At 55.1% G+C, this 57,081-nt stretch carries 52 protein-coding genes (2 of these 52 running past the window's edge); 32 read left to right on the top strand and 20 right to left on the bottom strand.

Going from position 1 to position 57,081, the window contains the following annotated elements; genetic code table 11:
• From Q0824_RS16145 to Q0824_RS16110, 8 genes are all read left to right on the top strand, one after another.
• Nucleotides 1–906, top strand: the 3' portion of a protein-coding gene (locus Q0824_RS16145; protein ID WP_298453087.1) for an ABC transporter permease. 27 nt of this gene lie to the left of the window's left edge; the window shows 906 of its 933 coding nt (coding positions 28–933); the start codon falls outside the window, past its left edge; it ends in the stop codon at nucleotides 904–906.
• Nucleotides 907–908: 2 nt separating this feature from the next.
• Nucleotides 909–1,919 carry an ABC transporter ATP-binding protein gene (locus tag Q0824_RS16140; protein WP_298453084.1) on the top strand — a complete coding sequence of 337 codons (1,011 nt, stop codon included), beginning with the start codon at nucleotides 909–911 and terminating at the stop codon, nucleotides 1,917–1,919.
• A complete protein-coding gene (locus tag Q0824_RS16135) occupies nucleotides 1,916–2,926 on the top strand; it encodes an oligopeptide/dipeptide ABC transporter ATP-binding protein (protein WP_298453081.1) in 1,011 nt (336 codons plus the stop codon). The genes Q0824_RS16140 and Q0824_RS16135 overlap by 4 nt, the downstream gene beginning before the upstream one ends.
• A gap of 108 nt (nucleotides 2,927–3,034) precedes the next feature.
• Nucleotides 3,035–3,949 (top strand): LysR family transcriptional regulator, encoded by a 915-nt coding sequence (locus tag Q0824_RS16130; protein WP_298453078.1) that lies wholly within the window; start codon nucleotides 3,035–3,037, stop codon nucleotides 3,947–3,949.
• Nucleotides 3,942–5,234 (top strand): Xaa-Pro dipeptidase, encoded by a 1,293-nt coding sequence (gene pepQ / locus Q0824_RS16125; protein WP_298453075.1) that lies wholly within the window; start codon nucleotides 3,942–3,944, stop codon nucleotides 5,232–5,234. Before Q0824_RS16130 ends, pepQ begins: the two co-directional genes overlap by 8 nt.
• A 98-nt stretch (nucleotides 5,235–5,332) precedes the next feature.
• Nucleotides 5,333–5,539, top strand: a complete 207-nt coding sequence (locus Q0824_RS16120) for a bacterioferritin-associated ferredoxin (protein ID WP_298453072.1) — start codon at nucleotides 5,333–5,335, stop codon at nucleotides 5,537–5,539.
• A 182-nt stretch (nucleotides 5,540–5,721) separates the two neighbouring features.
• Nucleotides 5,722–6,198 (top strand): bacterioferritin, encoded by a 477-nt coding sequence (gene bfr, locus Q0824_RS16115; protein ID WP_298453070.1) that lies wholly within the window; start codon nucleotides 5,722–5,724, stop codon nucleotides 6,196–6,198.
• An 8-nt stretch (nucleotides 6,199–6,206) separates the two neighbouring features.
• Nucleotides 6,207–7,559 carry a phosphomannomutase gene (locus Q0824_RS16110; protein ID WP_298453066.1) on the top strand — a complete coding sequence of 451 codons (1,353 nt, stop codon included), beginning with the start codon at nucleotides 6,207–6,209 and terminating at the stop codon, nucleotides 7,557–7,559.
• Between the two features lie 183 nt (nucleotides 7,560–7,742).
• Here Q0824_RS16110 and Q0824_RS16105 read toward each other — a convergent pair whose 3' ends face one another.
• Nucleotides 7,743–8,867, bottom strand: coding sequence for a phospholipase A (locus Q0824_RS16105; RefSeq protein WP_298453064.1), 1,125 nt, complete (start codon nucleotides 8,865–8,867; stop codon nucleotides 7,743–7,745).
• A gap of 13 nt (nucleotides 8,868–8,880) precedes the next feature.
• Nucleotides 8,881–9,219: a hypothetical protein gene (locus Q0824_RS16100; RefSeq protein WP_298453062.1), complete on the bottom strand. Its 339-nt coding sequence runs from the start codon at nucleotides 9,217–9,219 to the stop codon at nucleotides 8,881–8,883.
• Nucleotides 9,220–9,417: 198 nt separating this feature from the next.
• On the opposite strand from Q0824_RS16100, the gene Q0824_RS16095 reads away from it, so the two are divergent.
• The gene (locus tag Q0824_RS16095) at nucleotides 9,418–9,831 is read left to right on the top strand and encodes a cytochrome c5 family protein (protein ID WP_298453060.1); all 414 of its coding nucleotides are present in this window, start codon (nucleotides 9,418–9,420) and stop codon (nucleotides 9,829–9,831) included.
• A 50-nt stretch (nucleotides 9,832–9,881) separates the two neighbouring features.
• Here the strand turns inward: Q0824_RS16095 and rep are convergent, their stop codons facing one another.
• Nucleotides 9,882–11,900, bottom strand: a complete 2,019-nt coding sequence (gene rep, locus Q0824_RS16090; RefSeq protein ID WP_298453057.1) for a DNA helicase Rep — start codon at nucleotides 11,898–11,900, stop codon at nucleotides 9,882–9,884.
• 146 nt (nucleotides 11,901–12,046) lie between these two features.
• Between rep and Q0824_RS16085 the strand changes: the two genes are divergently transcribed.
• From Q0824_RS16085 to Q0824_RS16070, 4 genes are all read left to right on the top strand, one after another.
• On the top strand, nucleotides 12,047–13,783 hold the full coding sequence (locus Q0824_RS16085; protein WP_298453055.1) for a bifunctional diguanylate cyclase/phosphodiesterase: 1,737 nt from the start codon (nucleotides 12,047–12,049) through the stop codon (nucleotides 13,781–13,783).
• A gap of 47 nt (nucleotides 13,784–13,830) precedes the next feature.
• On the top strand, nucleotides 13,831–16,188 hold the full coding sequence (locus Q0824_RS16080) for a Tex family protein (protein WP_298453053.1): 2,358 nt from the start codon (nucleotides 13,831–13,833) through the stop codon (nucleotides 16,186–16,188).
• A 68-nt stretch (nucleotides 16,189–16,256) separates the two neighbouring features.
• Nucleotides 16,257–17,810 (top strand): glutamate--cysteine ligase, encoded by a 1,554-nt coding sequence (gene gshA, locus Q0824_RS16075; protein ID WP_298453050.1) that lies wholly within the window; start codon nucleotides 16,257–16,259, stop codon nucleotides 17,808–17,810.
• 144 nt (nucleotides 17,811–17,954) lie between these two features.
• Complete coding sequence (locus Q0824_RS16070) at nucleotides 17,955–18,173, top strand: ribosome modulation factor (protein WP_298453048.1); 219 nt, start codon at nucleotides 17,955–17,957, stop codon at nucleotides 18,171–18,173.
• Nucleotides 18,174–18,211: 38 nt separating this feature from the next.
• Here Q0824_RS16070 and Q0824_RS16065 read toward each other — a convergent pair whose 3' ends face one another.
• On the bottom strand, nucleotides 18,212–18,655 hold the full coding sequence (locus Q0824_RS16065) for a flagellar basal body-associated FliL family protein (RefSeq protein ID WP_298453046.1): 444 nt from the start codon (nucleotides 18,653–18,655) through the stop codon (nucleotides 18,212–18,214).
• 114 nt (nucleotides 18,656–18,769) lie between these two features.
• Between Q0824_RS16065 and Q0824_RS16060 the strand changes: the two genes are divergently transcribed.
• The gene (locus tag Q0824_RS16060; RefSeq protein ID WP_298453044.1) at nucleotides 18,770–19,276 is read left to right on the top strand and encodes a disulfide bond formation protein B; all 507 of its coding nucleotides are present in this window, start codon (nucleotides 18,770–18,772) and stop codon (nucleotides 19,274–19,276) included.
• Nucleotides 19,277–19,377: 101 nt separating this feature from the next.
• Nucleotides 19,378–19,857 (top strand): sigma D regulator, encoded by a 480-nt coding sequence (rsd, locus tag Q0824_RS16055; RefSeq protein WP_298453042.1) that lies wholly within the window; start codon nucleotides 19,378–19,380, stop codon nucleotides 19,855–19,857.
• Nucleotides 19,858–19,956: 99 nt separating this feature from the next.
• Here rsd and Q0824_RS16050 read toward each other — a convergent pair whose 3' ends face one another.
• The 3 genes from Q0824_RS16050 to Q0824_RS16040 form a co-directional block, all read right to left on the bottom strand.
• Entirely contained in the window at nucleotides 19,957–20,691 is a 735-nt protein-coding gene (locus tag Q0824_RS16050; RefSeq protein WP_298453040.1) for an FKBP-type peptidyl-prolyl cis-trans isomerase, read from the bottom strand.
• A 159-nt stretch (nucleotides 20,692–20,850) separates the two neighbouring features.
• Nucleotides 20,851–21,237 (bottom strand): DUF4124 domain-containing protein, encoded by a 387-nt coding sequence (locus Q0824_RS16045; protein ID WP_298453037.1) that lies wholly within the window; start codon nucleotides 21,235–21,237, stop codon nucleotides 20,851–20,853.
• A complete protein-coding gene (locus Q0824_RS16040; RefSeq protein WP_298453034.1) occupies nucleotides 21,231–21,791 on the bottom strand; it encodes a TIGR02444 family protein in 561 nt (186 codons plus the stop codon). The genes Q0824_RS16045 and Q0824_RS16040 overlap by 7 nt, the downstream gene beginning before the upstream one ends.
• Nucleotides 21,792–21,837: 46 nt before the next feature.
• Between Q0824_RS16040 and Q0824_RS16035 the strand changes: the two genes are divergently transcribed.
• Complete coding sequence (locus Q0824_RS16035) at nucleotides 21,838–23,814, top strand: ATP-binding cassette domain-containing protein (RefSeq protein ID WP_298453032.1); 1,977 nt, start codon at nucleotides 21,838–21,840, stop codon at nucleotides 23,812–23,814.
• Between the two features lie 23 nt (nucleotides 23,815–23,837).
• Here Q0824_RS16035 and ppx read toward each other — a convergent pair whose 3' ends face one another.
• Nucleotides 23,838–25,364: an exopolyphosphatase gene (gene ppx, locus Q0824_RS16030; protein WP_298453029.1), complete on the bottom strand. Its 1,527-nt coding sequence runs from the start codon at nucleotides 25,362–25,364 to the stop codon at nucleotides 23,838–23,840.
• A 211-nt stretch (nucleotides 25,365–25,575) separates the two neighbouring features.
• Here ppx and trxA point away from each other — a divergent pair, with 211 nt between their 5' ends.
• Together trxA and mobA are read left to right on the top strand one after the other, a co-directional pair.
• The gene (trxA, locus tag Q0824_RS16025) at nucleotides 25,576–25,902 is read left to right on the top strand and encodes a thioredoxin TrxA (RefSeq protein WP_100639177.1); all 327 of its coding nucleotides are present in this window, start codon (nucleotides 25,576–25,578) and stop codon (nucleotides 25,900–25,902) included.
• A gap of 70 nt (nucleotides 25,903–25,972) precedes the next feature.
• Nucleotides 25,973–26,563, top strand: a complete 591-nt coding sequence (gene mobA, locus Q0824_RS16020; RefSeq protein ID WP_298453025.1) for a molybdenum cofactor guanylyltransferase MobA — start codon at nucleotides 25,973–25,975, stop codon at nucleotides 26,561–26,563.
• Nucleotides 26,564–26,726: 163 nt separating this feature from the next.
• On the opposite strand, the gene Q0824_RS16015 is transcribed toward mobA, so the two are convergent.
• The 4 genes from Q0824_RS16015 to moaB are packed head-to-tail and all read right to left on the bottom strand — an operon-like array spanning nucleotide 26,727 to nucleotide 29,246.
• The gene (locus Q0824_RS16015; RefSeq protein WP_298453022.1) at nucleotides 26,727–27,176 is read right to left on the bottom strand and encodes a molybdenum cofactor biosynthesis protein MoaE; all 450 of its coding nucleotides are present in this window, start codon (nucleotides 27,174–27,176) and stop codon (nucleotides 26,727–26,729) included.
• Between the two features lies 1 nt (nucleotide 27,177).
• Entirely contained in the window at nucleotides 27,178–27,438 is a 261-nt protein-coding gene (gene moaD, locus Q0824_RS16010) for a molybdopterin converting factor subunit 1 (protein WP_298453019.1), read from the bottom strand.
• A 1-nt stretch (nucleotide 27,439) separates the two neighbouring features.
• Nucleotides 27,440–28,651, bottom strand: a complete 1,212-nt coding sequence (gene glp, locus Q0824_RS16005; RefSeq protein ID WP_298453017.1) for a gephyrin-like molybdotransferase Glp — start codon at nucleotides 28,649–28,651, stop codon at nucleotides 27,440–27,442.
• Nucleotides 28,652–28,673: 22 nt separating this feature from the next.
• Entirely contained in the window at nucleotides 28,674–29,246 is a 573-nt protein-coding gene (gene moaB / locus Q0824_RS16000; protein ID WP_298453014.1) for a molybdenum cofactor biosynthesis protein B, read from the bottom strand.
• Nucleotides 29,247–29,612: 366 nt separating this feature from the next.
• On the opposite strand from moaB, the gene rho reads away from it, so the two are divergent.
• The 3 genes from rho (at nucleotide 29,613) to Q0824_RS15985 (ending at nucleotide 33,632) form a co-directional block, all read left to right on the top strand.
• Nucleotides 29,613–30,875 (top strand): transcription termination factor Rho, encoded by a 1,263-nt coding sequence (rho, locus tag Q0824_RS15995; protein ID WP_298453012.1) that lies wholly within the window; start codon nucleotides 29,613–29,615, stop codon nucleotides 30,873–30,875.
• Nucleotides 30,876–31,138: 263 nt separating this feature from the next.
• Nucleotides 31,139–32,626, top strand: coding sequence for a 4-hydroxy-3-polyprenylbenzoate decarboxylase (gene ubiD / locus Q0824_RS15990; RefSeq protein ID WP_298453009.1), 1,488 nt, complete (start codon nucleotides 31,139–31,141; stop codon nucleotides 32,624–32,626).
• A gap of 1 nt (nucleotide 32,627) precedes the next feature.
• Complete coding sequence (locus tag Q0824_RS15985) at nucleotides 32,628–33,632, top strand: 2Fe-2S iron-sulfur cluster-binding protein (protein ID WP_298453191.1); 1,005 nt, start codon at nucleotides 32,628–32,630, stop codon at nucleotides 33,630–33,632.
• A 41-nt stretch (nucleotides 33,633–33,673) separates the two neighbouring features.
• On the opposite strand, the gene Q0824_RS15980 is transcribed toward Q0824_RS15985, so the two are convergent.
• From Q0824_RS15980 to Q0824_RS15955, 6 genes are all read right to left on the bottom strand, one after another.
• Complete coding sequence (locus Q0824_RS15980; protein ID WP_298453007.1) at nucleotides 33,674–34,915, bottom strand: heme biosynthesis HemY N-terminal domain-containing protein; 1,242 nt, start codon at nucleotides 34,913–34,915, stop codon at nucleotides 33,674–33,676.
• Entirely contained in the window at nucleotides 34,912–35,994 is a 1,083-nt protein-coding gene (locus Q0824_RS15975; protein WP_298453003.1) for a uroporphyrinogen-III C-methyltransferase, read from the bottom strand. The genes Q0824_RS15980 and Q0824_RS15975 overlap by 4 nt, the downstream gene beginning before the upstream one ends.
• 8 nt (nucleotides 35,995–36,002) lie before the next feature.
• Nucleotides 36,003–36,815 (bottom strand): uroporphyrinogen-III synthase, encoded by an 813-nt coding sequence (locus Q0824_RS15970; RefSeq protein WP_298453000.1) that lies wholly within the window; start codon nucleotides 36,813–36,815, stop codon nucleotides 36,003–36,005.
• The gene (gene hemC, locus Q0824_RS15965) at nucleotides 36,796–37,737 is read right to left on the bottom strand and encodes a hydroxymethylbilane synthase (RefSeq protein ID WP_298452997.1); all 942 of its coding nucleotides are present in this window, start codon (nucleotides 37,735–37,737) and stop codon (nucleotides 36,796–36,798) included. The genes Q0824_RS15970 and hemC overlap by 20 nt, the downstream gene beginning before the upstream one ends.
• Before the next feature lie 105 nt (nucleotides 37,738–37,842).
• Nucleotides 37,843–38,613 (bottom strand): LytTR family DNA-binding domain-containing protein, encoded by a 771-nt coding sequence (locus tag Q0824_RS15960; protein ID WP_298452995.1) that lies wholly within the window; start codon nucleotides 38,611–38,613, stop codon nucleotides 37,843–37,845.
• The gene (locus tag Q0824_RS15955; protein WP_298453185.1) at nucleotides 38,610–39,578 is read right to left on the bottom strand and encodes a sensor histidine kinase; all 969 of its coding nucleotides are present in this window, start codon (nucleotides 39,576–39,578) and stop codon (nucleotides 38,610–38,612) included. Before Q0824_RS15955 ends, Q0824_RS15960 begins: the two co-directional genes overlap by 4 nt.
• Before the next feature lie 310 nt (nucleotides 39,579–39,888).
• On the opposite strand from Q0824_RS15955, the gene Q0824_RS15950 reads away from it, so the two are divergent.
• Both Q0824_RS15950 and argH read left to right on the top strand, forming a co-directional pair.
• Nucleotides 39,889–40,740: a transporter substrate-binding domain-containing protein gene (locus Q0824_RS15950; protein WP_298452992.1), complete on the top strand. Its 852-nt coding sequence runs from the start codon at nucleotides 39,889–39,891 to the stop codon at nucleotides 40,738–40,740.
• A 58-nt stretch (nucleotides 40,741–40,798) separates the two neighbouring features.
• Nucleotides 40,799–42,208 (top strand): argininosuccinate lyase, encoded by a 1,410-nt coding sequence (argH, locus tag Q0824_RS15945; protein WP_298452989.1) that lies wholly within the window; start codon nucleotides 40,799–40,801, stop codon nucleotides 42,206–42,208.
• A gap of 43 nt (nucleotides 42,209–42,251) precedes the next feature.
• Here argH and Q0824_RS15940 read toward each other — a convergent pair whose 3' ends face one another.
• Nucleotides 42,252–44,720: an EAL domain-containing protein gene (locus Q0824_RS15940; RefSeq protein WP_298452985.1), complete on the bottom strand. Its 2,469-nt coding sequence runs from the start codon at nucleotides 44,718–44,720 to the stop codon at nucleotides 42,252–42,254.
• A 117-nt stretch (nucleotides 44,721–44,837) separates the two neighbouring features.
• On the opposite strand from Q0824_RS15940, the gene Q0824_RS15935 reads away from it, so the two are divergent.
• From Q0824_RS15935 to Q0824_RS15900, 8 genes are all read left to right on the top strand, one after another.
• Nucleotides 44,838–47,708, top strand: coding sequence for a class I adenylate cyclase (locus Q0824_RS15935; protein WP_298452982.1), 2,871 nt, complete (start codon nucleotides 44,838–44,840; stop codon nucleotides 47,706–47,708).
• Between the two features lie 70 nt (nucleotides 47,709–47,778).
• Nucleotides 47,779–47,970, top strand: a complete 192-nt coding sequence (locus Q0824_RS15930; RefSeq protein ID WP_298452979.1) for a lipoprotein — start codon at nucleotides 47,779–47,781, stop codon at nucleotides 47,968–47,970.
• 42 nt (nucleotides 47,971–48,012) lie between these two features.
• Nucleotides 48,013–49,263 (top strand): diaminopimelate decarboxylase, encoded by a 1,251-nt coding sequence (lysA, locus tag Q0824_RS15925; protein WP_298452976.1) that lies wholly within the window; start codon nucleotides 48,013–48,015, stop codon nucleotides 49,261–49,263.
• 14 nt (nucleotides 49,264–49,277) lie between these two features.
• On the top strand, nucleotides 49,278–50,195 hold the full coding sequence (dapF, locus tag Q0824_RS15920) for a diaminopimelate epimerase (RefSeq protein WP_298452973.1): 918 nt from the start codon (nucleotides 49,278–49,280) through the stop codon (nucleotides 50,193–50,195).
• 16 nt (nucleotides 50,196–50,211) lie between these two features.
• Nucleotides 50,212–50,958 (top strand): DUF484 family protein, encoded by a 747-nt coding sequence (locus Q0824_RS15915; protein ID WP_298452971.1) that lies wholly within the window; start codon nucleotides 50,212–50,214, stop codon nucleotides 50,956–50,958.
• 52 nt (nucleotides 50,959–51,010) lie between these two features.
• Complete coding sequence (xerC, locus tag Q0824_RS15910) at nucleotides 51,011–51,934, top strand: tyrosine recombinase XerC (RefSeq protein ID WP_298452968.1); 924 nt, start codon at nucleotides 51,011–51,013, stop codon at nucleotides 51,932–51,934.
• Nucleotides 51,934–53,373, top strand: coding sequence for a GGDEF domain-containing protein (locus Q0824_RS15905; RefSeq protein WP_298452965.1), 1,440 nt, complete (start codon nucleotides 51,934–51,936; stop codon nucleotides 53,371–53,373). Before xerC ends, Q0824_RS15905 begins: the two co-directional genes overlap by 1 nt.
• 26 nt (nucleotides 53,374–53,399) lie before the next feature.
• Nucleotides 53,400–56,180, top strand: coding sequence for a transporter substrate-binding domain-containing protein (locus Q0824_RS15900; RefSeq protein ID WP_298452962.1), 2,781 nt, complete (start codon nucleotides 53,400–53,402; stop codon nucleotides 56,178–56,180).
• 6 nt (nucleotides 56,181–56,186) lie between these two features.
• On the opposite strand, the gene Q0824_RS15895 is transcribed toward Q0824_RS15900, so the two are convergent.
• A complete protein-coding gene (locus Q0824_RS15895; RefSeq protein WP_298452961.1) occupies nucleotides 56,187–56,552 on the bottom strand; it encodes a hypothetical protein in 366 nt (121 codons plus the stop codon).
• Nucleotides 56,553–56,779: 227 nt separating this feature from the next.
• Here Q0824_RS15895 and Q0824_RS15890 point away from each other — a divergent pair, with 227 nt between their 5' ends.
• Nucleotides 56,780–57,081, top strand: partial view of a hypothetical protein gene (locus Q0824_RS15890; protein ID WP_298452958.1) — the 5' portion only. It continues 274 nt past the right edge of the window; the window shows 302 of its 576 coding nt (coding positions 1–302); the start codon lies at nucleotides 56,780–56,782; its stop codon lies beyond the right edge, outside the window.

Raw genomic sequence — 57,081 nt, 5'->3', positions numbered from 1 at the left:
AATCGCTTTCGCGAGTCCTTCCTTTGGTACAGCTTCAAGCGCGACAAGGTGGCGATTGCCAGCTTTATCGTTTTGCTTTTGATGGTGTTTGCAGCTGTATTCGCGCCACTGTTCGCGCCAACGAATCCTTACGACCTGGCGCAGATCGATATCATGAACTCGGAACTGCCGCCGGTGGGTATGTCCGGGGCTGATCCGGCCTTCCCTCTGGGTACTGATGCCCAGGGCAGGGATATGCTCTCTACCATTCTTTACGGTACACGGGTGTCCTTGTTGATCGGCTTTGGCGCGGTGGTGCTGCAGGCGGTGCTGGGTATATTGTTCGGCCTGCTGGCGGGCTACATGGGCGGCAAAGTCGACTCTATCCTGATGCGGATTGCAGATGTTCAGCTTTCCTTCTCCACCCTGATGGTTGCCATCATTGTGGGCGCGGTGTTCAAGGCCAGTTTCGGCAACCTGATGTTTGGTGAAATCGCCATTTACATGCTGATTTTTATTATCGGTGTAGCTGAATGGCCGCAAATTGCCCGAACCGTTCGGGCGTCTGTGCTGGCGGAGAAAAAGAAAGAGTACGTGGATGCGGCCAAGGTGATGGGCTTTCGCACCAACCGCATCATGTTCCGTCATATTCTGCCCAACACGCTGTCGCCAATTTTTGTTATCGCAACGGTGCAGATTGCTAACGCGATTATTTCCGAAGCGGCTCTGTCGTTCCTTGGCTTGGGTATGCCTGAAACCCAGCCGTCGTTGGGTTCTCTGATCAAATCCGGCTTTGATTATATTCAAAGCGGTTCCTGGTGGATAACTCTGATTCCCGGCCTGGTGCTGGTCGTGCTCGTGCTGGTCATCAACCTCTTGGGTGACTGGTTGCGGGATGTTATGAACCCACGGCTGTACAAGGGCTAACTATGAAAAACGACACACCACTGCTGGAAGTAAAAAACCTGGATGTTCGCTTTGCCGTTCGCGGCGGGGACCTCACGGCCCTGCGCGGAATCAGTTTCAGCCTCGATAAAGGCGAGCGGCTAGGGTTGGTAGGGGAGTCTGGTGCCGGTAAATCCGTAGCAGCCTTCTCGATTCTCAACCTGATTGCCCGCCCCGGTTATATTGCTGGCGGGCAGATTTTGCTGGAAGGCAAGGACTTGGCGGCCATGAGCGAGCGCGAGCTGCGCAAGATCCGTGGCAATCGCATTGCCATGATCTTCCAGGACCCCATGATGACGCTCAACCCGGTGCTGACCATTGGCACCCAGATGGTTGAAGCTATCAAGGCGCATCGCCGAATCAGCACCAAGGCAGCGCGGGATATAGCACTGGATAAGCTGCGCAAGGTGCAGATCCCCTCGCCGGAAAAGCGTCTCGACCAGTACCCTCACGAGTTATCGGGCGGTATGCGCCAGCGTGTGATCATTGCCATCGCCTTGCTGCTCGACCCGGAAATTATCGTGGCTGATGAGCCCACTACCGCACTGGATGTGACCATTCAGGCGGAAATCATGGCGCTGCTGCTGGATTTGTGTGAACAGGAAAATGTGGCGCTGATGCTGATTACTCACGATTTGGGTGTTGTTTCCCAAGTCACCCAGCGCATGTTGGTGATGTATTCCGGGCGCATTATTGAACAAGGCCCCACGCGGGAAATTATTAACGACGCCCAGCATCCCTACACTCAAGGGCTGATTAATGCGTTGCCGCAGATGGGCGAGCCAGGTGCGCGTTTATTCCAGATTCCCGGTTCCATGCCCTCTCTTAAAAACGTACCTACTGGCTGTCCCTTCCACCCGCGCTGTGATTTTGCAACCGACCAGTGCCGGCAAACCATGCCGGAGTATGTGCGATCGGGGAATGTGGATGTGGCGTGTTACGAAGTCAGCAATCTGATTGAGCAGGAGAAACGCATGCAGGAGGCCGGATCATGACCTCCCCGTTGGTAGAAATTCGCGGGCTGGAAAAACGGTTTGATTTGTCTGGCAGCCTGCTCGAGCAGATAACCTTCAAGGGCGGCCGATTCCAGCGCAAGCAGGAAGCCGTTCATGCCATTAACGGTGTGGATCTGCAGGTGCACAAAGGTGAGGCTTTGTGTGTGGTGGGTGAATCCGGCTGCGGCAAGTCTACGGTTGCCCGAACGGTTATGGGGTTGTTATCACCCAGCGCAGGCGAAGTTCATTACGACGGCCAGCGTATCGACAACCTCAAAGGCCGGGATGTACTGCCGTACCGCCGCAAAATGCAGATGATCTTCCAGAACCCCTATGCCTCCCTGAATCCCCGCATGACGATTCAGCAAACGTTGGAAGAGCCAATCCATTTCCATCGTCCTGAGCTGTCCCGAGATGAGGTGCGCGGCAAGGTGCAGGAGGTTATGGCATCTGTGGGTATCGACCCGGATTGGGGTAGCCGGTTTGGCCACGAATTCTCCGGCGGTCAGCGTCAGCGTATAGCCATTGCCCGTGCTCTGGCGGTAGACCCTGAGTTTATTGTGGCGGATGAGCCTATTTCGGCTTTGGACGTATCCATTCAGGCTCAGGTGCTGAACCTGCTGATGGAGGCGCAGGAAACCCGCAATCTGACGTATCTGTTCATCACCCACGATCTGGCCGTGGTAGAGCACTTCGGCACCCGTGTGGCGGTGATGTATCTCGGGCGAGTGTGCGAACTTGCAGAAACAAAAACTCTGTTTGCCGAACCCCGGCACCCATACACCCAGGCGTTGCTTTCGGCTATACCCAAGCTGGAAGACGACAGGCCTAATTACATTCGCCTGCAAGGTGAAGTGCCAACGCCAGTGAACTTGCCTTCTGGCTGTGTGTTTCATGGTCGTTGCCCCTACGCCAATGACCGCTGCCGCCAGCAAATACCCCAATTGATCACTACGGATAGCGGCACACAAGTAGCTTGCCATGCGGTGGAGGAAGGGCGGCTGTAAGCGAGCAGGTTTTAAGTGTGCGGTAGCTATAGGCTATGATGCGCCCAATGATTGAGCCTTAATCGAAATCGCCTACTGCACACTTACCTGTCATTCGCTGGGGAGCCCATGGAAATACGTTGGCTGGAAGACTTCATGGTGCTGGCCCGTGCGCGCCATTTTTCCCGTGCCGCTGAGCTGCAGCACGTAAGTCAGCCCACGTTCAGTCGCCGAATCAAACTGCTTGAAGAGGCCATGGGTGCCACGCTGGTTAACCGGCAGACATTGCCCTTGTCTCTGACACCTGCCGGGGAGATGTTTTTAGAGCTTTGCCAGCGAACGACTCGGGACGTTCGGGACGTTCGGGGGCAGATTGCCAGTATGGAGGCAGAAGTCTCTGCGCGAATCAGTGTGGGCTCAACTCAGGGACTGTTTTCTCACTTTTACCAGAGCTGGGCCAGTGAAGCGGGCGTAGCAGACAGGCTTCAGCTGAACCTGCAGGCGACCAGCTGGATCGGGGAGCAGTTTCTGGATGCTCTGGATAGTGGAGAATGTGATCTGGTGCTGTGTTATTGGCATCAGGATTTGCCTTGGGGTGGCCGGTTGAGTCGTGGTGAGTATGAATCTATCACCCTGGCCAATGAGTCATTGGTCCCCGTCAGTGTTGTGGCAGAAAACGGTGAGCCCCGATTCTCCTTGCCGGGGGCCACAGGCCAAACCGTACCGCTGATTGCCTATCACTCACGGGGTTTTTTGCAATCTGCCATTGAGGCGCATCTGTCACGCTGCGAACAATCCGTAAACCTGCTGCCGCTGAATGAGAACACTCAATCGGCCAGTATCAAAGCACTCGTGAAACAGGGCTTTGGTATGGGGTGGCTGCCCAGTCGAATGACAGAAAAGAGCGAGCAGTTCGGCAGTTTGACCCGAGCCGGCGACGAACGCTGGGATGTGCCGCTGGAGATTCGTTTGATCCGGTTGCGGGAACCTCGTTCAGAAGACCTTTTAACCCTCTGGAAAACACTGGATAACCAACATGCCTGAAACCGACCTGCTATCTCTTCAGATTGATCACGTGGGTATTCTGCAGAAGCGCTATGAACAGGTTCTGGAGGATCACGGTTATGACGGCCTGCTGATCAGTTCCGGTGCTGCCCCCATGCGCTACGGTGATGATCAGGCCTGGCAGTTCCAAGGTTACGGACCTTTTCTTCACTGGACAGGGCTCACGGGTTTTGAACATGCCTGGCTACTGATTCGTAAAGGAAAAAAACCAGTGCTCTCTCTGCATAAGCCCGTGGATTTCTGGCATGCAAGCCTCGAAATCCCACAGAAACCGTGGCTGGAAAAGTTTGATCTTCGCTTCAATGAAAGCCGGTCGGCGCCTGAGCTGAAAGAAATGAGCCAGCTTGCGATTATTGGCGATCCCTCTTTGTTTGCAGGCTTGCCGGGTGATGAAAACCCCGGTTCTCTATGTGCAGCGCTGGACGAAACGCGGGTGCACAAAACAGCCTACGAAATAGCCTGCCTGGCCCAGGCGAACAAACTGGCAATGGCTGGCCATCATGCTGCTCGCGATGCATTTCTGGCGGGCGCCAGTGAATTTGAAATCAACCTGGCTTATCAGCGAGCAACGCAGCAACGTGAAGCTGAGGCGCCCTATAACAGCATTATTGGAGTGAATGAGCACGCAGGCACTTTGCACTACCAGTATTACGATACGGCAGTACCCGTTAAATCCCGCAGCTTGTTGATAGATGCCGGGGTGCGCTACCGGGGCTATTGTTCCGATGTTACCCGTACCACCGCGGGTGTTGGCGAAGGGCGATTTGCAGCACTAGTGCATGGTCTTGAGCAATTGCAGTTCAGGCTCTGCAAGATGGTTGCCCCGGGTGTTGATTACCTGGATATTCACCGCAAAACCCACTTTGGCATTGCAGCACTATTGAGTGCAGCAGGGATAGTGGACGGCTTGAGCGATGAAGAGTTGGTTTCTGAAGGCCTTACCCGGGCCTTTTTCCCCCATGGCATTGGCCACTTCCTCGGCGTGCAAGTGCACGATGTGGCCGGCAAACCGGTAGCGCCCCCTGCCGATGCACCTTTCCTGCGCCTCACGCGCACATTGGAGCCCGGTATGGTGGTGACCATCGAACCAGGCTTGTATTTCATACCGTCTTTGCTGGAGCCATTACTATCTGGCCCACTCGGGCACCACATCAACCGGCCGTTGCTTGATGAGTTGCAGGGGTGCGGCGGCATACGCATAGAAGACAACGTAGTGGTAACCGACACAGGGTGCCGCAACCTGACTCGGGAGGCCGAAGCCTGAAACAACCCGTTGCACAAAATTAACACAACACGCTTGCAATCTTTGATGCTAATGATAATAATTATCACTACCTTTAGTGTTGATGGTGAGATTGCATTATGTACGTATGCCTATGCCACGGAGTGACAGACAGAGACATCCGAGCAGCCGCAGATAATGGTGTTTCCTCGATGCGTCAGCTTGGTAAAGAGCTTGGCGTAGGCACCCAGTGCGGGCGTTGCGCCAGTATGGCGCGGGGCATACTGCGAGAAAGCCGCTCACCGGATTACCTGGCCCTGGCGAACATGCTGGCAAGCCCCGCCTGACCCGACTGGCCTTTATTTCCTTTCTGCAATTTTGTAATGCGCCGTAACGCGCTATCCTTGTCGGGTGACGAGAGAGTTAGTCAACCAGAGCGTTGAAGGCTCACCGAACCTGAATCAAACAGCCGGGCAGGCCTTTCGTCAGTGAAGGGAGAATGAGCCGGCTGAGATCAAGGAGTGCTGCAATGAAAGGCGACAAGAAAGTCATCCAGTATCTGAACAAAGTCCTTGCCAACGAACTGACGGCCATCAACCAGTATTTCCTGCATTCGCGCATGTACAAAGATTGGGGCATCACCAAACTCGCGGCCAAGGAATACGAAGAGTCCATCGATGAGATGAAGCACGCTGATCAGTTGATCGAGCGCATCCTGTTCCTGGAAGGCCTGCCCAACCTGCAAGATCTGAACAAGCTGATGATTGGCGAGAACGTTGAGGAAATGATCGCCTGCGACCTCAAAATTGAACACATCGCCCATGTGGATCTGAAAGAAGCCATTATCTACTGCGAAGAAGTGCAGGACTTCACCAGTCGCGAGTTGTTCCGCAGCATCCTCGATAGTGAAGAAGAACACATCGACTGGCTGGAAACCCAGCTTGAAATGATCAGCCAGATGGGCATCCAAAACTATATCCAACTTCAGTCTTCTGCATCGGAGTAAACCAGACAATGGATTTGTCCTGTTTCAAAGCCTATGACCTGCGCGGCAGTGTTCCAGAGCAGTTGAACCCGGTTCTGGCAGAACGCATCGGGCGAGCCTACGTGGAAATCACCGGCGCCAGGAAGGTTATTGTCGGATACGACATTCGCCTCTCAAGCCACGAAATCACTGAAGCCTTGAGCTCGGGCTTGATGGCCGCAGGTGCGGATGTATTCGATATTGGCTTGTGCGGCACAGAGCATGTGTACTTTGCTACCAACCATTACGGAATGGACGGCGGCATTATGGTGACTGCCAGCCACAACCCCAAAAACCACAACGGAATGAAAATGGTTGGGCCGGGATCCCGCCCTATCAGCTCTGACAATGGTCTGAACGACATCCGCGACAGAGTGCGAGAGCCCTTTGGGGATGCGCGGGTGCAAGGGCGTTATGAGCCACTGGAAGTCACCAGTGCCTACATAGATCATCTTTTGGGTTATGTAGACGCGGCTGCCCTGAAGCCCATGAAAATTGTCGTTAACGCCGGCAATGGTGGCGCTGGCCTGGTGATCGACCAACTCGAAAAGCATCTGCCTTTTGAGTTCATCAAAGTTCACCACCAGCCAGACGGCAACTTCCCTAACGGCGTACCCAATCCCATCCTCGAAGAAAACCGCGCGGCCACAGCCGACGCCGTCATCGAGCACGGTGCCGCCATGGGCATCGCCTGGGACGGCGATTTCGACCGCTGCTTCTTCTTCGACGAAAACGGCCGCTTCATTGAAGGCTACTACATCGTTGGCCTGCTGGCAGATCAGTTCCTGCGCAAAACTGGCCCCGGCAAAGTCATCCACGACCCAAGGCTGATCTGGAACACCCTGGATCTGGTAGAGGCTGCAGGCGGCAAAGCCATCGAAAGCAAAACCGGCCACGCCTTCATCAAACAGCGCATGCGCGACGAAGACGCCGTATACGGCGGGGAAATGAGCGCCCACCACTACTTCCGCGACTTCGCATACTGCGACAGCGGCATGATTCCCTGGTTGCTGCTCGCCGAACGCCTGTGCCAGTCCGGTAAGCCGTTCTCATCCCTCATCGACGCCCGAATCGAAGCCTACCCGGCCAGCGGCGAAATCAACCGCACCATCGATAACCCCCCTAAGGTCATCGCTGCGATTGAAGAAAAATACGGCGCCGACGCAAAGAGCGTGAGCTATGTAGATGGCTTAAGCGTGGAATTCGACAACTGGCGCTTCAACCTGCGCATGTCCAACACCGAGCCCGTCGTTCGCTTGAACGTGGAATCCCGTGCTGACATACCACTGATGAAGGCTAAAACTGAAGAGCTGCTTGCAGAAATGGAGCGGTTGAATAAGTAGTTGCGATTGATTAAGTGGCCGTGAGTGGAAGCTAGGTCGGCCACCTGATCTAGCGCTGGGATGTCGGTGGGGCGGCGGTCGGAAACTGTGCGAAGCCATGGATGGCGTAGCCAAGCGTACACGGACGTATCCACAGCGTGTTTCCGACCGCCGCCCCACCGGCAGCCCGGCCAGGCACCAAACTCAAAGCCAATCGTTCAGCATAATCCCAAGCCCAAACCGCTCAATCCGATGATTGTAGTCAATCAGACTCTCCCCATACCCATTGTAATACTGGAAGAACCCCTTAATCGTACCCCCCAACGGAAAGCTATAACCAAACTCCACCGACGTACGATTATCCGAACGCAAATTGTTCATCAGATTCAAAGAGAATGTCCGATCCTCGGCAAGCTTATAAATCACGCCGTAGTTCGCATGCCCAAGATACCGCTCGATATCCTCATTATCATCTTTACTGTCTTCAGGAATCCGATACCAGGGCTCAACAACAAATAGCCAGCGCCCACTCGTAAAGCCGGCGCTGGCTTTCACCCTGTTCCAACTCCGTGAACGGGGCTCCGACTGCCCATTAGACTGGTGATTCATCCCAATCGTCACACCACTCAGGGTTACCGCTCCCAGATTCCAGTTGGTTTGATGCCGCAAAAAAACCTCCGGCTCATAGTTGGTCTCCCGGAACGGCGCAGAATCATCCTTGTTATACACCTGCCAGAAAGAACGCTGTGTATAACCGAACCATAACGTCGTGCGGTCCTCCAGCCAGCCCGTCAGCAAAGGAACCTTGAAACTTATTTGATACTTGGCTTCCTCATTTTCGAGTTCGTAATCGTAACCTGTCGTCCCCAGTCTGGGGCTGGTTGGTGTTTGGTTGGTGTCATCCATCCAGGTAACCGGGAGGATATAAGAGGGGCGGTGGCTGATAAAACTGCCTGAAAAGGAAAACAGCGCTTTTTCTGCATTAACGCTGCGATCCACCATGTTGCCCATTACGTTTCGGTCAGGGTCATCTTCGTCTGATGCTGTACCCGTATTCTCCAGATTCTGACGGTCAGGCGCTAAATTGTCAGCGGCCTCCTCGGCTTCCTCAACCTGTTGCTCCGGTGCCGTGTCTCGTGCCATTTTGGGATTATTGAACGAGTCGTAACAGGCTAGGCGCGGCACGCCTTCGTTTATCAGCGCGCAGTCTTTCGGGGAGGAAAGCCCGTGTTCTCCAGCGTGCGAATCCCCCTGTGCAACCGCCAGTGTTGGCCACAGACAGGCAAGCGCAGCTGCCTTTGAAAGCATGGCATAAGGGCGTTTGAGCATATTCGAGGTCTCTCTATGTTGCATTGAGGCTGAGCCAGGTACTGGCAATGCCGTAAACCCAAACTCCGATAAGGGTGAGGGCCAGGAGCGCAAAAACAAGCTTATGTCGGAGCTGGTTTTCGGCACTTGCTGCCACAACCCAGCGTAAATACATAAGACCAATAAAACTGATGAAAACACCAAGGCTTGCAATAGCGGGTATCAGCAGCCACGCCGGATTGATACTATGGCCGGTATCTGTCTGACTTGAGAACCAGCCCATCGATGTCAGCAACACTGCCAACGCGCTGAACTCTGTAATCAGCAGCGCCTTGCGCAGGGGATGTGGGGAGGGTTTCTCCGGGTTATTCATGGGTCGGATCCTGGAAATACTGAGTAAGCTGCAACATGGTAACCGGATGGCCAGAAAGAGTCTCCACGCTTACGTAATGGCAATATAAATGGTGGAAATCAATTTATGATTTTGCTATTCGGTTTTTTTGCCGGGATTCAGTCGCTATAATGCGGCAACCAAAGATTATAACGCTCAAAGGCGAGGTGCATTGTGAAGATGAAGAGAGTCCTGGCTGTCGTACTGCTTGGTTTTGGCATTACGGCCGGAGCCGTCATGGCAAGTGTTGAAGATGAAATCCGTGCGCGCATTCAGCCAGTAGGCGAAGTGTGCCTGCAGGGTGAAGAGTGTGGCGAAGCTGCGGCTGCTACCCAAACGGCAAGCTCCGGACCTCGCTCAGGCAGCGAAGTATACGACGCTGTGTGCATGGCGTGTCACACCACAGGTGCGGCAGGTGCACCTGTGATCGGTAATGCCGGTGACTGGGCTCCTCGTGTTGACCAGGGTATGGATACTCTGATCGATCATGCCATCAATGGCTTTAATGCCATGCCAGCTAAAGGTGGCTGTGCCAGCTGTTCAGATGAAGAAATTGTTGCTGCGGTCGAGCATATAGTGGCTGAGAGTAAGTAACGCCAGCACACTCATTGCAAAAACCCCGCTCCGGCGGGGTTTTTTGCGTTTTATAACCCTAAATCACCAAGCAGGGCGCTTAAGGTTGCTTTGCCCTTCTTCTGGTTGGCTTCAACATCCAGATCGCCTGTGCCCTCCCAGCGCACGTCGTCGGGGGGCAGTTCATCCAGAAATCGGCTGGGAATAGTTTCGATTTTTTCGCCATACTGCCTGCGTTGGGCGGCGTAGGTCAGGGTGAGGGTTTCTTTTGCGCGGGTAATGCCCACGTACATCAGGCGTCGTTCTTCTTCTACGTTGCCTTCTTCAATGCTGGACCGGTGCGGCAGGATTTCCTCCTCTAGCCCCAAAATAAATACGTGGGGGAACTCCAGGCCCTTTGATGCGTGGAGTGTCAGCAGTTGTACTTTATCGCTGTCATCCTCTTCTTCCCGCTGTTCCATCATATCGCGCAGAATCAACTTGGTGATGGCGTCTTCTATGCCCAGCTCATCGGCAGTGCCCTTGCCGTCCTCCAGCATGCGCTGGATGGATTCCACCAAGTACCAGATGTTCTCCATGCGGCGTTCCGCCTGTTTGGGCGTGCCAGAGTGCTGGTGCAGCCATTCTTCGTACTCGATATCCGTGAATAACTGCTTGATGACGGGCACCGGGTTTTCGCTGTGCAGACGCTCACAGGTGACATCCACCCAGTGCGCAAACCGGCGCAGGCGATCCAGGCCTTTCTCGGTTACGTGCGATTCCGCGCCCATGTCTCCCAGGGATTTAAACAGGCTGACGTTGCGCGCCCGGGCGTAGTGGCTAAGTTGCTCAAGAGTGCGCGGGCCGATTTCACGCCTTGGTACGTTCACTACGCGGAGGAATGCGGCATCATCATCCGGATTGATCAACAGGCGCAGGTAAGACATGGCGTCTTTAATCTCGTTTTTCGAGAAAAACGACTGCCCCCCTGAGATATGATAGGGAATCTGATAAGCCTGCAGCTTCATTTCCAGAAGCCGGGCTTGGTGGTTGCCCCGGTAAAGCACTGCAAAGTCTTTGAATGCCAGCCCTTTTTTCAGCTTTTGGTCGAGGATTTCGGTGGCCACTCTTTCGGTTTCTGCATCTTCGTTGCGGCACCGTACAATGCGGATTTCATCGCCGATGGTGTGGTCGCTCCAAAGGGCTTTTTCGAATACGTGTGGATTATTGGCGATAACCGTGTTGGCGGCCCGCAGAATGCGCGATGTAGAACGATAGTTCTGCTCAAGCTTTACAATCTTCAGGCTCGGGAAGTCTTCCTTCAATTGCGCCAGGTTTTCCGGACGTGCCCCACGCCAGGCGTATATGGATTGGTCATCATCGCCAACAACGGTGAACGCCGCGCGCTCGGCAACCAGCATCCTCACCAGTTCGTACTGGCAAATGTTCGTGTCCTGGTATTCATCGACCAGCATGTAGCGTATTTTTTTGCGCCACTTCGCCAGCACCTCGGGATTGTTTCGGAAGAGTTGCACAGGCAACAGAATCAGGTCGTCGAAGTCGACCGCGTTGTATGCCTTCAGGTACTCGTTATAATGCTTGTACACAATGGCAATGCGCTGCTCCCGCTCATCCGCCGCTTTGCTGTAGGCTTCCGCTGGCCCGCGCAGGGCGTTTTTCCAGGACGATATGGTCATCTGCACATCGTTAAGCTCGTCGCCGGCATCGGCGCTGGCCTCCCGAAGCATCAGATCCCGTATAAGGGCTTTGGCATCTTCTGCATCGAAAATAGAAAATCCCGGGTGGTAGCCCAGGTGGGTATGCTCCTCCCGGATCATGTTCAGCCCGAGGTTGTGGAAAGTGGAGACAATCAACCCGCGAGCCAGTTTACGGTCGACAATCCGGCTCACCCGTTCTTTCATCTCGCGGGCCGCCTTATTGGTGAAGGTAACGGCCGCAATGTGGCGCCCCGGAATGCCAAGGTGTTCAATCAGATAGGCGATTTTTCGGGTGATTACGCTGGTCTTCCCGCTGCCTGCACCGGCCAGCACCAGCAAAGGGCCGTCGGTGTAGCGGACTGCTTCATTTTGTCGCGGGTTGAGTTTGTTCACAAATACATTGCCAGAATGGTTTGAGACGGGGGTTGTCTTACTAGGACATTAGTCTACACCAGCCAGACTTTCTGTACCTTGTCGATCTATCAGCTATTCTTTTAACAGAACAGGATTGTTGTTCACGTACCCATGGATTCTGCTTAATGACCTTGCCACTGGAAACTGTTGGCTCAGACCAGCTCCGCCTTCTGGTTCTGACACCGGATTATACCGATTTTCTCTGGCTCAACGCTCTGTTGGCGGAAGAGCCTGAGATTCGTACGGATTCAACCTGGTGCCCGGAGCTTTTGGATTGTGACGATCTTATCCGCAACGCGAAGTTCGATGTTCTGGTTTGGGATTGCTCATTCCATGGTGGCCCTGAATCCTCATTTTTGCAGTATCTGGCAGTTGCCAGTGGCGATCGCCCGATATTGGCACTGGGTGCGGAAACGTCCCGTGAGCGTGCGGCAAGCTTGATTTGTAGTGGTGCATCCGATTATTTGAGCCGTCAGGAACTTGATGCCTGGAATTTTCGCCGGGCAGTAAAATGCCTCTGGTATCAGGAGCAGTTGGCGAACTCGGCCCACAGCCTCTTGGGTCGGGGGGTGGCGAGTGGGTTCATTAACCGGGATCTGTTTTTTGACAGGCTGCAGCAAGCGTTACACAGAGCTCAGCGCGGGAACCATCGGCTGGCGCTTTTGCATCTCAATATTGATGATTTTCGCAGTATTAATGAATCCTTTGGTTATCAGAAAAGCGATCAGCTGATGATCAAAGTAGCTGCCAAGGTTCGACTGGCGCTGCGTCGTGTGGATTCTCTGATGCGCATTGGCGGTGACGAACTCGCCATTATTGTTGAAAAGCTTGAAGATACCTTGGACATCACCCAGATTATTCGCAAGATTGTGCAGGTGCTGGATGAGCCAATATCAATTGATAGCCAGAGTGTGGTTGTCAGTGCCAGCCTGGGTGTGGCCACTTTTCCGGAGTCCGGAGACAGCCCCGAAAACCTCATGCGCCGGGCAAACCGGGCAATGTTTGAGGCCAAGCGGGATCCTGGTAGCAGTTACCGCTTTTACGACCGGCAGTTGCACATTTCTGCCGGGTACCAACTCAGACTGGAAGCGGACCTTCGCAATGCGCTCAGGGGCAATGAGCTGGAGTTGTATTATCAGCCAAGAATCGATCTGGCCAGTAACGAGGTGCGTGGTGTTGAGTGCCTGTTGCGCTGGAACCATCCAGAGCGTGGTTTGGTTGGGCCCGACGAGTTCATTCCTGTTGCCGAGCGCAGCGGCTTGATCGTTCCGATTGGTTATTGGGTGATTGAACAGGCCTGCAAGCGCCTGCAGGAGTCGGCAGAAATCGGGTACCCCGGTTTGGTGTTCGCGGTGAACCTTTCGTTCCGGCAGTTTCATGATAGAAAAATGACGGAAACGATATTTCGCATCATTTTCAATGCCAACGTTGATACCAGTTTGCTGGAACTGGAATTAACGGAAAGCGCAATGATGCACGACCCTGAATACGCACAACGTTGCCTGCGGGAGCTTAACCAGCTGGGTATCAGTTTCGCCCTGGATGATTTTGGCACTGGCTATTCCTCTCTCAGTAATCTTCAGCACCTGCCAATCTCGCTGGTGAAAATCGATAAGTCGTTTGTGCAGGATCTTGGTAATTCTGCGGATGCCGAGCACATTATCCGTGCGATTATCAGCCTGGCTCATAGCCTCCAGATCAGTGTGGTAGCCGAAGGTGTCGAAACGGAAGGCCAGCTTGAGTTTCTGCGCCAACAGCACTGTGATGAAATACAGGGTTACTATTATGCCCGCCCCATGCCCTGGGTTGACCTTGTGCAATTCCTGAACAAGCGTGGCGAGTCCGCTTGCCTGCAACTGTAAGCCGCTGTACCTTTGCTGCTTTATCAGAAACGCATCACAGAGGTTGCATGAACAGTATCTCCAGGCGCATAGCTGACGAACTCGGCGTACGCGAGCAACAGGTTAATGCCACCATCGCCCTGCTGGACGAAGGTTCCACCGTTCCGTTTATTGCCCGTTACCGTAAAGAGGTGACGGGTTCTCTGGATGACAGCCAGTTGCGGTCGCTTGAAGAGCGCCTGCGCTATCTCCGGGAACTGGAAGATCGTCGTAGCACCATCCTCAAGAGCATTGAGGAGCAGGGCAAGCTGACCGACGAACTGCGTAGCAGCATTGAAAGTGCCGATGCCAAGAACCGGTTGGAGGATCTTTACCTACCTTATAAGCCAAAACGCCGCACCAAGGCCCAGATTGCCCGGGAGGCAGGTCTGGAGCCTCTGGCCGATGCCTTATATGGCAATCCTACCCTTGAGCCGGAAACCACAGCTGAAAGCTATATCAATGCGGATGCAGGCGTTGCAGACACCAAAGCCGCCCTCGACGGCGCCCGCTTTATCCTGATGGAGCGCTTCGCCGAAGATGCAGAGCTTTTAGGTGAGCTGCGTGATCTCATCTGGCAGCAAGGTCAGTTAAAAGTCACCGTGATTGAGGGCAAGGAAAACGAAGGTGCCAAATTCCGGGATTACTTCGATCACGTTGAACCCTTGAAAAAAGTGCCTTCACACCGTGCTCTGGCAATACTGCGTGGTCGTAACGAAGGCATTCTTGCCTACACGCTGGTTGTGGGCGACGTGGAAGATGATCGCCGTCAACCGCACCCCGCGGAGCAACGTATTGCAGCCCGCTGGAACATCCGTGATAACGGCCGTGCCGCCGATAAATGGCTGTCAGAAGTAGTGCGCTGGACCTGGCGAGTTAAGCTGTCCACACAGATCGAAACAGATCTTATGACCCAGGTACGTGAAGCGGCCGAAACCGAAGCCATTAACGTATTTGCTGCCAACCTGAAAGATTTGCTGTTGCTGGCGCCCGCTGGGCCCCGTCCGACCCTTGGCCTGGACCCTGGGCTACGCACCGGCGTGAAAGTTGCCATCATTGATGGCACCGGCCAGGTAGCAGGGCATGGGGCTATTTTTCCCCACGCCCCCAAAAACCAGTGGGACAGTTCCATTGAGAAGCTCGCGGCCTGGTGTCGTGAATACAAAATTGAGCTGGTGGCCATCGGTAATGGCACAGCCTCCCGAGAGACCGAAAAGCTGGTGGGCGATCTCAGCAAGCGCTACCCGGAGCTAAAGCTGGCGCGCATTGTTGTGAGTGAGTCTGGCGCATCAATCTATTCAGCTTCCGAGTTTGCTTCCAAGGAATTGCCAGATCTGGATGTGACCATTCGTGGTGCTGTCTCCATTGCCCGACGGTTGCAGGACCCACTGGCCGAACTGGTGAAAATTGAACCCAAGTCAATTGGGGTAGGTCAGTATCAGCACGACGTATCTCAGGTTCAGCTTTCCCGCAGCCTGGATGCAGTGGTTGAGGATTGTGTGAATGGTGTTGGCGTTGATCTGAACACAGCCTCCACACCTTTGTTGGCAAGGGTGTCGGGTCTGAATCAGACCATCGCGCAGAATATCATTGAGTACCGCAACCAGAACGGCATGTTCCGTAATCGTAAGCAGTTATTGAAGGTGCCCCGATTGGGCGCGCGCACGTTTGAACAGGCTGCAGGCTTTCTGCGCATCGCCAGCGGTGAGAATCCATTGGACCGCTCATCTGTGCATCCGGAAGCATACGGAGTGGTTGAGAGTATTGCGGCAAAGAATAACCGGAAAGTTGATAACATTGTTGGCGATTCCGCGTTCTTGCGTGGTCTGAATCCCCAGGATTACGTAACAGATCGGTTCGGTGTGCCGACCATTCGGGATATTCTCTCCGAACTTGAAAAGCCTGGCCGCGACCCGCGCCCCGAATTCCGTTCCGCAAGCTTTGAAGAAGGCGTGGAAACACTGGGCGATCTCGTACCAGGCATGATTCTGGAAGGTTCTGTTACCAATGTGACGAATTTTGGCGCGTTTGTAGACATTGGCGTCCATCAGGACGGGCTGGTGCATATATCGGCACTTTCCCATACCTTTATCAAAGACCCCCGGGAAGTCGTCAAGGCCGGGGATATTGTAAAGGTTAAGGTGATGGAGGTGGATATCCCTCGCAAGCGGATTGCTCTTTCCATGCGTATGGACGACCAGCCCGGTGAAAAGGCGGAGTCGAAGCGCTCGGCGCCGGGCAAGTCAGCCAGCAACCGTGCGGGGCAGTCGGCAGGCCGACCAGCACCACAGAACCAGAATAAGGGTGCTGGTCAGAATGCCGGGCAGGGTGCCATGGGGGGCGCATTGGCTCAGGCATTTGCGTCGGCTCGTAAAGACAAGCGTTAGCTCGTTTAAAATATATCCAACAGCCGGCACCGCCCACAAGGCACCGCCGGTTGCAGCAGGAGTCAATCATGGCTGAATCCCGCCACTCTGTATTCCGCCAGTTCGCAGCCAGCGACTGGAACGGGTTTCTGAAAGGGGTAGAGAAAGAAGGTTTGCGCGTTGACCGCAACGGTTTCATCGCACAAACGCCGCACCCGGAGGCCTTGGGCTCTGCGCTTACGCATCCGACCATCACAACGGATTATTCCGAAGCCTTGCTCGAACTGATAACGCCTGTGTGCAGCAGCACGTCCGAGATGATGGAGTCGCTGCGCAACACCCATCGGTTCGTGCAACAGAACCTGGGCGATGAGGTTTTCTGGCCGGCCAGTATGCCCTGTGAGCTGAATGGCGATGCCAGTATCCCCATTGCAGAGTATGGCTCGTCCAATACCGGGCGGATGAAGCATGTATACCGACAGGGGTTGGCGGTGAGGTACGGACGGATGATGCAAAGCATCGCCGGCACTCACTACAATCTCTCGTTACCTGACAGCTTTATGGAAATCTGGCAGCGCGCGCTGGGTGACCAGCAAAGCATGAAAGACTTCAAGTCCGATCAGTATTTTTGGCTCATTCGCAATTTCCGACGCAGAAGCTGGTTGCTGATGCTTTTGTTCGGCGCCTCACCAGCCCTGGATGCGAGCTTTGTAGACGGCGTGAGTCATGATCTGGCCAGGTGCGGTGAGCGGAGCTGGTTTGGCGAGACAGCCACCTCGTTACGCATGAGTGATTTGGGTTATCACAACAACGCTCAGTCATCGTTGAATATCTGTTTCAATAAGCTCAGCACCTACACCCAAACGCTGGATAGAGCCATTCATACCAACTGGCCGGCTTACGAAGCGATTGGCACGCAGCGTGATGGTGAGTTTATCCAGATAAACACCAGCGTTTTGCAGATTGAGAATGAGTATTACAGCGCCGTGCGTCCCAAGCGCACTGCCCGAAGTGGAGAAAAGCCGATTCACGCGCTCGAATCCCGCGGTGTAGAGTACATTGAAGTGCGCTGCCTGGATCTCGATCCCTTCTCCCCAGTGGGTGTCAACGAGGCCCAGGTCGACTTCCTTGATCTCTTTCTGCTGGATTGCTTGCTGTCCGAATCGCCTAAAATCAGCGATGCGGAGTGCGTCATGCTGGATGACAACTACAAAGACGTTGTCTCCAACGGGCGTCATCACGAGCTCAAGCTGTGCCGGGCAGGTGAGCGCACGCCCGTTGGTGAAGCTGCAACAGCGATTCTGGATGGTCTTGAACCGCTGGCTGAAATACTGGATGGCTGGAACGGTGGAGAGGTTTATCGCAAGGCTCTGTCAGCCCAGCGAAGTGTTCTGTCGGGTGATCGCCAGGTGCCGTCTGCCCGGGTTGTTGATGCGATGCAGGCGTCTGGGCTCGGCCACCGGGACTGGACAATGGACATGGCGCTCAAACACCAGAATATGCTTCGCAAGGAAGGCATGGATGCTGGCGTAAATGCGTCATTTGTTGCCGCGGCCAAGGACTCACTGGCGCAGCAGCAACAGATTGAAGCTTCAGATACTTTAGCGTTCAGTGATTTTCTGGAGCAGTATCTTCGCTCCTGACTGGAATAGGCTATCGTTTTTGCATAAAGCGGATTTTGCAGAATTGTAAAATCCGCGGGCCTGCTTCACAGAAGGTGTGCAAATATTTGTCACTTTCTGACGCTGGTGCTAGATTCATTAGCATTGGCTTAAGGGAGAATTGGCATGGCAAGGGATATAAAGCTCGGCTGGGATGTTGAAGCGCTGAACAAAGCCTATCGTCAGGGATATATGGCAGCGTCCATGGGAATGGACAAAACTCGCTGCCCCTATCGTGGCGAAGTTGTTGTAGCCGCCTGGGAGTCTGGCTGGGAGGATGCCGGTGAGGTTGTCCAGGAAGAAAATGCCCTCGGGGATAACGGCCTGTATTCCCGTATAGCCTGAAGCGCGCTGGTTCTGTATCAGTTCACGCTTTGCTTGTACTACTTCTGTACAACAAATTCTGTAAACAGCACGCCGGTAATGGCTTCGCCGGTTTGCTGCTCTTCCAGCACCCCGTTTATTCGTAATTTGGCTTCTTCTCGCAGCGCTTGCTGGCCGTCCATCGTGGTCAGCGTGGCCGTATCTGTCTGCTCACCAAACAGCATTACAAGCTCATGGCGCAGCCTTGGCATGTGGGCTTCCACGGCAGGTCGTGTTGTCTTTTGAGAGGCTCTGAGGCTCACCGCTGCTTTCAGGTAAGTCAGTTTGCCACCCGGGGTGCCAACATGGGTTACAAAGGCAGGGTCCATGGCAATATAATCCGTGGTGCCTGATTTTTCGGTGGCTTCCCCTTCCTCGTTGGTAGCTTCTTCCGCCCAGGCTGTGGAGAGTGCAAAAAGCAGTAGGACGATACTGAATAGAACGAATTTTGGCTGGGGTGTCATAGGCTTGCAGTTCGTTATGGTTTAGGGTTTAGTGACAAAATTAGCAGCGTTTCCGCCGGATAGACCGAGAATAGCAGGCTGGACAGCGCATTTGTGTAAAACTGAGGAATCTTTGTGAAAGTAAGAGCAATTTTTGCACTCGTTTTTGTTGTCTGCGCCGGGTTGTTGGGTGTGGCGTTTTATATGGAGCACGTAATGGGGCTTGAGCCCTGTCCCTTGTGTTGGCTCCAGCGCTTTGGTTTTATGGGCGTGGGTTTGGTGAGCCTGGTGGCGGCGTTGCACGGGCCCGGAGAGTTGGGAGTGCGTGTTTACGGTCTGTTGCTGGCAATAACCGCTGGTGCCGGGCTGGGCATGGCCGGTCGCCAATTGTGGTTGCAGAGCTTGCCCGCTGATCAAGCGCCTGCCTGCGGCCCCTCTGTGGATTATATGCTGGAGGTGCTGCCGGTTATGGAGGTGCTGTCTACCGCACTCAAGGGCACCGGAGACTGCGCTGCCGTGGTTTGGCGCTTCCTTGGATTGAGCATTCCTGGTTGGACCGCTGTATTTTTCCTCCTGTTGGTGATTCTGGGGCTGACGATGCTCATTCACCGGGGTCGTGTGAAAACCTGGCTGGTTAGCTGAAACGGTTGCGGCCGGTGGCCAGCATGGGGTAACTTGATCCGGACTTAACCAATATCAGCGTCAGGCCCAATGTTAGGGTTTCCAAGCGGAGAACGGGTGTCATGTTGGAAAATTGCCGAAATGCCAGGGAGCGCTGGGGTGGCGTCAGCGAGCTTATTGATCGCTGGCTCAAGGATCGTCAGGAGTTGCTGGTTCATTACTGCGATTTGTCCGCAGAAAGCGACTTCTCGCAAACCGAAGCTCTGAAGCAAAAGTTTGTCCGCTTGTGCGAGGTATTGGTGGACTATGTTTCGACAGGCCATTTCGAAATATATGAGCAGCTGGTCAGAGAGGCTCGGGAGTTCAACGACGGAGGTCTGGAGCTGGCAGGCAAGGTATACCCCCGCATTGAAGAAACCACAGAGGTGGCACTCAACTTCAACGACCAGTTGGGGGAGGGCGATTTATCCGAACAGGACATCACAGCCCTGTTTGAACAGCTTTCTCACCTGGGTGAAACCCTGGAGAGCCGATTTGAAATGGAGGACTTCCTGATACAGCACCTCCATACTGTGCATGCAGATAAAGTAGCAGCGGTCTGAACTGTTCAGAGATCTGAAGGGATATAAAAAAGCCTCAGTAGCGCGAACGCTCTGAGGCTTTTTTGTGGCTTCAGACAAGCTGAAGCTCGGCTTTCCGTATTACTCGGAGGCAGAACCTTCTTCGTTTGCATCCGGGTTAATGGCTAGCAGCTCTACATCAAACACCAAGGTTTCGTTAGGGCCAATCGCTCGGCTTCCGCCTGGGCCGTACGCCAGGTCAGACGGGATGTATAGCTTGTAACGGGCACCCTCGCTCATTAGCTGCAGGCCTTCGGTCCAGCCGGGAATGACCTGGTTCAGGCCAAAGGTTACAGGCTCGCCGCGTTCACGGGAGCTGTCAAAAACCTCACCAGAGAGAAGTTCGCCGGTGTAGTGCACCTGCACCATATCGGTTGCACCAGGTTTCACGCCATTGCCTTCTTCCAGAACTTCATACTGGAGGCCGGATTCGGTTGTTTCTATGCCGTCGCGCTCAGCGTTTTCGGCAAGGAAGGTATCACCGGCTTCGCGGTTTTTCTGGGCCAGCTCTTCCATTTGCTTACCCTGCTCTTCCTGCAGAGTCTGCTGGTATTCCATCAGTGCTTGCTGGATCTCTTCACGGCTCATGCGCTTGGTTTCGTCATCGCCTGCGTGTCCATGCTGGATGCCCTGAAGGAACTGATCCATTTGCAGGTTTGGCAGGTCGTTGCCCATGCGTTCGCCCAGTACCAGGCCCATGCCATAGCTAACCTTCTGATCGGTAGAGTCCAGCTTTGGATCCGCCGGAGTTTCAGGAGGAGTTGAGCAGCCGGCAACCAAGCCGGTTATCGCCAATGCAAGCAGCGTTTTCTTCATTACATCATCCTTTTGGGTTATGACGGTTTTATAGCGGAGAGGGCCGTGGCCCACGTATTGTGTTTGTCAGGTGGGAAAAGGTAACGGGTTCTGAGCGCAGATTCCACTGAACATCTGTTAAGGCGCTACAGATTGTTCCTTGTCGGGGTTTTCAGATCCTTAACTTTCATTATTCACGGCGCCGGGAGGGCTAAGGGAGAAGGGTGCGCTGTAAGGAGATTGCCAGTCGGTCTCAGGGTTCGAGATTCTCGAGGGCGACCGTTGCTTGTCCATCCTTTCAATGGCCAGCGTGTTCCAGGGACCGTGTTCTGGTGGTTGATCGGCGTAATGCCAATTGCCATCAGTATCCTGCCATTTGAATACTATGTCGGGGCCTTCAGTTGGCACTGGAGAAGGAACCAGGCCTTCAAACGCAGGCATTCCTGACTGGGTTTCTTTGGCGACAGGCTCAGATGCCTGCTCTGCTTCATTCAGACCAAAGAACATAAGCAGCATTAGCAGCCCAAGAGCCGGGAACGCCAGCCGGACAAGCCATTTGATCAGCATGGCTGTACCTCGCCCGAAGCAAAGGCGGAAAAGATATCGACCAGTGTATTGAGTCGCTGTTTGGTGCCCTGCTTTATGCCGGCTGCCGGTGCGGCCGCGGCAAGGTTGGACTGGATAAGCTCGTCACATACGTACATGTTGCGTTGTTCCAGTTTAGGGTCTTTAAAAGACCGCCAGGCTATAGCCAATTCTATGCGCTCAGCCTCCAGCTCAAGGCTGGCCAGGTTTGTGCGCAGGGCACTATAAGCTGCCTGCGCCTTGGGCACCGACATGCGAATGGCTCGCAAGCTGCCGGTTACACGATCGCGCCACTCTGTTACCGTAGCCTCTTCGATACCGGTATATGCCCTGCCGTTGAGTGCAAGCCATCCCGCGCATAAAATTCGTGTTACGCTCCAGCCCTCATTTTGTAAGGCCAGACACGTTTCTTGCGCCAGCGAATGATGCCAGAACGCCAATGCAAATTGCCAAAGGGGGTTGTCTGGCTCCAGGTCTGCCGGCAACGCCATGGTTTTTAACGGTAAACCCTGGTTGGCTTGAGAACGGGCTGGCATGGGCAATGAACCGACTCTGACAATTTCACGTTGATTATATGACAACATGTTAACGATAACCGATCTCAGTTTACAACGGGGTGGCGTCTGGTTGCTAGATGCTGTTGCTCTGACAGTGCAATCTGGCCAGCGTGTGGCAATTGTGGGCGCCAATGGTGCCGGTAAATCCAGCCTGTTTCAGTTACTACTGGGGCAACTGTCACCCGAGCAGGGCAGTGTGTCACTGCCTGGCGGTACCCGTATTGCCCATATGGCGCAGGAAGTTGAAGCAACAGGGCGAAGCGCGAGAGACTTCGTTCTTGATGGCGATATTGATCTGCGCCGGCTTGAACGAGAGCTTGAACAAGCTGAAGCCCGAGGCGATGACAATGCCATTGCGCACATTCACGGTGAGTTGGATATACACGAAGCCTGGTCTGCCGCAAGGCGCGCAGAATCCCTGCTGCGAGGCCTGGGTTTTCAGAATGAAGATGCCGATCGGCCTGTTTCTGCGTTTTCTGGTGGCTGGCGCATTCGCCTGAACCTTGCTCAGGCACTGATGCGCCCTTCAGATCTGCTGCTGCTTGATGAGCCAACCAACCATCTGGATCTGGATGCTTGCCTTTGGCTCGAAAACTGGCTGCGTCGTTATGATGGCACCCTGTTGTTCATTTCCCACGACCGGGACTTTATGGACCGGGTAGCTACCCATGTGGTGCATTTTGATCAGCGCAAGCTGGAGGTGTATACGGGTAATTACTCTGGGTTCGAGCTTCAACGCGGCGAAAGGCTTGCGCAACAACAGGCAGGTTTTGAAAAGCAGCAAGCAAGAATTGCAGAGATACAGCGCTTTATTGATCGCTTTAAAGCCAAGGCGACCAAAGCCCGTCAGGCTCAAAGCCGGGTCAAATCGTTGGAGCGGATGGAGAAGATTGCCCCAGCACATATCGATTCGCCGTTCAGTTTCGAATTCCCGATGGCAGACAAAGTATCGAATCCGCTGCTATCAATAAGGCACGGGCAGGCGGGGCACGGTGACACCACCATACTCAGCAACATCAACCTGACTCTTTTGCCGGGCAGCCGCATAGGCCTGTTGGGGCCGAACGGTGCCGGCAAATCCACCTTGATGGATGCCTTGCTGGGGCAGGGTGAGCAGGGCGTCTCAAGCACTCTGCTCTCTGGTGAGCGTACTTGTGGTGAGCATTTGGCAATAGGCTATTTTGCACAGCACCAACTTGAATCTCTGGATCTCGATGCCAGCCCCTTCCTGCACCTACAGCGCTTGTCGCCGCGAGCTTCCGAACAGAGCATTCGCAACTTCCTGGGTGGGTTCGATTTCCATGGAGATGAGGCCTTAAGTCCTATCCGGTCCTTCTCGGGTGGTGAAAAAGCTCGAGTTGCCCTGGCGGTAATTGCCTGGCAAAAGCCTAACCTGCTTTTGCTGGATGAGCCGACCAACCACCTTGATCTGGAAATGCGCCAGGCATTAACCATGGCTCTGCAGAACTTTGAGGGTGCCATTGTGGTGGTATCCCACGACAGGCACTTGCTGCGTAATACCGTTGATGAATTCTGGTTGGTTAATGATGGCCGCGTTGTGGAGTACCAGGGCGATCTTGAAGATTACGAAAGTTGGCTGGCAGACCGCCGAAAAGACGATACTGAAGCACCAAAACGGCAGTTGACCGGTATCCAGAAAGCCGAGGATGCGCCAGGGGCTGAATCAGACATCGCAGTGGGAGAAAGTGCCGACGACAGAAAAGCCCGCAAGCGTGCAGAAGCAGCACTCAGGCAGAAGTTAAGTCCATATCGCAAGCGCCAGATAGCATTGGAAAAGCAGATGGATTCCCTGAATGAGATACTAGGCAATCTCGAAACGGAACTTGCCGATCCATCTGTGTACGGTGATGGGTCTAAAGTCCGCTTGAAAGAGCTGCTGGCCAAACAGTCAGAGGCGAAAGGCAAGCTCGAAGATACCGAAGCGGAATGGCTGGAGGTCAGTGAAACGGTCGAGGCGATGGAAGAGGAGTTGGGAGGGTAATTCGTATCCCTCCCGTCAGCCTGTTAGCCGCCCGCTAGCTCAAGCACAAAGTTCTGCTTGGCGAGGTATTCTTGCTCGTTCATCAGATCGGCATAGGTGAGCGGGCGCTCATCAAACCAGCCTTCCGGGAACGTCAGCAAAAGACCATCTTCTCTTGGCTCCAAGGTGAAGTCCGGTGGCGGCTCCAGATTTCGTGAATGCTGGATCAGCACGGCCAATCGCACCAGAATGCAGAGATGCCTCAGTCGTTCCAGATCACCAGGGTCGACTCCTTCAAAAATGGACGAACTAAATTTGCGCCGATGGCCACGCACCAGAATCGCCAACTCCATTTGTGCCTGCTGGGTAAAACCGGCCAGATCGGAGTAGCGCAGAAGATAGCCGCCGTGTTTGTGGTACTGGCTGTGAGAAATGGCGAGGCCTATTTCGTGGAGCCGGCAGGCCCAGCGCAGAGCCTCTTCATCGGCAGGGGTGTTCAGCCCCCAATACTTCGCAATTTGCGCCCATGCGGCAACAGCGGTTGCTTCTACTGCAGCCCCGTGGCTCTGGTCTGCTTGATATCGCTCTTGCAGCGCTGAAATGCTGCGCTCCCGCACATCCTCATGCTTGATTCTGCCGGCGATTCCGTACAGAAGGCCTTCCCGAAGGGCGCCATCTGTATAGGTCATTTCCTGAATATTCAGTGATTGGAATACACCCATAAGAATGGCAAAGCCAGCGGGGAAGATGTTTTGTCGATCAGGCCGCAGCCCCAGCTCACCCAGTTTTTCGACGCTGCCCATATCCACCAGCCGCCGCCGCAGCTCCTCCATGGCACTCCAGGTTACGGTGCCATCGGTGATCTTCAGGGTTGCCAGCACATTGCAAATGGCTTTGATCGAGCCGGATGCGCCGACAGAGCTTTCCCATCCCACTGATCGAAAGCGCCGGCGAATACCCAGCAGCTCCTGTTCCGCATGAGTAATGGCGTTATCCATTTGCTTGCGGGTAATCCGGCCGTCGGCAAAATACCGGTTCCGGAAAGACACGCAGCCCATGTGAAGGCTTTCCAGCTCTTGAGGTTCAAAGCGTTCACCAATAATCAGCTCGGTACTGCCGCCACCTATGTCGACCACGAGGCGCCGGCCAGCATCGTCAGACAGCGTGTGCGAGACGCCTAAATAGATAAGGCGAGCCTCTTCCCGGCCTGCAATAATCTCCGCCGGATAGCCCAGAACTTCCTCCGCCCGGGCAATAAACTGGTTGGCGTTGCGTGCCACCCTTAGGGCATTGGTGCCCACTATCTGAACGCCTTCCGGTGGTGTGCCGTTGAGGCGCTGGGCGAACCGCCGCAGACAGTCCAGGCCGCGTTGCTGAGCTTCTTCCGTCAGGTTGTTGTCGGCATCAAGACCGTCGCCCAGCTGAACTTTTTCGCCCATTCTTTCCATGGTTCGGATTTCGCCCTGAACCAGTCGGGCCACAACCATGTGGAAACTGTTCGAGCCCATATCAATGGACGCAAGCATGTCTGGTGGCGCAGCTGCGTTTTCGGCGGAAGAAGTGTCCGTCACGGTGGTCAGGATCCTTTGGTAAGAACTTGCGCGTACTATAAGCGATAATCCCGGTATATGTCAGTCAATGCACCGCTGTACGACAAGCGGAAAGATGATCAATTTGATTGAGGTCAGAAGATTGTGGATTCAAGCCGGTGGATCTACTGCTTCACATACGCGGGACCAATCGCGTAAAGTAGTCACCAAAGCATTAATCAGGAAAATTGAAATGAGCGGAAATATTGTAAATGTAACGGATGCATCTTTTGAACAGGACGTACTTCAGTCTGACGTGCCCGTGTTGGTAGATTACTGGGCGGAGTGGTGTGGTCCTTGCAAAATGATTGCGCCGGTACTTGAAGAAATTGCCGACGAATACGCTGGCAAACTGAAAGTATGCAAGCTCAACATCGATGAAAACGAGCAGACCCCGCCCAAGTTCAACATCCGCGGCATCCCGACTCTGATGTTGTTTAAAAACGGCAATGTTGACGCCACCAAAGTCGGCGCACTGTCCAAGTCCCAGCTTGCGGCATTCCTGGACAGCAATCTCTGATTGCATCCTGATGGCCTGAAAACCGCCCCTGGGCCACGCTCTTGGGCGGTTTTTTTTGCTTGGACCTGTCATGACCCAAACAAATTCGGAAAAAGTCTGCGCCCTGCTGCTCGCCGGCGGCGCCGGAACCCGCATGAACGGCCAAGACAAAGGCCTCATGCTTTGGCGCGAACGCCCAATGGCCCATTGGGTAGCCGAAGCCCTGAGCAGTGTTGCCGCCCCACTACTCATCAGTGCCAACCGCTCATTGCAAGACTACCGCCGGCTGGGCGACGTACTGCAAGACACCCCGGAATTCAAAGGCCAGGGCCCCCTTGCCGGCCTGCTAGCAGGCCTGGCCGAAGCGAGAAAACGCGGCTTCGATGCTGTGCTTGTCTGCCCCTGCGACACTCCTGGCATGCAGCCCAGCGTATTCAAACGTTTATTAACAGCCTGGGAAGAACAGCCTAACGCCCCGGTTATCGCCCAATGCAAAGGAAAATCCCACCCCTTGCACGGTGTGTTTCCTGTTTCACTTATCAACCGGCTGGAAGCCCAACTTAGAGAAGACAATCGAAGAGTTATGGTATTCGCTGAAAGTGCCGGCACCAGGATTCTGGATTGCGCAGATGCCGAAGAAGCGTTCAAAAACCGAAATCGCCCAGAAGACCTTGAGAGTTAGCCAAAATAAGGCAAGAGGACTTGGCACAAACCAGGGCTTTGGCGGGCACCCCTTCCCGAAAATGTGCGGAGCCATGGATGGCGGAGCCAAGCGTACAAGGACGTATCTACAGCGTTTTTCGGGAAGGGGTGCCCGCCAAAGACCGGCAGGAAAACACCAAAGCCTACGTCTTCCAAGCCTCACCCCGAGCAACATCCGAAGCCTTCTGCTCCACCCAATGCTCTCCAGCCTCAGAAAGCTCCTTCTTCCAAAACGGCGCCGACGTCTTCAAAGCGTCCATAATAAACTCACAAGCCGCAAACGCATCCGCCCGATGGGCACTGCAAACCCCCACAAACACAATCTGCTCCTGCAGCAACAACCGCCCAACTCGATGGATCACCCGAGCCTTCCGCACATCCCAGCGCCGCGAAGCCTCCTCAATCAGCCCTGCAATTACCTGCTCCGTCATCCCCGGATAGTGCTCCAGAAACAACCCGGATACATCCTGCGTATCGCCGCTATCCCGCACCAGCCCGGTAAACGTAGCAATAGCCCCCGTGCCCGCGCCGCTGTCCCGCAGAGCTGCATACTCGGCGCCAGAGTCGAAATCCTCAGTCTGAATGCTAATCATATTAGCCCCCTGTTACCGGCGGGAAAAAAGCCACTTCATCCCCGGCCTTAACCGCCGCCGCAGGCTTCGCCATAGCCTGATTGATCGCAATCATCACCGGTTGTCCGCCTTGCAGCTGTGCCCAAGGCCCGCCGCGGCTAGCCAGGGCTGCCAGCAAATCGCCGGCCGTCTGCTCCTTCTCTGCCGGTAGCGTGAGTTCCTCCGTACCCAACTCCTCCCGGAGGCGGGCAAAAAAACGAACAGTCAGGGTCTGGTCAGTCATATCAGCTCAACAACTCAGTAAATGGGTAGTAGATCAGCAGATCACCCTCTGCCACTGTGGCATGCTCAGGAACCACCGCCAAGCCGCCGGCCCAGCAGGCAGAGCTCAACACGCCAGAACTCTGGTTCGGGTAGGCGCTGACCCATGCGTTGCCGTTAACAGACTCTATGCGTGCCCGGACAAACTCCCGGCGCACGGAAGCCGAAGCAACCGAAAACGCAGCAGGCACCTGTTGGCCCACAGGGTGAACCTGCATGCGCCCTTGGCAGGTGCGGATGTAAGGCATACCTACAACCAGAAATGTCACCAGTACGGCAGCGGGGTTCCCAGGCAGCCCCAGTACCGGCGTACCTTTGATCGAGCCGAATGCCAGAGGTTTCCCGGGCTTGATGGCCATGCGCCAGAGCGACAGCTCGCCAGACTCTTCCAGCACCGCCCGCACGTGATCCTCCTCGCCCACGGACACGCCTCCGCTGGTGATAATCAGGTCTGCTTGCGCTGCCGCGCGTTCAAGCGTGTCGCGAGTAACTGAGCGAGTGTCTCTCAGGGTTTCACATAGCACTACATCACAACCCGCGTCTGCCAGCAGTCCAAGCAATGTAAAACGATTGGTGTTGTAAATCTGCCCCGGCCCCAGTGGCGTGCCTGGGTCTACCAACTCATCGCCGGTAGACAGAATCGCGACCCGCAATTTTTTCATCACCGCAACGTCAGCCACGCCCATGGAGGCCAGAAGGCCCATTTCCTGCGCTCTGATCTTCGTGCCTTTTGCCAAGGCAAGGCTGCCCTCAGCGAGATCCTGGCCGCGCCTGCGGATGTTCTGATCAGTTTTCACCTCGGCATTGATCACAATGCCGTCATCCGTAACATCCACGCGCTCCTGCATGATGACCGTGTCGGCACCGTCAGGAACCTCCGAGCCTGTAAAAATGCGTGCAGCTGTGCCGGGCTTTAACGGGCTGGGGGCGGAGCCTGCGGGGATGCGGTCGGAGACTGGTAGAGGCAGGCCTGGGCTGTAATCCTCGGCGCGTAACGCGTAGCCATCCACCGCGCTGTTATCTGCAGGCGGTACGTCTGCGGGCACCTGATAATCCTGAGCCAGTATGCGCCCCAAACTCTCGGTGAGCGGCAAGCGTTCGCTCTCTGCAATCACCGGAGCCTTGTTCAGAAGGTGCTCAATAGCCTCTTCAACCGGTGTCAGATTGGCAGCCATGGTTCTCTCTCCCTGGTCAAAATTAGCGCGCGGCGCGAGTTCCTATAACCTGATGAAGACGCTCAACGGCGCGTTCAGGTTTGCGGCCAACCAGCGCGGAAAAGTTGCAGGGGCCATGGCGGCTATCGAGTTGAGTACTTAAAATGCCGTTCCAGCCCGTGCGACATGCTCCGGTAGAGCCGGGTAGACAAAAAATCGCCGTATGGTTGGCAAGGCCACCGAAGGCTCTGGACTGAATAGTGGAGGTGCCGATCTCGTCGGCTGACTGACGCCGGAATTCCTCGCCAAAACCTTCAATAGTCTTGTCCAGCAACGGCATAACTGCCTCTGGCGTGCTGTCGCGTTCATGAAAACCGGTGCCGCCCGTGATAATGACAACGTGAACGTCCGGCTCTGCAATCCAGGTCGACATGGCTGCACGCACCAGGTAAACGTCGTCTGGCAGAATGCGCCGTGAAATCAGTGTATGCCCGGCTTCCAGCACACTGTCCTCAAGAAACTGCCCGGAGGAGTCCTCCTCGGGCCCACGAGTGTCGGATATCGTGAGAATGGCGATATTGAGTGGGTTAAGTTCGCTGGTGCATTCACTGCTCATGGTCGGGGCTCCGGAAAAAACACGAAAAATTCTATAGTGCCAGTATCCCCATCAAGGCCGGACAATGGAAGGGAGTAACCCATCAGGGGGAGGTTCCGGCCCTTGTGCGCAGACATGCCGGTTGAAAAAAATGGCGCTAATTTGGTCGGTGCTCTTGACATTGGCCAGCAAGGTAGATGATTATCGGTCTCGCCCTACGAACGTTTGTACCCACTCTATACTGGCTTCTGTTTTTTTCCGGCTCTCATTCGCACCGGTTGCTCCATCTGGCCAGCATCTGTTTTGACAACGAATTACACAATCTGTTCAGGGCACCCCTGTCATACCAACGTCCGTTTAATTCCATTCCTGAAAATCTAATAACCTATGAATCTTACTGAACTCAAGCAGAACTCCATGCCCGAATTGCTCGATATCGCGCAAGAAATGGGCCTCGATAACCTGGCACGCTCGCGTAAGCAGGATGTTATCTTCACGATATTGAAGAAGCATGCGAAAAGCGGCGAAGACATTTACGGCGATGGCGTACTGGAGATTCTGCAGGATGGTTTCGGCTTCCTCCGGTCTGCCGACGCTTCGTACCTGGCGGGGCCAGACGACATATACGTCTCCCCCAGCCAGATTCGCCGCTTCAACCTGCGCACCGGTGATACCGTTGCCGGCAAAATCCGGCCACCGAAAGACGGTGAGCGTTATTTTGCTTTGTTGAAAGTGGCTGAGATCAACTTCGACAAGCCGGACAACGCCCGTAACAAGATCCTGTTTGAAAACCTGACTCCGTTGTTCCCGGACGAGCGCATGCAGCTGGAAACCGGTAATGGCAGCACCGAGGATCTGTCATCCCGCGTGTTGGACCTGGTTGCGCCTATCGGTAAAGGCCAGCGTGGTTTGATTGTATCGCCACCCAAGGCCGGTAAAACCCTGCTGATGCAGAGTATTGCCCAGTCTATTGCGCGTAATCATCCTGAGTGTCACATCATCGTTCTGTTGATTGATGAGCGCCCGGAAGAAGTAACCGAAATGCAGCGCACCGTGCGCGGCGAAGTGATTGCCTCCACCTTCGATGAGCCACCTGCGCGTCACGTTCAGGTTGCTGAAATGGTCATCGAGAAGGCCAAGCGCCTGGTTGAGCATAAAAAAGACGTGGTTATTCTGCTGGATTCCATCACCCGTCTTGCTCGCGCCTATAACACGGTCATCCCGTCATCTGGCAAAGTACTGACCGGTGGTGTTGATGCCCACGCTCTGGAAAAGCCCAAGCGCTTCTTCGGTGCAGCCCGTAATGTAGAAGAGGGCGGTAGCCTGACTATTCTGGCCACGGCTCTGGTGAACACGGGTTCCAAAATGGACGAAGTGATTTACGAAGAGTTCAAGGGCACGGGCAACATGGAAGTGCACCTGGATCGCAAAATCGCCGAGAAGCGGGTGTATCCTGCGCTCAACGTTCGCAGCTCCGGCACGCGCCGCGAAGACTTGCTGATGAGCGAAGCGGATATCCAGCGTGTATGGATTCTACGTAAGCTGTTGCACTCCATGGACGACGACACTGCGGCCATCGAGTTTTTGCTGGATAAGCTCAAAGACACCAAAACTAATGACGAATTCTTCCAGTCTATGAAGCGTCGCTAGAGTCGAAGTTTTGGGCGCGCGCCTTTATTGGATTACAGTTCAGCTTTAGCGAGTTTTTGCCTTGAGTTAGCTGGTGATTCCGTGAACGCGGTGAGGGCCTGCTTTCCCAGACTGTGTCTTGCCAAGGATGGCAAGACCAAGCCCCCAGGAATGGGTTTACGGCGTGTCTGGGAAAGCAGGCCCTCATTGCGTTCTGGCACTGGCTGAGAAGTCTGGAAGGTGGCGAACTCCGTATTAGAAGCTAACCGTGAACGGAGCCAACGATGAAATACAACGATCTGCGGGACTTCATTGACCAGTTAGAGAAACTGGGCGAGCTGAAACGCATCTCAGTGGAAGTAGACCCCCACCTGGAAATGACCGAAATCTGCGACCGCACGCTGCGGGCAGGTGGTCCTGCGTTGTTGTTTGAAAATCCCAAAGGCTACGACATGCCTGTGCTTGCCAACCTCTTCGGCACCACCCGAAGAGTGGCTCTGGGCATGGGACAAGAAGACGTAACTGCACTCCGGGAAGTGGGCAAACTGCTTGCCTACCTCAAAGAGCCTGATCCCCCCAAAGGCTTCAAAGACGCGATCGAAAAGTTGCCATTGCTTCGGCAAGTGATGCGCATGAGCCCGAAAGTGCTCAGATCAGCGCCCTGTCAGGATGTGGTGATCGAAAAGGACAGAGTCGATCTTTACCAGATCCCCGTACAGCACTGTTGGCCTGGGGATGCCGGGCCGCTGGTGACATGGCCGCTGGTGATTACCCGGGGGCCCCACAAAGAACGGCAGAACCTGGGGATTTACCGACAACAGGTGATTGGCCGTAACCGACTCATTATGCGGTGGTTGAGTCACCGTGGTGGCGCATTGGATTTTCAGGAATTCCAGAAACAGAACCCTGGCAAACCTTATCCAGTGGCTGTCGCCCTCGGCGCCGACCCGGCCACCATACTGGGCGCGGTAACGCCGGTGCCTGATTCGCTTTCCGAATATGCCTTTGCAGGTTTGCTGAGGGGTAGCCGCACCGAACTGGTGCAGTGCGGCCTGAGTGACCTTCAAGTGCCTGCCAGTGCCGAAATTGTTCTTGAAGGCTTTATTTACCCGGATGACAACGCCCCGGAAGGCCCGTTTGGGGACCATACTGGTTACTACAACGAAGTGGACGAATTCCCGGTGTTCACCGTTGAGCGGATCACCCACCGCAAAGACCCGATTTATCACTCGACATACACCGGCAGGCCGCCCGATGAGCCCGCTATTCTGGGTGTGGCGCTGAACGAAGTGTTTATCCCGATTCTGCAAAAGCAGTTTCCCGAGATTGTGGATTTTTATCTACCGCCGGAGGGCTGCTCCTACCGCCTTGCCGTGGTTACCATGAAGAAACAGTACCCCGGCCATGCCAAGCGGGTAATGATGGGCGTATGGTCATTCCTCCGTCAGTTCATGTACACCAAGTTCGTGATCGTGACCGATGACGACGTGGATGCCCGTAACTGGGAAGATGTGATATGGGCCATTACCACACGCATGGACCCGATTCGCGATACCACACTGGTCGAAAACACACCCATTGATTATCTTGATTTTGCATCGCCGGTGTCTGGCCTTGGCTCCAAAATGGGAATGGATGCCACCAACAAATGGCCCGGAGAAACCTCCCGCGAGTGGGGCGAGCCCATTGCCATGACCGATGCGGTAAAACAGCGTGTGGACGAACTCTGGGACAGCCTGGGCATTGAAACTTCGGCTGACCGCCCTGATTGATATGAGCAACAGGCAGTGGCAGGTGACTATTGAGCCCTCCGGCATTCGCTACCTGGCGCCCGCCAATGGGGATCTGTTAAGCGCAGCAGGCAGTGCCGGTATTGCCGTTCCCCACGCCTGCAAAAATGGTGTTTGCGAACTTTGTGAGGCTCGCCTGAAAAGCGGCTCCGCTCTGAACACCCGAAACCAACAGATGATTCCGGTCGGTGCGCGACTGATGATGTGCAGAACCGCCGCGCTCGACCATCTAGAATTGGAGATGAGTGCCGTTATGGCAGCAGGACAGAACCAGCCCCGAAAGTTTCAGGCAAACGTAGTGGATGTAAGCTCAATCAGCCACGATGTGTATCGGGTTGAGCTTCAGTTGCCACGGCGGCGGGAGTTGTCTTTTCATGCGGGCCAGTATTTGTCCATCAACCTGCCGGATGCTGAGCCCTGTTATTTTTCCATTGCCAGCAGTCCGTCGGAGCAGAATATTGAGCTGCATATTCAGGCGTCCCCTGAGTGGCTGTCGGCGCAAAAGGTTATTGATGCGCTGACCTCGGGTGAAACCGTTAGTCTGGAATTACCCCACGGCAAAGCCTGTCTGGCGAGCGCTCCCGAGAAGCCATTGCTGCTGGTTGCAGCCGGTACGGGGTTTGCGCAGATGAAAAGCCTGGTGGACTTTTTGCGCAGCACAACTACTGGCCAGCCTGTAAGACTGTTCTGGGGCGTGCGTCGGCACGAGGATATGTACCTCAGATCCATGGCTCGACAGTGGGAACAGGAGTGGTCTGCTTTCAGCTTTCAGCCAGTGGTGGGAGATGACGAAGACAGCGAATGGAGCGGGCACCACGACCAACTTGTACGCGCTGTATTGGCTTCAGGCATGGACTGGGAAAATGTGGAAGTACACGCCAGTGGCTCGCCGACGATGGTTTACACGTTGATGGACGCTCTGGTGGAAGCGGGGCTTCCACCTCAAGCGTTCTTTTCTGATGTGCTGGAGTATGCACCTCGCAGTTGAGGTGCTCGATAAATGGTCGAATTATGAAGTCTGGCGGTTGCTCAGGCCCGTGGCATGGGCAATTCCGGCAGCCCGTTATCGGTTGCCAGCCCCTGCATCATAAGCTTTATGCTCATTTCTTCATCGCCCATATGAGCGCTCAATCGGCTCAGTTCTGCCAGAGTGTCCCGGCTGCGGCGTAATCTCAAGCTGGTTTCAAAATATTCCCGGGCTTTGCCCCACAGCTCATTTCTCAAGCTGAGCCGGCCCAGTGCCAGTAGCAACTCCGCATTGCTGGGGCGATCTTTCAGCCACTGCTCTGCCGTAAGAAGCTGCTCGTCGGGTTTGCGACCTTCTATCCGGCCGTAAAGATTGACCAGATCATCGCTCCAGTGATTGTGTAAAACTTTGCGCAGCAATGTTTCGGTTTGGGCTTCGTCGCCAAGATCGGCCAGCAGGCGAGCGTAATCAGCAATGGTTTTTTCATCTCTGCGCAAAAATCCGGGCAGTTCATCCCACAGGCGGGTGAGTGGCTCCAGGGATGCGTTCGGATCGGCCTGTTGCTGCCGCCGGCAGTCTTCGGCAGCCCTTTCCAGCAGGTTGTGCCAAACAAGCCGCTCAAGCTCACCAAGTTCTGATTCGGGGAGCACGCTACGCTTACGCAACTCTGGCAACAGCTTTGAGAGTTCGCGCCAATCTTCGAGACGAAGATAGGTGGTTTTCAGTAGCTTCAGAACGAAGGGGTGGTGTGGAGATTGTTTGCGCAGGCGCACCAGTGTTGCCAGCGCCTGCTCCAGACGGTTACCTGCAAGCTGCAGCTGAGCCTGGGTGATACCCACGGCCATGTCCGATCCTGGAGTGCTTTCAAACGCTTTTCTCAGCAGTTCATCGACGGCTTCATGATCGCCGCTCTCAAACGCTGCCTGGGCTGCCGCCAGATAGTTAATAAGGGGTGTGTCTGCGTGGCTGGCGGCTGTGGTCAGCATCTTGCGGGCACGTGGCCAGTTGCCTTCTGCCAGGGCCAGCAAACCGATTGTGGTGCGCCGACGGGCCCGTCGTTCCTTGCCCCGGGAAACCCAGTTGGCAATCAGCCCAGTGCCTTGCCGCATGCGGCGGATCAGGTTTATGGTGAGCACGATCAGTGCAACCACAACCACCAGCAGCAAAAGCCCAACCCAGAAGTTGGTTTCTATCAGATAGTTGCCCAGGCTGATGCGAATGTAACCCAGGTCGTATTGCAATCCGAGTGAAAGCGCGGTGCCAATGAGCAGGGCAAACAGAACGATCAGAAGCAGGCGAATCATGACTCACTGCCTTTGTTGAGTCGACCTGCCAGCCGCTCTTTGAGCAGGCCCAGAGATTGGCTTATGTCGGGTAAATCCGGTGCTACGTTCCGTGTAGTCAGCTCGCCGAGGGTATTGGTCAAAGCGCTGACTCGTGGATTGCTCCCGTCGTACCAATCGTCAACGGCCGCTTGAGCTTTGGCCAGAGAGCGTTCGTAAAGTGGCTGATTGCCTCTGAGTACAGCCATCTCTGCTTCTTCAAGCATCAACTGCAAATTCAGGCGTGCGTACGCGCTTTGGTCTGGCGATAACAGTGGTTTGACGGATTCGTCCAGGCGGCGAACCACAACCACTTGCATCAGGGTAGATTTGAACTTTTTCCAGGCCCTGAGTAGCATGCCGGGCTCCCCGCCTTCTTCGGAAACTTCCTCAGACTGGGCGTTACCGACAAATCCGGGAGCTTGCTCACTGATAAGCGCTTGATCCGTTAGTTGGTGAACACTGTCTATGGCCGCTTCAAGGGTGAGATAGAGCCCGGTTCTGTCGACACTGGTAATGCCTTTAAGTGCCAGGATTTCCCGGGCCAGTTGCTGGCGTACAGGGTACACGCCAACATCATCGGATTCGGTCAGCACTTCGTCTGCAGCTTCAAGGGCAGACAGCGCACCGCGAATGTCTTTTTCAATCATCAGGCGCTGGTTGGCTATGCGCAGTAAATACTCCGCCTCTGCCAGCAACCAGTCCGTACGGGTGCGGTTTCCGGCTTCCAGTAATTCGCGAGCAGTGTGATCAATCTGCCGTTGCTGGGTGGCGATCAGCTCGCGTTGGGATGCAAGTTTATCTTCCAGAGCCTGCAAGCGTTGGTTTTGCTGGGTTCCCCGGTCGCCATACAGATTCTCAAGCTGCGAGGTATCCTGCTGCAAGCTTTTCAGCGTTTGTATGGTGGACTGGTTGTCGTTCCATTGCTGCCAGTTCCACAGTGCCAGTACGGCAACACTGATCAGCGCAATGATGGCGATAACCCAAGCCGGCCAGACTTTCTGTCGGGCAGGTTGTTCTTTGGCAATCGGGACAGGTAATTGTTTTGTTGTTTCAGTCACGGGCGTCCTTACTTGGCTTTTCCGGAGCCACCGTCCAGGCCTGCCAGTTGTTCTGCGGCGGCGGCCACGATGTCGTTATCGGCAAGGCTTCCTGGTATACACGGAGCGTTGAATCCCGCCGCAAGCGCCTGATCGGCGATACGCCGAGCGGGCACGATGACGGGTCTGTCGTATAGATTATGGCTGCAATTCGCACATAGTGCGATGAGATTGTTCAAGGTTTCTCCGGAGAGCGCAACAATGGCATCCGGGGCAAACGCAATCAGGGCGGTGTGGATCTGCGCAGGCGTGTAATCCGGGCAGAATCTGCGATAAAGAGGCAATATGGTGACTCGGGCGCCACGCTCTTCCAGTGTTCTGCGGGTCAATTCCCGCCCTTCCTCGCCTCGGGCAACAAGTACCCGTTCTCCATCGATACACGCCAGACCAGGTAGCTTCAGCAAGGCTTCGCTGGTCCAGCCTTCATCCGGTTTGCGCGCGTTTATGCCATATTCTGCGAGTGCTCTGGCTGTACCAGCCCCCACGCCATACCAGTCTATTCCGGTAGGTAGTTGTGGCCACCAGGTATCCAGCTCGTCGAGCAAAAGGCGTGCGGCGTAGGGGCTGACGGCAATAATATGGGAGAACTCATCGAGGTTGAGAAGGGTGGTACGCCGTTCCGGGGTTTCTGGCAGAGGCTCTCTTTCTACCAGTGGGAACACGTGCGTCTCGGCGCCGGCAGCCTGAAACTGCCGGGCCAGTCTGGAAGCTTCCGGTTCCGGCCGGCATATAAGAATACGCCGGCCGGCCAGCGTGGCTGGATTAGTCTGGGGTGTGGCCATAAACTTCAGCCAGGATTTTGTCTGCACCTAGCGCTAAAAGCTCTTCCGCCAATTCACGGCCAAGGCGTTCGCCTTCGGCGCGCGGCGCACGGCCTTCCACGCGGAGAATCTTTGTGCCGTCCACAGCGCCAACCAGCCCGCGCAACCACAAAGTGTCGTCGTCGTCGAGCAGGGCATAGGCCGCGATAGGCACCTGGCAACCACCTTCAAGGCGACGGTTCATTGCTCTTTCGGCTTTCACCCGGTCGGAGGTGTCAGCGTGGCTCAAAGGTTCCAGCATCGCCCGCAGTTCGTCGTCGTTCAGCCGGCATTCAATGCCAAGGGCGCCTTGGCCAACCGCTGGCAGGGATACTGTGTCTGGTATGGCGTAGCGAATTCGGTCATGGAAGCCCAAACGTTTCAGACCAGAGCTGGCAAGAACGATGGCGTCGTAGTCACCGGCGTCCAGTTTTGCCAGCCGGGTGTTTACGTTGCCCCGTAGCACCCGAATTTCCAGATCTGGCCGGTAGGCACGCAGCTGGGATTCCCGGCGCAGGCTGGCGGTGCCCACCACGGCGCCTTGTGGCAAGGCGTCTACGTTTGCGTAGTTGTTGCTGACAAAGGCATCGGTAGGATCGTCTCGCTCGCAAATAGCGACCAGGCCCAAGCCGTCGGGAAAGGCCATCGGCACATCTTTCATGGAGTGCACGGCGAGGTCTGCGCGGCCGTCAAGCATGGCTTCTTCCAGCTCTTTTACAAACAGGCCTTTACCGCCAATTTTAGCCAGAGGTACATCGAGGATTTTATCGCCCTGGGTTTTAATCTTGATCAGTTCCACAACCACGTTGTCGTGGAGCCGTTCCAGTTCGGCCTTGATAAATTCTGCCTGCCATAGCGCCAAGGCACTACTTCGGGTTGCGACGCGAAGGGTTCGTTTGGACATGATGCTCACTGTCAGTTATGAATATGTTCGCCAAGGTTACCCTGTGGCGCCGTAAAAGTCCCGTGGATGGCCGCGCTGCACCGCCTGCAAGGGCATGCGGTTGCTTCAGCCCGGCTGTTGACTTTGTAGCCACTGGCGCACACTGCTGGTGTGCCTTCGGCTTACCTGGAGTTCGCCCAGATCGTCCCTGAGTAATAGCAGGTTTTGACCATCCGGTGTGCGCCTGAGTGCCTGGATATATTGCACGCCCACCAAAGTGTTGCGGTGAATCCGGAGCAGCTGGTTGGGGTAGGCGCTTTCCAGTTCCTTGAGGGTGTAATCAGATACAGTCTCACCACGGGTATGGTGAATGGTCACGTATTTCTGATCCGCCTGACAATAGCGGATCCCGGCTATATCAATTAGTTCTGTACCTCGATGGGTTCGAACCGACAGCTGCCCATCTTCCGCAGTTTCCCGTTCGGCGGCGCTGCCCGCCATGCTGTCAGAGAGTGTGCGCAGCTGTACGCGATTAATCCGCCCCGCACGGGCCAGGGCCTCAGTCAGTGCATCTTTGCGCACGGGTTTGAGCAGGTAGGCCACAGCCTGAACCTCGAAAGCCTGAATTGCGTAGTTGTCGTAGGCGGTGCAGAAAATGATTGCTGGCGGGTTACTGAGCTGGCTCAGGCGCGCTGCCGTTTCCATGCCATCAAGTCCGGGCATGCGTATGTCCAGTAAAAGGATATCCGGCTGCAAGCCGGCAACCTGAGCGAGTGTGGTGTCGCCATCACCGGCTTCCCCGCAAACCACGTACTCAGGCAAGCTCTCGGCAAGACGCCTCAAGCGCTGCCGGGCTAATGGTTCATCATCTGCGATTAGAATCTTCTGTTTGGTCATGAGTACTGTGTAGTTTTGGGCAGCCGCAAGGTGACGGTATAAACGTCCCCTTGATGGCTGTGTTTGAGTACAGCGGCCTCCCCAAACAGAGCCTGTAGCCTTGCCTGAATGTTGCTCAGGGCCATTTGGTTGCCACTGTGCTGACTGCTGTTGGTGTCCGGTTTGGGGTTTTGAACCAGCAGGTACACGTATTTGCCCCGTGCTTCGGCCTCTATGCGCACCGTACCACCCTCGGGGCGAGGCTGTATGCCGTGATAAACCGCGTTCTCTACCAGTGGTTGCAAGGTTAGCGGTGGTATCGCCTGGCGCTCCAGTCCGTCGGCAATGTGCCATTCCAGTTTCAGGCGGGGGCCAAGACGCAGGGATTCGATTGCCAGATAGCGCTGGCAGAGGTCCAGCTCCTTCGCCATTGGAATGAGTTGGTCGCCGGTGCGCAAGCTGGCGCGAAAGAGCTCAGAAAGATCCAGCACGGCTTCTTCGGCCTGTTCCGGGTCCGAGGCAATAAGGCTGGCGATGGTGTTCATACTGTTGAACAAAAAGTGCGGCTGTATTCGCGCCTGCAGGGCAATCAAGTGTGCTTGCATTTCGGCTTCCCGCTGTTGTTGCCACTGGTGCTGCAGGTAGAAATAGCGAAGAACCATCAGCGTAATCAACAGGGCCAGTAGTAGCTTTTTGGCGATAGCCTGCCAGTCGACAATGCCCGGTTTCGGGTGCAGAACACTGTCGGCAAACAGACTGAAAGCGAGCACATCTATGAGCACGATGGCGGCAATAGCGAAGGTAGCCCGGGAAACAGACATTCGAGCCAGCCGGGTGCGCAGGAGGCAAATCAGCGCGGCACTGGTGAGAGTGGTCCACTGTACAAATAGCGAGAGAAGTGCAAAGTAGTTCCAGTCAATCCAGCCTTCGCTGGCCTGAACAATCGCCAGCACCAGCACCAGCAGTTCGCTGGTGATCAGTAGCATGAATACAGACCGTACCCGGCACAGATCCGGCACGAAAAAATTCTGTATGGCGACAGTCTTGTCCCTGCTCAGGGTAGTCACTTTTCTGCGGGTCAGAATGTTATACTCCCGTCACGATATTTGTGCCCATTCCGCGCGAGTATAGTGCTGGGCTGTCAGCACCAAAGATAGACTATATTCAGTACTCACTAAAGCGCTCCCTGTTGCGGCTAAACAATTTGAACCTTCTTCGCCAGGTTCAGGTGATTTCCGTCGATTTTGGCTGGGATGACAGCTCGATCTTAATCAAGAGAGTTAGGCAGAGCCCATAATGAGACAAGCCACCAATAACTCTGAATCTGCAACATTGTTGATTTTGCGGAGTGCTTCATTCGCAGGGCTGTTCAAAGCGGTTGTTTTGGCTATTTCACTGCTTGGGTACGCAACGCAAAGCTTTGCTGAGTGCAGTATAACGCTACGCTGGGATGATGACGCACCTTACTTCATCCCGCAGCGGGGCCATGTTGCGGGCATTGATGCTGATATTAGTCGTGAAATCATGCGACGCATGAACTGTAATCTTACGCTGGTTAAGCTTCCTTGGGCGCGTGGGCTGGTAGAGTTGCGTCAGGGGCGTATCGATATGGTCTCAGGAGCTCATCGCACACCCGAGCGGGAAAAATACGCTCACTACGCTAATACAGTGCCGACCATCTCGCCCAACCTGCTGTTCATTCGTCGTTCTGACAAAGCTGAGTTCAGGTTTTCGGGATTGCGAGAGGTCCTGGACTCGGGTTTCAGGCTCGGGGCACAAATAAACGTATCTTATAGTGAGGAATACGGCGCCCTCGTCCAGGATTCAAGGTACAGAGGAAATATCGAGTACACATCCCGCCGGGATTCGCTTTGGAGAATGCTGGCTCTGAATCGTATTGATGGGGTGATTGCGGATAAACTGACGGCTATGCATGAGATCCAGGCGTTGGGGCTTTCTGACCGGATAACATACAGCTCGATGGTCGTCTCGAGCATAGAAGCCCATTATATTTTCTCTAAAGAATCAGTCAGCCCGGAGTTTGTCGCAAACTTTGATCGTGCGTTGGAGGCCATGCAAAATGACGGCACCTACTCAGCCATTGTTCGTCGTTATGTTTGCCCCTCCTGTCGAGATCTGCCCGATTGATCACGCGCTGATATATACATCTATTTGACTCATTACATGTAACGAGAGTACTTACACCATGACGGACAAGAAACAACCTGATCAGGCCGCAACCTCCGAAAAACCATGGGGTGGACGCTTCAGCGAGCCCACCGACGCATTTGTGGAGCGCTTTACAGCATCTGTAGGGTTTGATCAGCGCCTGTATCACCACGATATTACCGGTTCCATCGCCCATGCGACCATGCTCGCAGAGGTTGGCGTTCTGACGGTGGATGAGCGCGATCTCATTATAGAAGGCCTGAACGGCGTAAAAGAAGACATTGAAGCAGGGCGTTTTGAGTGGTCCGTCAGCCTCGAAGATGTTCACATGAATATCGAGGCCCGGTTAACGGATCGTATTGGTATTACGGGTAAAAAACTGCACACAGGGCGCAGTCGAAATGATCAGGTTGCCACAGATATCCGCTTGTACCTGCGTGATGAAATTGATGTGATTGCCGAAGAGCTCAAGCGCCTGCAAGCCGGCCTGCTGGATCTGGCCGAACGCGAAGCCGATACCATCATGCCTGGTTTTACCCATCTTCAAACGGCACAGCCAGTCACCTTCGGGCACCACCTTCTGGCCTGGTATGAAATGCTGGTGCGGGATGGTGAGCGTCTGCAGGACTGCCGCAAGCGTGTGAATGTGATGCCTCTGGGGGCAGCGGCACTGGCGGGTACCACTTACCCGATCGATCGCGCCATGACCGCACGGTTGCTGGGTTTTGAGCGCCCTTCTGAAAACTCGCTGGACTCAGTGAGTGACCGGGATTTCGCCATTGAATTCTGCAGCTTCGCGGCTTTGTTGATGACGCACATGTCCCGCTTCAGCGAAGAGTTGGTGCTGTGGACCTCCGCACAGTTTGATTTTATTGATTTGCCGGACCGTTTTTGCACCGGCTCTTCCATCATGCCCCAGAAAAAGAACCCTGATGTGCCGGAGCTTGTTCGGGGCAAATCCGGGCGGGTGACGGGCCACCTGATGTCCTTGCTCATGCTGATGAAAAGCCAGCCGCTGGCGTACAACAAGGATAACCAGGAGGATAAAGAGCCTCTGTTCGACACGGTCGACACCATCAAGGGCTGCTTGAAAGCCTACGCCGACATGGTCCCGGCCATTCGTGCAAAAGCCGACAACATGCGTGTTGCTGCCAAGCGCGGGTTCTCGACTGCAACAGATCTGGCGGATTATCTGGTCAAAAAAGGCATGCCGTTCCGCGATGCCCATGAAGTAGTAGGCAAGGCCGTGGCCTTTGGTGTTGCCGAAGAGCGGGATCTTTCTGATATGACTCTGGAAGAACTGAAGCGTTTTTCTGACACCATCGATGAAGATGTGTTTGATGTGCTCACACTCGAGGGGTCGGTTCAGGCCCGTGACCATTTGGGTGGAACCGCTCCAGCTCAGGTGCGGGCCGCTGTAGGCCGCGCTCGCAAGTTGCTGGGCTGAAACCCTTGCCCCCCGGAGCTCGTTGTTCCTGAGTTTTGGGGGGTTAGCCGCCTATCCGCCCGGTGGTGAGATCGACCGCCACCGGCGTCAGCTCCGCCAGGGGTATAGGTGGTCCAAGCCTGAATCCTTGGCCAAAATGAATGCCCAGTGTTCGGACCTTCCGAAGAATGTCATCGTTCTCGATAAAGGTCGCCACCGTTATTTTCCCTGCGTCCTGCGCAATTCGGTGTAGCGCTTCTACCATAATCTGCTGAACCGGGTCGGTTCCCAGCCTGTGCATCAAACTGCGGTCTAGTTTGATAACGTCTACAGGCAGCTTTGCCGCAAGCCTGTAACTCTCCACAGACGCGCCGGCACCATCCAGTGCTACTCGACAACCAATCCTGTGTAGCGCGTCGCACAACACAGCAACCTCATCCGGGTATTGTGTTGCGTGGGCTTCACGAACCTCAAGACAGAAGGATTCTGCGGGGTAGTTTGACGCGCCGAGAACAGATTCCATGAAGTCCGCAAAGGTGTCATCCAGAACGCTGGCGAGGGACAGGTTGAAACCACAATATTTCAGCCTGGGCTCCAGTAATTTGTGCTCGCCCAGCCAGGTAAACGTTTGCAGTATGGCCTGGCGATCCAGTCGTTTGGCCAAATCAAAACGCTCTGCTACCGGCAAAAACTGCTCCGGCTGCAACCATTGTTCATGCACTCCGCTACCTGGAATTCTTGCGAGAATTTCGATGTGATCACCCCAGGTAACGCTGGCAACCGGCTTGAGCGGCTGGAACTCCAGAATCAACGACTGCTTATCCAGGGCTTTTCGGATCTGGTCGACAAGTTCGTTGCTGTCGCTGTGATCTGGTTTCGGGCGTGTGGCGTGGGCAGTATGAACCCGGTTGCGACCGGATGTTTTGGCGTCATGGCACAGATCTGCAGCTTGTCCCAGCAACTGTTCGGAGTTGGTAGACGTGTTCTTTCCGATTATCAGCAGACCACCACTGGCGGTGGTTTGTAGCTGGTGCCCTTGCCACTGGAAAACAAAATTTCGGATGAGGCATAGAAGGTTGTCTGCAAGCTTGCGGGCTGCAGACTCTGTACAGTCTTCGATGAGCAGCGCGAAGGTATCGCCGGCAAGCCTCGATACCGTATCCTGTGGCCTACTGCGCACATCGAGAATGCTGGCCAGTTCCCTGAGGTAGCGGTCGCTGGCGCCGTTTCCGGCGATGCTGTTGAAGTGGCCAAAGGCGTCGAGGTTCAGATACAGAAGGCAGCTGTCGATCGCTTCTTTGCCAGCTTGGTCCAACTGGCGCTGAAGGCGGGCGATAAATTCCCTGCGATTGGTGAGGCCGGTTACCGGGTCGTGCCGGTATCTGTATTCGCTGTCCCCTGTTTTGCTGGCGCGGTTGCTGATGTCACTGGCTACAACCACAGCACCCGCAGTTTCGCTTTTGTCCGTGCCGGGGTCGCCGATTTTGCTGTCTGTCAGGCGCTGGTAGTGAAACTCGTACACCGGCCACTCACCACTTTGTTGCGTGACAGGCATGTCCACAATAAAGCTGTCCTGCTCAAAGGCACGTTGCCAGAGCTGTTCCGCCAGATGTCGTTCATTCGGGTGCTTTTCAAGTAACTGGCGCAGGTTGTCGCCCACTTTGGGTGTTGCGCCAAACAGGCTGCCAAACAACCGGGCATAGGGCGCGTTGAAATGCAGCAGATTTAGGTTTTTATCCACGGCAGCGATCAACCCAGGGCTCGCGGCCGTGGTGGCATTCAGTATGTTTGCAGCCTTCAAGCGGGCATGATCGCGTTGCATTTCGCCGGTACGATCTACCAGGGTCCCTCCGAGTTTACGTAACCTGCCGCCGGTTTTAAGGGCTCGGCCATTTAGCGTTGCGCGAATGATTTTTTCTTTGGCAGTCAGCAGATGAAGCTCAATTGTGAAGGGTGCGCCGGTGCGTGCGCATCTGCGGAAAAGTGCCCGAATACGTTCCTGGCCACCCTGGCAGTAGAACAGTGCTTGTTCCGGTGTGATTTCCGTTCCCGGTTTCAGCTCCAGCAACCGATATAACCCTTCTGTCCAGGTCATCTGGTTGCTGGTGATATCCAATTCCCATATTCCGAAGCCCGCTGCGCTTTCAGAAAAGCGCAATAGGCGGGTGTCTATGGCGGAGCTTTCCTGCTGAGCAATGCGGGCGCTCGCGGCGCCATCTGAATCGCGTATACTGATGCGCAATGAAAGGCTTGCCGTGTAGAAAAAGCCTTCCTTGTGACGAAAGGTGACCAGCACAGTTTGGCCACTCTCGATACGGTGTCGATTGGCTGGTGCAAAGGGGTCGTCTTCTCTGGATGCCAGCACCCGGTGTACCATTATGCCTTCCAGTTCACTGGCATCGTACCCAAGTACAGCCTCGGCATTGCTGTCCGCGTATAGAACCTTACCTTCATCATCAATACGCAACAGGGTCTGGCGACCGGTGACACTGGATGTATCAGTGCGATAACGCTGTATGACAAACTCTTTCACTGGGCCGGGCCTCGGGTTTACGTAAGCGTATGCCGCTTTTATTTTTTGATGATTGTGCCACGATGAGTTCATCATACTGATAATTAAACCGGAAAGAACCTCTCCCCCGGAGCTGCCTTGACTGCTCACGCTACACCGATTGCCCTGGATTTTGACGAGGGCATTGACCGCAAAATCCTGCGCCGCCTGCAGGACAGATTTCTCATGCTTAACCGCCAGCGCTGGGAGCGAGCCCACTCGTCGCTTACCTACCGGCAGCAGGTGGTGCTGGAGATTTTGCCATTGGTGTTTCACACCAATCATCCAGCGCTGCCAGGCTATCTGGATGTCCAATGCCCCTATGGCCTGAGCCATTACCAGCCGGATTCGGCCACCATAGGCGCAGCACGGCGCTTGGCTCGCACCTTCAGCATGCGGGATGAAGGCAAGCGCAGAGCCGATCTGGAAGCGCTTTTTCTAATGGGTAGCCCTGGTACCTTGGGCCATTCTGTTACCAGTGATCTGGATGTGTGGCTATGTCATAGGGACGACCTTGAGGAGCGCGGAATCAGGCTTCTGGAACGTAAGGCGGAACGGTTGACTGAGTGGGCCTTGTCGTTTGGCATTGAACTGCATGTATTTGTGTTTTCTGCCGCCGAATGGCGTGACGGTCGGCAGCGGGTTGAAGTGAGTGGGGAAAACTGCGGTAGCGCCCAGCATTATTTGCTGCTGGATGAGTTTTATCGCACGGCCATTCATTTAGGTGGGTGTTATCCCATGTGGTGGTTGATTCCCCCGGAGCAAGAACAGCGGTACCAGAAGTGCGTCGATATGCTGGTGGACTATCGCTTTATTCGTGGTGATGCATACATTGATTTTGGCGCTGTGCCATCCATACCCGCCAGTGAGTTTTTGGGAGCGGGTGTGTGGCAGCTCTACAAGGGAATTGATGCGCCCTGGAAAGCCATTTTGAAGCTGCTGCTTATTGAGTGCTACGCCCAAACGCAGGATCTTCCGGTTTTGTCGCTTATTTTCAAACAAGCGGTGTTCGATGGTGATACGAATGCGGATGATCTCGATCCCTATGTGATGCTCTACCAGCGCCTTGAACGGTGGCTCCTGAGTGAGGGCGCCAGTTCGCGGTTGGATTTGGTACGTCGCAGTTTTTATATCAAGGCGGGCCTGCCTCTGACACGTACCGGAATGGCTGGTCAGCGGGGGGCGGAGCTCTGGAGGGCTCGACTGTTAAAGAGCCTGGTTGATAGCTGGGGTTGGCAGCGAAAGCAGCTTGAGTTGCTGGATAATCGACACCGTTGGCGGGCGGAGGAGGCATCTTCCCTGCGCAGAGCGGTGGTGTCGGAGCTTACCCACAGCTATCGGTTGCTGTCGAAAATGGCCCGTGATCATGGCGAGCAGTCAGCCATCAGCGCAAACGATATCAACTTGCTTGGGCGCAAACTGTATGCCGCGTTTCAGCGCAAAGCCGGCAAGGTGGAACAGATAAATCCGGGGCTGGTGCCATCATTGGCAGAGGAAAATCTGGCCTTTCACCATCAGTCAGAACAGGGCGGTACAGGAACCGGCTGGCTGCTATATCGGGATCTGGAAGACCCTTCGGATGCCTTCTGGCAGCCGGTTATCCGGCGCTCCGGTAATCTCGCCGAGCTGGTGGTCTGGTGTTACTGCAACGGCTTGCTCACCCGCTCCACTCGACTCAACGTCCGCACCGGGCAGGGCATTGCCTCGGTTAGCGAGCTGCGGGAGATGCTGGATGCGCTTGCGGGGTTTTTGCCGTTTCCAGTCGAACCTGCCGAGCGAGATGCTCTTGCCCGTGGCGTCCGCCCTTTGCGCAACCTCCTTCTGATCAACGTGGGTGTTGACCCCCAGTCCCATCTTACTGAGCGAGGCCTGCACAAGCTCAGTGCCAGGCACGATTCATTGGGGTTCAGTGGCGGTCGCGAAAATCTGGTTATTTGCATTGATCAGATCACACTCAACAGTTGGCAAGAGGTCAGCCTTCAGCATTATGCATCCGGGGATACCTTGATCCAGTGCCTGAAGAATGTTCTTGCTTCTGTGGCCGTGGCGCCCCACAACATACCCGGTCTTGAGGTGCACAGCCATAACCGGGGGCACGGCAGTGCTATTGCCCGGAGGGTGCGGGAGCTGTTTGCCGACGTGTTGCGCCAGTTCTTTGCCGGAGGCTCAGGCCCCCACCCCTTGCGCTATGTGATTGAAATGGATCGTCGGTATTTTCTGCTGGAGTTCAGCGGCACCGAGCCCGGGTTTATGGCCCTTGAGAATCGGGCTGCCTTGCTGGAGTGTCTTGCTCAACCCCGCGACACTTATCTGCCTGTCGTGTTTGATCGCCACGCACTGCTGGACGATCCGGCTTTGCGGGTAGCCTGTCAGGCAAGTGAGCCAGACAGCATCCAGGTGTTCTATATGCTGCGGGGCGAGGGGGTTCAGATCCGAGTGATTGATGAACGTGGATCTGTTTTTGGTTGGAGTCAGCAAGCCGCTGGTCGACGCCATCTCTTGGCCCCGTTGTTGCGGTTCCTGGAAAATCTGGTGGAAAGACGCACCCTGCGCAATACCGAAATGCCCGTCGGTCTCGCTGGAGTTCGCTGTTATGAGTTGGTTTCAAACAACGGAGTCTGGCGCTCGGAATATCGGCCGCAGGCAGATGCTGGTGCGCCTCTGCCGGGATTCGAGGTGCAAGCGGTGGGCGTCCAGGAAGGAGATAGCCGCGTTCGTTTCGACCTTTACTGCGGTGAGCAGGAGTTTACGGTTCTGCAATACGGTGATCAGCTGATTCCGGCTGTTGCTCACTATATCCATTCTCTTCGACAGAGTCGTGATCGCTATCCGGTTTACCTGACGGATCTGCACTTGCCCCACGATCTGGACCCAAGGGTGTACCAGCAGGATATACAAACCAGTCAGTACCTGTATTACCGGGCTTTTCTTGAGGATTCCCTGAACCGTGAACTGGAGGCATTTCTGTAGCGCTCCGGCCTCGCCGTGCAGGGCGTGGGTCAGGTATACTTTGGACATTATGAACTCAGAGGTGTCAAGTATGCGCGTGAGGAACATGCCGATCGTGATACTGGTTGTGGCAGCAGCACTTGGTGGCTGTGGTCAGAAAGGACCGTTATACCGGGAGAATCCGGAAACATCGTCCAAGCCAGTCGAGCAGGCAAACAGCGCTGTAGCTCAAAGCGGGCACGCGGGCGGCCGCAGCACTCGGGCTGACACGCAAGCTGAATAGCCCCACGCGCAACCAGACACCGCTAAACGAATCAGGAATAAAATGGATTATTTCAACTACCGTGACGGCGAACTTTACGCCGAAGATGCACCTGTTTCCTCCATTGCTGAGCGTTTTGGTACGCCAGCTTATGTGTATTCCCGTGCTACGTTGGAACGCCATTACAGGGCCTATGATGAAGCCCTGAGTGAGCGCGAACTTCTCATTTGCTATGCCGTTAAAGCCAATAGCAATATTGCCGTGCTGAATGTTTTGGCACGCATGGGCGCCGGTTTTGACATAGTGTCTGCGGGTGAGCTGGAGCGGGTTTTGCGTGCCGGCGGCGACCCGGGCAAGGTGGTGTTTTCCGGGGTTGGCAAGCAGGAATGGGAAATGCGCCGTGCTCTGGAAGCGGGCGTTCGTTGCTTTAACGTGGAGTCTGACACTGAGCTCGACCGACTTAATGCCGTAGCAGGCGAGCTGGGAGTGAAGGCGCCTGTCTCGTTGCGGGTGAACCCGGACGTTGATGCAGGAACACACCCATATATATCTACCGGTCTGAAAGAGAATAAGTTTGGTATTGATATCGCGGAAGCGCTGGCCGTTTATGCCCGTGCTGCAACCTTGCCAAACCTGGAAATTATAGGTGTGGATTGCCACATTGGTTCTCAGCTTACCTCGGTAACGCCGTTCCTGGATGCACTGGACCGTGTATTGGAGCTGATCGATGCTTTGGCAGACAACGGTATTCATATTCGGCATCTGGATATGGGCGGTGGCTTGGGTGTTACTTACAATGATGAAACACCGCCTCAACCTGCTGAATACGTGAAGGCGCTGGACCAGCGTATCGGTGAGCGCAACCTGGCGCTCGTTCTTGAGCCTGGCCGCTCTATTGCGGCCAATGCCGGCATACTGATTACCCGGGTTGAGTTTCTGAAGTGCACCGAACATCGGAACTTCGCGATTATCGACGCAGCCATGAACGATCTGATCCGTCCTGCGCTGTATAGCGCATGGCAGGCGATTGTTCCTGTGCAGCCTCACGAGGATGCAGAAGAAAAAATCTGGGATCTGGTTGGTCCAGTGTGCGAAACCGGAGACTTCCTGGGCAAAGATCGCCCGCTCCAGCTCAAGGCTGGAGATCTCTTGGCGGTGCGTTCTGCTGGAGCCTATGGTTTTGTGATGAGCTCAAATTACAACACCCGGAACCGGCCGCCGGAATTGATGGTTGATGGTGATGAAGTACACATTGTTCGGCACCGCGAAACCATTGAAGAACAGCTCGCGCCCGAAAACTGCCTGCCTGAATGAGTGATGGGCAGGATATGAACTCGCAGCGCCGACATCAGGGGCCATTGCTCCGGTTCAGTAAAATGCATGGGCTGGGCAATGACTTCATGGTTATCGACGCCATTAGCCAACCATTCAGGCTGCGCCCGGAAATGATTCGGGAACTGGCAGACCGCAACTTTGGTGTCGGTTTTGACCAGCTTCTGGTTGTGGAGCCACCGGGATTGCCCGATGTGGATTTCCGTTATCGGATATTCAATGCCGACGGCTCTGAGGTTGAGCAGTGTGGCAATGGCGCCCGGTGCTTCGCAAAGTTTGTACGCGATCAGCGCCTGACGAATAAGAAGACTATCCGTGTGCAAACAGCCGGTGGCGTGATTGAGTTGCGAGCAGCTAAAGACGGCATGGTCATGGTCAATATGGGCGTGCCTGAGCTGAATCCGCGGGCCATTCCCTTTGCCGCTGAGCATCGTGAGAACCTATACACGGTGCAAGTGGGGGCAGAAGCCGTTGAGCTAAGCGCAGTTTCCATGGGCAATCCCCACGGCGTTATTGTCGTTGAGGATGTGGATACGGCGCCAGTGGAACGCCTTGGGCCGCAACTGGAAAGTCACCCGCAGTTTCCCGAGCGCGGCAATATAGGCTTTCTGCAGATCATCAGTCGAAATCATGTGCGCCTGCGGGTTTACGAACGCGGTTCCGGCGAAACCCTTGCTTGTGGCAGCGGTGCCTGTGCCGCAGTTGTCGCAGGGCGCTTGCGCGGTTTGCTTGATGAGCGCGTAGAGGTGGACCTTCGTGGCGGTCGGCTGGTCATCGAATGGAAGGGCGAGGGGGCGCCTGTTATGATGGAAGGCCCCGCCACAAGTGTATTTGAGGGACAGTTGAGACTGCCCGGTGAACCAGGTGGCGCCCGGCGTAGAAGACCTAGCCGCCCACACAAACAACGGATCTGATAGCCAGGAGAGCGCGATGACAGACCAAACGGCCCACCAGAAGGCCGGTGAGCTCACCCGGGAAGCGGTGGTTGAGTACCTGAAAGACAATCCTGATTTTTTTGTCGATCAGGACGAACTCCTGCGCAGCCTGACCTTGCCCCACGACAGTGGGCGGGCAATCTCGCTGGTGGAACGCCAGGTACACCTTTTCCGCGAACAGCGGGACACGCTCCGCCATGAGCTGGTTGAGCTGGTATCCATCGCCCGTCATAACGACCGCCTGTTTGAAAAGAGCAAGCGGTTGCTGATGCAGGTAATCGAAGCCCGCAATCTTATGGATATGGCGTCTACCATTGATGACAGCATTCGTGGTGACTTCGGGTTGGATGCAGCCTCTGTGATTCTGTTTACGGATGCGGCGGTGGCCGGCAGTGCCCAAGGTGCGCTTCACGTTGTGACACCGTCAGAAGCCCAGGAGCATCTCGGTAACCTTCTGGAAGGCAGCAAAGCGGTTTGCGGTCAGTTCCGTGAAAACCAGCGGGCGTTCCTGTTTCCGGATCGCGACGAACCCATTGCGTCCGTTGCTCTGGTGCCTTTGCGCAATGAAGAGTTGGTGGGCGTTTTTGCGGTCGGTAGTTGTCAGCCCGGTTATTTCGATGAGCAGATGGGTTCTCTGTTTCTCAGCTACATCAGCGACACATTGAGCCGACTATTGCCTCCGATGGTTCGTCGTCACACCACAGCTGCTCCGGTCGCCGACCTTGCGACGGAGTCCCGCTAGAGTGGTTGTTTTGCCTGTGTCAGTTCAATTACCTGATGAGCTGAGCGGGCACATGGCAGATTTCCTGCGACACATGGCCTCCGAGAAGCGCCACTCCCCCCGAACGTGTGACAGTTACCAGCGGGATCTGCATCGCTTTGCGGTTTGGCTGGTGGAGCAGGGCAGCGCTCAGTGGTGCGCCGTTAGTGGTCATGACCTTCGCCGTTACGTTGCCAATCTCAGTCGCCAGGGGCTCAGTGGCCGAAGCATTGCCCGCCACCTGTCAGCCGTAAGACGTTTCTATCAATACCTGTTACGTGAAGGGTTGGCCAAAGATAACCCCGCACTCGATATACGGGCGCCGAAAAGCAGCCGGCGCCTGCCCCGCGTGGCCGACGTAGATCAGGTCAACACTCTTCTTGATGCAGCACCGGATGATCCACTGGAAGTGCGCGACAGGTGCATGTTCGAGCTGATGTATTCTTCAGGCCTGCGTCTTGCGGAGCTGGCCAGCCTGGATATTGATGCTGTTGACCGCAAAGGCGGCGAGGCACGGGTCGTCGGTAAGGGTGGGAAAACGCGGTTGCTCCCTGTTGGTCGAAAAGCGCTGGAGGCCATAAGCCAGTGGCTGCCCATACGGGCTGGGTTGGCTCACGAGACTGAGCCAGCCCTGTTTGTAAGCCGCCGGGGTGACCGAATCAGCCATCGCAGTATTCAGGCTCGGCTGAGTCGTTGGGGCATGGTAAAAGGGGCTGATCAGAAACTCCATCCCCACATGCTCAGGCACTCGTTTGCCAGCCATATGCTGGAATCCAGTGGTGATTTGCGTGCGGTACAAGAATTGTTGGGCCATGCGGACATAGCCACAACTCAGGTCTATACTCATTTGGATTTCCAGCATTTGGCTCGAGTTTATGACCAGAGTCATCCAAGAGCGCGCCGACGTAGTCCCCAGGGCCACGACGACCAGAACGCCGGACAGGAAGGAACTACTTGATGTCATCGGATCAAACCTGGAAAACAAAGTACTTCCAGGAGCTTGAGACAGCAGAGCAACGGGAAGCTCAGTGGAAATCCGAGCGCAATGTGCTGGAGCGAATGTTGGTGCGCACGAGCCTCGCATCCGCGGGCCAGACGCCAGAGTTGGATAGCCTGCTGGATCAAATACGGTCGGATCTCCGCAAGAACCGAGTGGGTGTGGAAAGCTGGCGGCAACTGCAAGAGCAGATAGATCGCCAGATTGCCCTGCTCGATGAGGTCGCAACTTCGGAAGTCAGGAGTGTTCAGCAATCCCCTTGTGTCGCACCGTTAATAGTCGCTGAACCTGCCGATGAACGTGTGGATGAAGGCGATCAGCCCGAGCCTGTCGTGGATGCTGAAGATCAGAGCCAGCGCCTGCGGATTGCCCGGCGTGTCGGACACCTCCTTGGGCAGTTGCTCAGCCAGGTTTCCCTTGAGCCAGATGCCGAAGCGCGCGCGCGAAACCTTCAACGAGCGCTTCTCTCCAGTGATGATTGGGACGAGTTGCGAGAAGGTCTGAATCAGGTGGCAGATTTGATTGTTGCCGCTGTAACCCGAAGCCAGAGGGAGTTTGAGGCATTCCTCAAGCGTCTTGATGAACGCCTGGCGGTGCTGCAGGAGCATTTTTCGGTGCAGTCGTCGGCCCAGTCAGGCCGCGAAGCTGCAGCTGAAAAACTGGATCGTAGCATCCGAAATGAAATTGAGCAGGTTGGCCAGCAGCTCAAAGCAAGTGGTGACCTCCAGGAATTGAAGCAATCGGTCAGCAGCCATCTGGAGTCTATTGGTCAAGCGGTCGGCCGTTTCCGGGTTGAGGAAACAGAACGGGAAAAAATGCTTTCCGAGCAACTGATGGCCATGAAAGAGAAAATGGTTGTCATGGAAACACACTCTGAACAGATGCGTGGGCAGATGCGCAAGGAGCGTGAGCGAGCTGTGACAGATTTGCTTACGCAGCTGCCCAATCGTGAGGCTTGGCAAGAGCGCCTGTCCTTTGAATTCAACCGCTGGAAGCGCTATCAGTATCCGCTGACAGTGGGTGTTCTGGATGTTGATCTGTTTAAGCGTGTGAACGATTCATACGGGCACAAGGCGGGGGACAGGGTGTTGCAGCTTGTGGCCAAGGAAATTAAACAACGGCTGCGCAAAACGGACTTCGTCGCCCGTTTTGGCGGTGAAGAGTTTGCCTTGCTGTTTCCGGAAACCCTCCCTGAAAATGCTCAGGTCGTTTTAGACAAACTTCGCGCCCACGTCAGCGCCTTGCCGTTTCATTTTGGTGGCGATCCGGTGATGATCACTTTCTCTGGCGGGATTGCGGGCTTTGGTCCTGACGATACTGAAGAAACCGTTTTTGACAGAGCTGACAAGGCGCTCTACCTTGCCAAGGACAGCGGCCGGAATTGCATCAGAATCGGCTAATGCAGCGCAACCTTTTAGGATATCCAGTGAAGGCGTCCCTTCTGTTTTCGATTTACCTGTTGTTGCTGGTGTTTCAGCCGTCAGCACTGGCAGACCCTCCCCAAGCTTCTCCGGCACCGGTGTTGGGCAGCAAAGATCTGAACTGGATCAGCGAGCAGCACAGGCTCAGTATCGGTGTGCGCGCTGATCAGGTGCCCCTGGTGTTTGATACCGGAAACGGCGAGCTTGCCGGCACCTACATTGACTATCTTGCCCGGTTATCCAGCAAACTGGATCTGCCGATTGAACCTGTTGTGATGGGCGGCACCAACGCCGGACCGCTGCTCAATGTGCCCAACATTGATGCGTTGCTGACCACCAGAATCCCTGGCTCCCCTGTGCCTGAGGGCAAGCGCTTTACCAGCCCCCTGATGACGCTTACCTATGGTTTGTTTGTGAGCGCAGGCGATGCGGCCATCCGTTCGCTGGCAGACCTTGAAGGTGGTCGCATAGCGGTTGTGGAAGGCGACCCTAACCAATACAGCATGCTGGACTCTGTTGAAGAGTTCACGCCTGTGCCCGTTCAGAGTCTGGGTGAAGCTGTCAGCCACGTGCTGTCTGGCCAGGCCGATGCCTTTTTGGGGCCAATTCCAGTGGTTTCGGACTACCTGCAGTCAGCCATGATTAATGGCATTGGCTTGTCGGTATTGCTCGATCAGAAATCGGTCGATGTGGTGTTTCAGGTTGACCTAAGCAATGCGCCTTTGTTCCAGGTTCTGGATAAGTCCGTCGAAGCCATAAGCCACAACGAACACCGTGTTATCCGGCAGTCCTGGTTGCAGGTGGATCTTACCGAGCTGGAGCAGAACGGTGTGGAACTCTCCGGTTCAGACGTCGATTGGCTCAAGCGCCACCCTGACCTCAAGATCGCTTTCCGTTCAGACTGGCCCCCTTTTGAATACGCGCAGGACGGCCGCGCCACAGGATTGGTGCCGGACCTTGTCGCGCGGTTGGAAAACCAGTTGGGCGCTCGGTTTGAACGAAAAATTCTGGAAGACCGCGTGGTCGCAGAACACGCCCTGATGTCTGGAGAGGTGGACATTCTTCCCGGTCTTTCGCGCACCCCGAGAACAGAAGAGTCGTTCCTGTTTACCCGGGCTTATGTGAATGTTCCGATTGCCCTGGCAATCCGGGATGACGGTCGTTTTATTGGAGACCTGAGGGAGTTACGCACAGAGCGTGTGGGCGTAGTCAACCGCCATGCCGCTCACGACTATCTACTTATCAACCATCCAAACCTCGACCTCTATCCGACGGCAACGATAGAAGCCGGGCTGCTTGCGCTGTCCAATGGTGATCTTGATGTAATGGTGACCCATATTCCGGCGGTCAGCTATACCGTTGCCAGACTGGGGCTTTCGAATCTCCGAATTACCAGTATCACGCCCTATCAGTACGATCTCCGGCTAGCGGTACGAAAGGACAGCCCGGAGCTTCACCGAATCCTGAACAAGGCACTGGGCAGTCTCAAACCAGCTGAAACCGAGGCTATCTACAATCGCTGGATCCATCTGGATATTGAGCAGGAAACCGATTACACCGTCGTTCGCCGGGTTGTTCTGCTCGCTATTGTTGTTGTGTTGATCTTTCTTTACTGGAACCGCAAGCTTTCCCGTGAGGTGGATGAGCGGATTCGTTCAGAAAATGCCCTGCGCCGAAGTGAAGATGAGCTGCGAGCCGCCAAGCTGGAGGCGGAACGTCTGGCCCGGAAAGCAGAGGCTGCCAGCCGAACCAAGAGCGAGTTTCTGGCCAATATGTCCCATGAAATCCGGACGCCCATGAATGCGGTGATCGGCTACAGCGATCTGCTCAGTAACACGGTTACGGACCCTCAGCAGCGCAACTATCTGGATGCCATCCGGGCAGGCAGTCGCAGTTTGCTGATGCTGATCAACGATATTCTTGATCTGTCCCGCATTGAAGCTGGCAAAATGCGCCTGGATTATACCCCCGTTTCCGTGCGCCGGTTGCTAGATGATGTTCGGCACATTTTTGATCTTCGTGCACGGGAGCAAGGAATCACGCTCGAGGTTAGCGTAGGTTCTGACATGCCAGTCGCCATGATGCTGGATGAAACCCGTTTCCGGCAGGTGCTGTTTAATCTTGTGGGCAACGCTATCAAATTTACCCATGAGGGCGGTGTCGCTGTAAGGGCGACCGTCAAACCAGTAAAGGACAAAGCTGGAGAAACACCTGAGCAACAAAGTTATCGGCTCACGATCAAGGTGAAAGATTCGGGCATCGGCATTCCGCCCGATCAGCTTGAACGTATTTTCGACGCTTTTGAGCAGCAGGAGGGACAGAACACGCGCCGCTATGGAGGCACCGGGCTCGGGCTTGCCATCAGCCGTAAGCTGGCTCAGATGATGGGCGGTGAGTTGAGTGTAGAGAGCGAGCCGGGGAGTGGTTCTGTTTTTACGCTCACGCTGCCTGACGTTCAAGCGACTGGAGATCAAGCCGAGGACGAAGGCGAAACCAAGGAATCTGAAAGGCTGTTAGCACAAACGCTGAGTATTCAGGAGCGGGGTTGGCTTAAAGAACAGTTGACTGCCGATTTCGGTGATGAGTGGGAGGCCGTGCGGGAAAGCGGAGACCCTGAAGAAATGAACGATTTTGCTCGCCGGGTATTGGAGTGGGGCCAGCGTTACCGTTCACGGTCTGTTACACGCTACGGCGAGAAGTTGATGGCCGATGTAGAGGCGTTCAACCTGGATGCTGTTAACAGTGCGCTTGATGCCTTCCCGAAACTGCTTGGCCGGGAAGACTAAGCAGGTTTACAGGCAGTCGAACTGGGAGCGGCGATCAAAGGCTACAGAGACCATGTCATAGCCGGAGTCTGAAAGGCTGCGAACCAACTCGCGGTCTTTCAGCAAAGCCATACAGACTTTGTGAACGCTGGCCTGGAGATGTTCTGCTGCTGGTTGGCTTGCCGCAAGACGAAAGTCGACCACAAGATACTTGCGATCGATGGCAGAGGTGGCCGGGACATCTTCACGCTCAATGCTTTCAAAACCGATGTAAGTTGCCTGATCCCGAGGGAATACCTGGCTCATAACAATGTCCAGATTCTCCGCTTGGGCTAAGGGCGTGCTGAGTAAAGTTGCAGCAGCTGCCGAACGGATCAGGTGTTGAATAGTCATGGTGGCAGCTCCCCCGGCATAGCTTCCGGATAGCGTGTAACGAAATGTAATGTTTGGTTAAGATTGATTATTGCAAATACTGTCGTCTATTACGCGGGGTTGAGCCTACCTTTTTCAATTGTTTGCAGTTTGCATACATTTAGACAGTATGTTCCGGGAACAGGGGCTCCCCTGACAGTGCGCTATCAACTATGATGGAACGAAAATCGACAGCAGGAGAGTTGCCCATGTTTCAGCTCGTGTTCAAGGGCGAGTGTGCCTCTGGCACCGAAATGACAACAGCGCGGAACAATGCCCGCACGCTGTTTAAAGCCAGTGTTGAGCAGATAGAACGCATGTTCAGCGGCAGCCCTGTAGTGATCCGCAATAAACTTGATGAAGATCAGGCCGAAAAGTATCGCCAGGTGTTGCTCAAGCACGGCATGATTGCTTATGTTCAGTCCATGCCTGAGGCCCAGACACAGGCAAGATCGGCACCGGCGTCTGCACCCACTCCCAAGCCCCAACCAGCCCCCGCTAAAGCAGTTCC

Source organism: uncultured Marinobacter sp., assembly GCF_947488835.1.
GTDB lineage: Bacteria > Pseudomonadota > Gammaproteobacteria > Pseudomonadales > Oleiphilaceae > Marinobacter.
This window is presented reverse-complemented; position numbering and strand designations above follow the sequence as displayed.

What these genes read in the sequence shown, in the direction of transcription:
- Q0824_RS16140 (WP_298453084.1), top strand. Translation starts at nt 909, where the DNA reads ATGAAAAACGACACACCACTGCTGGAAGTAAAAAACCTGGATGTTCGC.
- Q0824_RS16135 (WP_298453081.1), top strand. Translation starts at nt 1,916, where the DNA reads ATGACCTCCCCGTTGGTAGAAATTCGCGGGCTGGAAAAACGGTTTGAT.
- Q0824_RS16130 (WP_298453078.1), top strand. Translation starts at nt 3,035, where the DNA reads ATGGAAATACGTTGGCTGGAAGACTTCATGGTGCTGGCCCGTGCGCGC.
- pepQ (WP_298453075.1), top strand. Translation starts at nt 3,942, where the DNA reads ATGCCTGAAACCGACCTGCTATCTCTTCAGATTGATCACGTGGGTATT.
- Q0824_RS16120 (WP_298453072.1), top strand. Translation starts at nt 5,333, where the DNA reads ATGTACGTATGCCTATGCCACGGAGTGACAGACAGAGACATCCGAGCA.
- bfr (WP_298453070.1), top strand. Translation starts at nt 5,722, where the DNA reads ATGAAAGGCGACAAGAAAGTCATCCAGTATCTGAACAAAGTCCTTGCC.
- Q0824_RS16110 (WP_298453066.1), top strand. Translation starts at nt 6,207, where the DNA reads ATGGATTTGTCCTGTTTCAAAGCCTATGACCTGCGCGGCAGTGTTCCA.
- Q0824_RS16105 (WP_298453064.1), bottom strand. Translation starts at nt 8,867, where the DNA reads ATGCTCAAACGCCCTTATGCCATGCTTTCAAAGGCAGCTGCGCTTGCC.
- Q0824_RS16100 (WP_298453062.1), bottom strand. Translation starts at nt 9,219, where the DNA reads ATGAATAACCCGGAGAAACCCTCCCCACATCCCCTGCGCAAGGCGCTG.
- Q0824_RS16095 (WP_298453060.1), top strand. Translation starts at nt 9,418, where the DNA reads ATGAAGAGAGTCCTGGCTGTCGTACTGCTTGGTTTTGGCATTACGGCC.
- Q0824_RS16085 (WP_298453055.1), top strand. Translation starts at nt 12,047, where the DNA reads ATGACCTTGCCACTGGAAACTGTTGGCTCAGACCAGCTCCGCCTTCTG.
- Q0824_RS16080 (WP_298453053.1), top strand. Translation starts at nt 13,831, where the DNA reads ATGAACAGTATCTCCAGGCGCATAGCTGACGAACTCGGCGTACGCGAG.
- gshA (WP_298453050.1), top strand. Translation starts at nt 16,257, where the DNA reads ATGGCTGAATCCCGCCACTCTGTATTCCGCCAGTTCGCAGCCAGCGAC.
- Q0824_RS16070 (WP_298453048.1), top strand. Translation starts at nt 17,955, where the DNA reads ATGGCAAGGGATATAAAGCTCGGCTGGGATGTTGAAGCGCTGAACAAA.
- Q0824_RS16065 (WP_298453046.1), bottom strand. Translation starts at nt 18,655, where the DNA reads ATGACACCCCAGCCAAAATTCGTTCTATTCAGTATCGTCCTACTGCTT.
- rsd (WP_298453042.1), top strand. Translation starts at nt 19,378, where the DNA reads ATGTTGGAAAATTGCCGAAATGCCAGGGAGCGCTGGGGTGGCGTCAGC.
- Q0824_RS16050 (WP_298453040.1), bottom strand. Translation starts at nt 20,691, where the DNA reads ATGAAGAAAACGCTGCTTGCATTGGCGATAACCGGCTTGGTTGCCGGC.
- Q0824_RS16045 (WP_298453037.1), bottom strand. Translation starts at nt 21,237, where the DNA reads ATGCTGATCAAATGGCTTGTCCGGCTGGCGTTCCCGGCTCTTGGGCTG.
- Q0824_RS16040 (WP_298453034.1), bottom strand. Translation starts at nt 21,791, where the DNA reads ATGCCAGCCCGTTCTCAAGCCAACCAGGGTTTACCGTTAAAAACCATG.
- Q0824_RS16035 (WP_298453032.1), top strand. Translation starts at nt 21,838, where the DNA reads ATGTTAACGATAACCGATCTCAGTTTACAACGGGGTGGCGTCTGGTTG.
- trxA (WP_100639177.1), top strand. Translation starts at nt 25,576, where the DNA reads ATGAGCGGAAATATTGTAAATGTAACGGATGCATCTTTTGAACAGGAC.
- mobA (WP_298453025.1), top strand. Translation starts at nt 25,973, where the DNA reads ATGACCCAAACAAATTCGGAAAAAGTCTGCGCCCTGCTGCTCGCCGGC.
- Q0824_RS16015 (WP_298453022.1), bottom strand. Translation starts at nt 27,176, where the DNA reads ATGATTAGCATTCAGACTGAGGATTTCGACTCTGGCGCCGAGTATGCA.
- moaD (WP_298453019.1), bottom strand. Translation starts at nt 27,438, where the DNA reads ATGACTGACCAGACCCTGACTGTTCGTTTTTTTGCCCGCCTCCGGGAG.
- glp (WP_298453017.1), bottom strand. Translation starts at nt 28,651, where the DNA reads ATGGCTGCCAATCTGACACCGGTTGAAGAGGCTATTGAGCACCTTCTG.
- moaB (WP_298453014.1), bottom strand. Translation starts at nt 29,246, where the DNA reads ATGAGCAGTGAATGCACCAGCGAACTTAACCCACTCAATATCGCCATT.
- rho (WP_298453012.1), top strand. Translation starts at nt 29,613, where the DNA reads ATGAATCTTACTGAACTCAAGCAGAACTCCATGCCCGAATTGCTCGAT.
- ubiD (WP_298453009.1), top strand. Translation starts at nt 31,139, where the DNA reads ATGAAATACAACGATCTGCGGGACTTCATTGACCAGTTAGAGAAACTG.
- Q0824_RS15985 (WP_298453191.1), top strand. Translation starts at nt 32,628, where the DNA reads ATGAGCAACAGGCAGTGGCAGGTGACTATTGAGCCCTCCGGCATTCGC.
- Q0824_RS15980 (WP_298453007.1), bottom strand. Translation starts at nt 34,915, where the DNA reads ATGATTCGCCTGCTTCTGATCGTTCTGTTTGCCCTGCTCATTGGCACC.
- Q0824_RS15970 (WP_298453000.1), bottom strand. Translation starts at nt 36,815, where the DNA reads ATGGCCACACCCCAGACTAATCCAGCCACGCTGGCCGGCCGGCGTATT.
- hemC (WP_298452997.1), bottom strand. Translation starts at nt 37,737, where the DNA reads ATGTCCAAACGAACCCTTCGCGTCGCAACCCGAAGTAGTGCCTTGGCG.
- Q0824_RS15960 (WP_298452995.1), bottom strand. Translation starts at nt 38,613, where the DNA reads ATGACCAAACAGAAGATTCTAATCGCAGATGATGAACCATTAGCCCGG.
- Q0824_RS15955 (WP_298453185.1), bottom strand. Translation starts at nt 39,578, where the DNA reads ATGCTACTGATCACCAGCGAACTGCTGGTGCTGGTGCTGGCGATTGTT.
- Q0824_RS15950 (WP_298452992.1), top strand. Translation starts at nt 39,889, where the DNA reads ATGAGACAAGCCACCAATAACTCTGAATCTGCAACATTGTTGATTTTG.
- argH (WP_298452989.1), top strand. Translation starts at nt 40,799, where the DNA reads ATGACGGACAAGAAACAACCTGATCAGGCCGCAACCTCCGAAAAACCA.
- Q0824_RS15930 (WP_298452979.1), top strand. Translation starts at nt 47,779, where the DNA reads ATGCGCGTGAGGAACATGCCGATCGTGATACTGGTTGTGGCAGCAGCA.
- lysA (WP_298452976.1), top strand. Translation starts at nt 48,013, where the DNA reads ATGGATTATTTCAACTACCGTGACGGCGAACTTTACGCCGAAGATGCA.
- dapF (WP_298452973.1), top strand. Translation starts at nt 49,278, where the DNA reads ATGAACTCGCAGCGCCGACATCAGGGGCCATTGCTCCGGTTCAGTAAA.
- Q0824_RS15915 (WP_298452971.1), top strand. Translation starts at nt 50,212, where the DNA reads ATGACAGACCAAACGGCCCACCAGAAGGCCGGTGAGCTCACCCGGGAA.
- xerC (WP_298452968.1), top strand. Translation starts at nt 51,011, where the DNA reads ATGGCAGATTTCCTGCGACACATGGCCTCCGAGAAGCGCCACTCCCCC.
- Q0824_RS15905 (WP_298452965.1), top strand. Translation starts at nt 51,934, where the DNA reads ATGTCATCGGATCAAACCTGGAAAACAAAGTACTTCCAGGAGCTTGAG.
- Q0824_RS15895 (WP_298452961.1), bottom strand. Translation starts at nt 56,552, where the DNA reads ATGACTATTCAACACCTGATCCGTTCGGCAGCTGCTGCAACTTTACTC.